Origin of the sequence: uncultured Endozoicomonas sp., assembly GCF_947495845.1 — a bacterium.
Lineage (GTDB): Bacteria > Pseudomonadota > Gammaproteobacteria > Pseudomonadales > Endozoicomonadaceae > Endozoicomonas.
Map to the genome: position 1 here is coordinate 57,264 of NZ_CANMAO010000016.1, position 46,778 is coordinate 104,041.

Annotated in this window: 42 protein-coding genes and 1 tRNA gene (1 of these 43 only partly in view); 18 read left to right on the forward strand and 25 right to left on the reverse strand. The window is 47.3% G+C overall.

Annotation, left to right across the window (positions count from 1 at the left end):
* Positions 1-251, forward strand: the end of a protein-coding gene (locus Q1B11_RS12070; RefSeq protein WP_299732839.1) for an SDR family oxidoreductase. 535 nt of this gene lie to the left of the window's left edge; the window shows 251 of its 786 coding nt (coding positions 536-786); the start codon falls outside the window, past its left edge; its stop codon occupies positions 249-251.
* A 54-nt stretch (positions 252-305) separates the two neighbouring features.
* Here the strand turns inward: Q1B11_RS12070 and Q1B11_RS12075 are convergent, their stop codons facing one another.
* The 5 genes from Q1B11_RS12075 to Q1B11_RS12095 form a co-directional block, all read right to left on the reverse strand.
* Positions 306-1,508: an acetyl-CoA C-acyltransferase gene (locus Q1B11_RS12075; protein WP_299732842.1), complete on the reverse strand. Its 1,203-nt coding sequence runs from the start codon at positions 1,506-1,508 to the stop codon at positions 306-308.
* 231 nt (positions 1,509-1,739) lie between these two features.
* Positions 1,740-2,204, reverse strand: a complete 465-nt coding sequence (locus tag Q1B11_RS12080) for a MaoC family dehydratase (RefSeq protein WP_299732846.1) — start codon at positions 2,202-2,204, stop codon at positions 1,740-1,742.
* A 2-nt stretch (positions 2,205-2,206) separates the two neighbouring features.
* Positions 2,207-2,989 (reverse strand): SDR family oxidoreductase, encoded by a 783-nt coding sequence (locus Q1B11_RS12085; protein ID WP_299732848.1) that lies wholly within the window; start codon positions 2,987-2,989, stop codon positions 2,207-2,209.
* A gap of 28 nt (positions 2,990-3,017) precedes the next feature.
* Positions 3,018-4,211, reverse strand: coding sequence for an acyl-CoA dehydrogenase family protein (locus Q1B11_RS12090; RefSeq protein WP_299732850.1), 1,194 nt, complete (start codon positions 4,209-4,211; stop codon positions 3,018-3,020).
* A complete protein-coding gene (locus Q1B11_RS12095; RefSeq protein ID WP_299732852.1) occupies positions 4,208-5,431 on the reverse strand; it encodes an acyl-CoA dehydrogenase family protein in 1,224 nt (407 codons plus the stop codon). Before Q1B11_RS12095 ends, Q1B11_RS12090 begins: the two co-directional genes overlap by 4 nt.
* A gap of 285 nt (positions 5,432-5,716) precedes the next feature.
* Here Q1B11_RS12095 and Q1B11_RS12100 point away from each other — a divergent pair, with 285 nt between their 5' ends.
* The gene (locus Q1B11_RS12100; protein ID WP_299732854.1) at positions 5,717-6,421 is read left to right on the forward strand and encodes a hypothetical protein; all 705 of its coding nucleotides are present in this window, start codon (positions 5,717-5,719) and stop codon (positions 6,419-6,421) included.
* Between the two features lie 130 nt (positions 6,422-6,551).
* On the opposite strand, the gene Q1B11_RS12105 is transcribed toward Q1B11_RS12100, so the two are convergent.
* The 5 genes from Q1B11_RS12105 to Q1B11_RS12125 all read right to left on the reverse strand — a co-directional run bounded on the left by Q1B11_RS12105 (position 6,552) and on the right by Q1B11_RS12125 (position 11,161).
* Positions 6,552-7,634, reverse strand: coding sequence for a ferredoxin--NADP reductase (locus Q1B11_RS12105; protein ID WP_299732857.1), 1,083 nt, complete (start codon positions 7,632-7,634; stop codon positions 6,552-6,554).
* Between the two features lie 44 nt (positions 7,635-7,678).
* The gene (locus tag Q1B11_RS12110; RefSeq protein ID WP_299732860.1) at positions 7,679-8,206 is read right to left on the reverse strand and encodes a flavin reductase family protein; all 528 of its coding nucleotides are present in this window, start codon (positions 8,204-8,206) and stop codon (positions 7,679-7,681) included.
* Positions 8,207-8,292: 86 nt separating this feature from the next.
* Positions 8,293-9,021, reverse strand: a complete 729-nt coding sequence (locus tag Q1B11_RS12115; RefSeq protein ID WP_299732863.1) for a hypothetical protein — start codon at positions 9,019-9,021, stop codon at positions 8,293-8,295.
* 5 nt (positions 9,022-9,026) lie between these two features.
* Positions 9,027-10,454, reverse strand: a complete 1,428-nt coding sequence (locus Q1B11_RS12120) for an ATP-binding protein (RefSeq protein WP_299732866.1) — start codon at positions 10,452-10,454, stop codon at positions 9,027-9,029.
* Positions 10,451-11,161, reverse strand: coding sequence for a response regulator (locus Q1B11_RS12125; protein ID WP_366139460.1), 711 nt, complete (start codon positions 11,159-11,161; stop codon positions 10,451-10,453). Before Q1B11_RS12125 ends, Q1B11_RS12120 begins: the two co-directional genes overlap by 4 nt.
* A 682-nt stretch (positions 11,162-11,843) precedes the next feature.
* On the opposite strand from Q1B11_RS12125, the gene Q1B11_RS12130 reads away from it, so the two are divergent.
* From Q1B11_RS12130 to Q1B11_RS12140, 3 genes are all read left to right on the forward strand, one after another.
* Positions 11,844-13,082 (forward strand): efflux RND transporter periplasmic adaptor subunit, encoded by a 1,239-nt coding sequence (locus Q1B11_RS12130; RefSeq protein ID WP_299732869.1) that lies wholly within the window; start codon positions 11,844-11,846, stop codon positions 13,080-13,082.
* A gap of 1 nt (position 13,083) precedes the next feature.
* Entirely contained in the window at positions 13,084-16,212 is a 3,129-nt protein-coding gene (locus Q1B11_RS12135) for a multidrug efflux RND transporter permease subunit (RefSeq protein WP_299732872.1), read from the forward strand.
* A 147-nt stretch (positions 16,213-16,359) separates the two neighbouring features.
* Positions 16,360-17,118, forward strand: coding sequence for a sulfite exporter TauE/SafE family protein (locus Q1B11_RS12140; protein ID WP_299732875.1), 759 nt, complete (start codon positions 16,360-16,362; stop codon positions 17,116-17,118).
* A gap of 89 nt (positions 17,119-17,207) precedes the next feature.
* Here the strand turns inward: Q1B11_RS12140 and pepN are convergent, their stop codons facing one another.
* Genes pepN through Q1B11_RS12155 form a run of 3 tightly spaced genes read right to left on the reverse strand, consistent with a single transcriptional unit; the run spans position 17,208 to position 21,071 of the window.
* Positions 17,208-19,844, reverse strand: a complete 2,637-nt coding sequence (gene pepN / locus Q1B11_RS12145) for an aminopeptidase N (RefSeq protein WP_299732877.1) — start codon at positions 19,842-19,844, stop codon at positions 17,208-17,210.
* A 36-nt stretch (positions 19,845-19,880) separates the two neighbouring features.
* The gene (locus Q1B11_RS12150) at positions 19,881-20,771 is read right to left on the reverse strand and encodes a DUF2797 domain-containing protein (protein WP_299732880.1); all 891 of its coding nucleotides are present in this window, start codon (positions 20,769-20,771) and stop codon (positions 19,881-19,883) included.
* 27 nt (positions 20,772-20,798) lie between these two features.
* Complete coding sequence (locus Q1B11_RS12155) at positions 20,799-21,071, reverse strand: DUF1315 family protein (protein ID WP_299732883.1); 273 nt, start codon at positions 21,069-21,071, stop codon at positions 20,799-20,801.
* A gap of 599 nt (positions 21,072-21,670) precedes the next feature.
* Between Q1B11_RS12155 and Q1B11_RS12160 the strand changes: the two genes are divergently transcribed.
* Positions 21,671-22,354, forward strand: coding sequence for a hypothetical protein (locus Q1B11_RS12160; protein WP_299732886.1), 684 nt, complete (start codon positions 21,671-21,673; stop codon positions 22,352-22,354).
* Positions 22,355-22,406: 52 nt separating this feature from the next.
* On the opposite strand, the gene Q1B11_RS12165 is transcribed toward Q1B11_RS12160, so the two are convergent.
* Together Q1B11_RS12165 and Q1B11_RS12170 are read right to left on the reverse strand one after the other, a co-directional pair.
* Positions 22,407-23,285: a rhomboid family intramembrane serine protease gene (locus Q1B11_RS12165; protein WP_299732958.1), complete on the reverse strand. Its 879-nt coding sequence runs from the start codon at positions 23,283-23,285 to the stop codon at positions 22,407-22,409.
* Positions 23,286-23,328: 43 nt separating this feature from the next.
* Positions 23,329-24,213, reverse strand: a complete 885-nt coding sequence (locus tag Q1B11_RS12170) for an NAD(+) kinase (protein WP_067520372.1) — start codon at positions 24,211-24,213, stop codon at positions 23,329-23,331.
* A 42-nt stretch (positions 24,214-24,255) separates the two neighbouring features.
* Between Q1B11_RS12170 and Q1B11_RS12175 the strand changes: the two genes are divergently transcribed.
* Complete coding sequence (locus Q1B11_RS12175) at positions 24,256-25,185, forward strand: DUF1853 family protein (RefSeq protein WP_299732891.1); 930 nt, start codon at positions 24,256-24,258, stop codon at positions 25,183-25,185.
* Between the two features lie 116 nt (positions 25,186-25,301).
* Positions 25,302-25,877 (forward strand): alkylphosphonate utilization protein, encoded by a 576-nt coding sequence (locus tag Q1B11_RS12180; RefSeq protein ID WP_299732894.1) that lies wholly within the window; start codon positions 25,302-25,304, stop codon positions 25,875-25,877.
* Positions 25,878-25,894: 17 nt separating this feature from the next.
* On the opposite strand, the gene aceK is transcribed toward Q1B11_RS12180, so the two are convergent.
* The 3 genes from aceK to Q1B11_RS12195 all read right to left on the reverse strand — a co-directional run bounded on the left by aceK (position 25,895) and on the right by Q1B11_RS12195 (position 29,828).
* On the reverse strand, positions 25,895-27,682 hold the full coding sequence (gene aceK, locus Q1B11_RS12185; RefSeq protein ID WP_299732897.1) for a bifunctional isocitrate dehydrogenase kinase/phosphatase: 1,788 nt from the start codon (positions 27,680-27,682) through the stop codon (positions 25,895-25,897).
* An 18-nt stretch (positions 27,683-27,700) separates the two neighbouring features.
* Positions 27,701-28,654 (reverse strand): pyridoxal-phosphate dependent enzyme, encoded by a 954-nt coding sequence (locus Q1B11_RS12190; RefSeq protein WP_299732900.1) that lies wholly within the window; start codon positions 28,652-28,654, stop codon positions 27,701-27,703.
* A gap of 154 nt (positions 28,655-28,808) precedes the next feature.
* The gene (locus Q1B11_RS12195) at positions 28,809-29,828 is read right to left on the reverse strand and encodes a redoxin domain-containing protein (RefSeq protein ID WP_299732903.1); all 1,020 of its coding nucleotides are present in this window, start codon (positions 29,826-29,828) and stop codon (positions 28,809-28,811) included.
* A 405-nt stretch (positions 29,829-30,233) separates the two neighbouring features.
* Here Q1B11_RS12195 and Q1B11_RS12200 point away from each other — a divergent pair, with 405 nt between their 5' ends.
* Both Q1B11_RS12200 and Q1B11_RS12205 read left to right on the forward strand, forming a co-directional pair.
* Positions 30,234-30,944, forward strand: a complete 711-nt coding sequence (locus tag Q1B11_RS12200; RefSeq protein WP_299732906.1) for an epoxyqueuosine reductase QueH — start codon at positions 30,234-30,236, stop codon at positions 30,942-30,944.
* Between the two features lie 155 nt (positions 30,945-31,099).
* On the forward strand, positions 31,100-32,347 hold the full coding sequence (locus Q1B11_RS12205; RefSeq protein ID WP_299732909.1) for an MFS transporter: 1,248 nt from the start codon (positions 31,100-31,102) through the stop codon (positions 32,345-32,347).
* A gap of 541 nt (positions 32,348-32,888) precedes the next feature.
* Here Q1B11_RS12205 and Q1B11_RS12210 read toward each other — a convergent pair.
* The gene (locus Q1B11_RS12210; protein ID WP_299732912.1) at positions 32,889-33,698 is read right to left on the reverse strand and encodes an SDR family NAD(P)-dependent oxidoreductase; all 810 of its coding nucleotides are present in this window, start codon (positions 33,696-33,698) and stop codon (positions 32,889-32,891) included.
* A gap of 112 nt (positions 33,699-33,810) precedes the next feature.
* Complete coding sequence (locus Q1B11_RS12215; protein WP_299732915.1) at positions 33,811-34,470, reverse strand: nitroreductase family protein; 660 nt, start codon at positions 34,468-34,470, stop codon at positions 33,811-33,813.
* Between the two features lie 142 nt (positions 34,471-34,612).
* Here Q1B11_RS12215 and Q1B11_RS12220 point away from each other — a divergent pair, with 142 nt between their 5' ends.
* Entirely contained in the window at positions 34,613-35,512 is a 900-nt protein-coding gene (locus Q1B11_RS12220; RefSeq protein ID WP_299732917.1) for a LysR family transcriptional regulator, read from the forward strand.
* On the opposite strand, the gene Q1B11_RS12225 is transcribed toward Q1B11_RS12220, so the two are convergent.
* Entirely contained in the window at positions 35,500-36,378 is an 879-nt protein-coding gene (locus Q1B11_RS12225; RefSeq protein WP_299732919.1) for a radical SAM protein, read from the reverse strand. The two genes, Q1B11_RS12220 and Q1B11_RS12225, sit on opposite strands and share 13 nt — an antisense overlap.
* A gap of 201 nt (positions 36,379-36,579) precedes the next feature.
* Here Q1B11_RS12225 and Q1B11_RS12230 point away from each other — a divergent pair, with 201 nt between their 5' ends.
* The 3 genes from Q1B11_RS12230 (at position 36,580) to Q1B11_RS12240 (ending at position 41,108) form a co-directional block, all read left to right on the forward strand.
* On the forward strand, positions 36,580-37,563 hold the full coding sequence (locus tag Q1B11_RS12230) for a Gfo/Idh/MocA family oxidoreductase (RefSeq protein ID WP_299732922.1): 984 nt from the start codon (positions 36,580-36,582) through the stop codon (positions 37,561-37,563).
* 621 nt (positions 37,564-38,184) lie between these two features.
* Positions 38,185-39,633: a rhomboid family intramembrane serine protease gene (locus Q1B11_RS12235; protein WP_299732925.1), complete on the forward strand. Its 1,449-nt coding sequence runs from the start codon at positions 38,185-38,187 to the stop codon at positions 39,631-39,633.
* Positions 39,633-41,108 (forward strand): hypothetical protein, encoded by a 1,476-nt coding sequence (locus tag Q1B11_RS12240; RefSeq protein ID WP_299732928.1) that lies wholly within the window; start codon positions 39,633-39,635, stop codon positions 41,106-41,108. Before Q1B11_RS12235 ends, Q1B11_RS12240 begins: the two co-directional genes overlap by 1 nt.
* 196 nt (positions 41,109-41,304) lie before the next feature.
* Here Q1B11_RS12240 and Q1B11_RS12245 read toward each other — a convergent pair whose 3' ends face one another.
* Positions 41,305-41,559: a DUF3081 family protein gene (locus tag Q1B11_RS12245; RefSeq protein WP_299732931.1), complete on the reverse strand. Its 255-nt coding sequence runs from the start codon at positions 41,557-41,559 to the stop codon at positions 41,305-41,307.
* Positions 41,560-41,568: 9 nt separating this feature from the next.
* Complete coding sequence (locus Q1B11_RS12250; RefSeq protein ID WP_299732934.1) at positions 41,569-41,991, reverse strand: DUF3429 domain-containing protein; 423 nt, start codon at positions 41,989-41,991, stop codon at positions 41,569-41,571.
* Positions 41,992-42,210: 219 nt separating this feature from the next.
* On the opposite strand from Q1B11_RS12250, the gene Q1B11_RS12255 reads away from it, so the two are divergent.
* From Q1B11_RS12255 to Q1B11_RS12270, 4 genes are all read left to right on the forward strand, one after another.
* On the forward strand, positions 42,211-43,536 hold the full coding sequence (locus Q1B11_RS12255; RefSeq protein WP_299732937.1) for a DASH family cryptochrome: 1,326 nt from the start codon (positions 42,211-42,213) through the stop codon (positions 43,534-43,536).
* Positions 43,533-43,724, forward strand: coding sequence for a DUF2256 domain-containing protein (locus Q1B11_RS12260; RefSeq protein ID WP_299732940.1), 192 nt, complete (start codon positions 43,533-43,535; stop codon positions 43,722-43,724). Before Q1B11_RS12255 ends, Q1B11_RS12260 begins: the two co-directional genes overlap by 4 nt.
* A complete protein-coding gene (locus Q1B11_RS12265) occupies positions 43,714-45,276 on the forward strand; it encodes a cryptochrome/photolyase family protein (protein ID WP_299732943.1) in 1,563 nt (520 codons plus the stop codon). Before Q1B11_RS12260 ends, Q1B11_RS12265 begins: the two co-directional genes overlap by 11 nt.
* A gap of 231 nt (positions 45,277-45,507) precedes the next feature.
* A complete protein-coding gene (locus tag Q1B11_RS12270; protein ID WP_299732946.1) occupies positions 45,508-46,029 on the forward strand; it encodes a lipocalin family protein in 522 nt (173 codons plus the stop codon).
* Between the two features lie 317 nt (positions 46,030-46,346).
* Here Q1B11_RS12270 and ppiC read toward each other — a convergent pair whose 3' ends face one another.
* A complete protein-coding gene (ppiC, locus tag Q1B11_RS12275) occupies positions 46,347-46,625 on the reverse strand; it encodes a peptidylprolyl isomerase PpiC (protein WP_299732949.1) in 279 nt (92 codons plus the stop codon).
* Positions 46,626-46,701: 76 nt separating this feature from the next.
* Positions 46,702-46,778, reverse strand: a tRNA-Asp gene (locus tag Q1B11_RS12280).

Consider the following 46,778-nt stretch of genomic DNA (forward strand, 5'->3'; position numbering starts at 1 on the left):
CGAAAGTGCGGGTTAATGCTGTAACTGCAGGACTGATCCGGACGGAGCAGTCACATCTTCATTATGGGGACGAAGAAGGTATTTCAAATGTAGCAAAAACGATTCCATTACAACGGATGGCAAACACCAGCGATATCGGTGACACCTGCCTTTATTTAGCTTCTCCTCTTGCATCTTATGTCAGCGGTGCGGATATCACAGTACACGGTGGAGGCGAGAAACCCGCATTTCTCAATACTTCCGACAACTGAGTACTATACAAACACTAAAAGGGTAGAAGAGATTTCCACCCTTTTGATTAACTACTAAGCAACTTCAAACAGCCCTGCAGCCCCCATCCCACCACCAATACACATGGTAGTAACCACATACTTCACACCACGACGCTTACCTTCCAGTAACGCATGGCCCACCATCCGGGCACCGGACATACCAAATGGATGACCAATCGCAATGGCTCCACCATTCACATTCAGGGTCTCATCAGGAATGCCCAATTGATCACGGCAATAAATGACCTGACAGGCAAAGGCTTCGTTCAATTCCCATAAGCCAATGTCGTCCATTTTCAGACCATGACGTTTCAACAGTTTTGGTATGGCGAAAACAGGGCCAATTCCCATTTCATCAGAAGCGCAACCCGCCACCGCAAGGCCACGATAAATACCCAACGGCTCAAGCCCTTTCTGTTCAGCCAATTTGCTGCTCATCAGTACAGAAGCCGATGCACCATCCGACAACTGAGAAGCATTACCCGCAGTAATAAAACGCCCTTCTTTAATTCTACGACCATCTTTCCAGACCGGCTGTAAGCTGTTTAGGCTTTCCAGTGTTGTGCCAGGTCGGTTACATTCATCTCGATTCAGTAGCACCTCTTCATAGGTAACTTCTTTGGTCTCTTTATTAAATACACTTTTCACCGATGTCATTGGAACAATTTCATCTGAAAACAGCCCGAGCTCCTGCGCTCTGGCGGTTCTCAACTGACTTTGCAGGCTGTATTCATCCTGCGCTTCCCGGGAAATTCCATACCGCTCAGCCACCACTTCAGCCGTTTCAATCATTGGCATATACGCTTCAGGATCAAATCCAGTTACTGTCGTCGAAACATTTCGATAGGTATTTTTGTGCTTATTTTGCACCAGTGAAATGGATTCAAGCCCACCAGCAACCGCAATATCAAGCTCATCACACATAATACTTTTTGCGGCAGTGGCAATGGTCATCAAGCCTGAAGAACATTGTCGCTCCATTGCCATACCCGGAACCGAAGCAGGCAAACCACCAGCAATGGCACATAAACGACCAAGGTTATAAGACTGGGTGCCCTGTTGTGCTGCCGCGCCAATCAACACATCATCCACTTCACCGCATTCGATACCCGCACGCTTGACCGCTTCACGAACAACATGCCCACCCATGGCCGGTGCTTCGGTGTCATTAAATGCACCTCGAAACGCTTTCCCTATCGCGGTACGAGCCGTTGAAACAATAACAGCATCTTTCATTATTTTTATTCCTGTATGCATTGTTTTTTTTATTTAGGGTCTATTGACGTTTTGTTGCGAGTCTCAGTGGCTCAGAAAAACGTCAACCGCGCGAAAGGGTTGCGCCGTGCGTAGTCATTCTACGCCAAGCAAGCCTGACAAAGCGGGTGGCGTTTTTCTGAGTCACCCGAAGGGCGGTTCAGGGTGTCCCTCATGCCCTCGGGTATGATCCGCTGAGCACGCAACGAAACGTCAATAGACCCTAGGGTAATAGCGGGAAATAGTGTCTACGACACAGGCCGGCCGGGCTTCATTTTCAATCTCAACCGTTACACGAACCGTTGATTGAAGTCCGCCCTTTACCTCTTCTACTTTAATTAACTCACCAACACCGCGCACTTTGGAGCCGACTTTGACACTGTTTGGAAATCGAATTTTATCCGTGCCATAGTTCACGCCCATGCTGACACCCTGAACATCCATAATCTCCGGCAAAAACAGATTCACCAGAGATAGCGTCAAGTAACCATGGGCAATGCAGGCACCAAACGGCCCTTCTTTTGCCCGTGCAGGATCAACGTGAATCCATTGGTGATCGCCTGTTGCTTCCGCAAACAGATTGATACGATCCTGATCAATAGTCAGCCACTGACTTTCACCCAGCACTTGCCCTACTTTATCTTTCAACTCATAAGGCGTTTTGAAAATAGTCGTCATTACTACGCCCTCTGACTGCTGGCAGAAATCACTTCTCCAGCCATATAGGAGCTGTAATCACTGGCGAGGAACATCATGATATTGGCAATTTCCCAAACCTCCGCTGCACGACCAAAGGCTTCTTTTGATGCCAACTGTTCCAACAAATCCTGTGGGGCTGACTTACGAAGAAAATCGTGAAGGGCGATGCTTGGGCTGACCGCATTTATTCGGATGCCGTGCTCCGCCGCCTCCAATGCTGAGCACCGGGTTAATGCCATTACGCCGGCCTTTGCGGCGGCATAATGCGCTTGTTCTTTTTGCGCCCGCCAGCCGAGCACTGAAGCGTTGTTCACGATAACGCCCTGTTTTCTAGCCATCATTTTTGGCAAGATTGCCCGAGTCATGCGCATGGTGCCCGTCAACGTGACATCCAATACACGGTTCCACTCCGCATCTTCCATCTCAATAATCAGCTTTGAGCCACCAAGACCTGCATTATTAATTAACACATCCACGCCTTGCATTTGCTCTTCTGCTTCTGCAACCAACGCCTGAACCTGCGACTCATCTGTGACATTACACACCTGCGTGTAAATGGCTTCTAGGCCTGTGGCTGCTTTGATTTTTTCTGCCGCGTCATTCAAACGTCCATCGTGAATATCGCTGATCATCAATGCACGACATCCTTCTTCTGCTGCTCTGAGCACCGCAGAAAAACCAATACCCGCACCTGCAGCTGCAGTAATTAATACGGACTTCCCTTTCAGCAGCTGATGCCCCTGAACATATTCCGGGTTCAACATAACTTTACTCCCGATGTTGTTATTGTAATTAACGCGTTATTTTGGGTTCTTTCGGCATACCCAGAGCACGCTCTGCAATTATGTTTTTCTGTATTTCGTTACTGCCGCCATAAATAGTGTCGGAGCGAGTGAATAGAAACAGCGATTGCAAACGAGTCAGCTCATAAGGGCCTCTATCCAGTAGTTCGGCTTCTGGACCAAGAACATCCATAGCCAATTTGCCCAGTTCTGCATGCCAGGTTGCCCAGTGCAGTTTGTAAATCATTGCTTCCTGTCGCAGCGCCCCATCCTGCTCACCGGAAAGCATACGTAATGCGTTGTAGCGCATAATCCGCAGGCCAATCCATGCATTAGCAATTCTTTGTCGTATAGCAGGGTCTTCAGCAGCGCCATTGGTTTTTGCAATGCGGATAATGTCATCCAGCTCATTCTTGAACTGCATTTGCTGACCAAGGGTTGATACCCCTCGTTCAAACCCCAGTAACGCCATGGCTATTTTCCAACCATCACCGGGCTTGCCAATAATATTGGCAGCATCTGTCACCGCCTGGTCAAAAAACACTTCATTAAATTCAGAAGTACCCGTCAACTGTTCAATAGGTTGTACAGTGACTCCCATCTGATCCATGGGCACCAGTAAAAATGAAAGCCCTTTATGCCCTTGGCTACCCGGTTCAGTTCGGGCAATGACAAAACACCAATCCGCCTCATGGGCTAATGAAGTCCATACCTTTTGCCCATGAATCTCCCACCGTCCTTGTTCTGTATTCAATACCGCCCGGGTTTTCACATTTGCCAGATCTGAACCAGCGCTTGGTTCAGAGTAGCCCTGACACCAATATTCCGTGCCGTTTACGATACCCGGAAGAAATCGCTGCTTCTGCTCTTTGGTGCCAAAGGCAATAATCGTTGGCCCAGCTAACCCTTCGCCAATATGCCCCATATGACCGGGACCACCCGCACGGGCATATTCTTCATTGAAGATAACCTGCTGATTGATAGACAACCCACGTCCACCATAATCTTGCGGCCAGCCAACACAAAGCCAGCCCGCCTGTGCCATATGCTGTTCCCATTGCTTTCGCTCTTCGGGATACCTATGTTCATCACCAGGTCCACCTCGAAAGCGCAGCTGCTCAAATTCACCGCACAAGTTCTCTTTAAGCCAATCCGCAACCTCCCTGCGAAATACTTCATCTTCCGGGCTGAAACTGATTTTCATACATCGCTCCTTGCTGCAGAGCTATCCAGCAACTGACTGGCGATTCGCTCACGATGCAAGTCACCAGCACCAAGAAATTGCTCTGAAGATCGAGCGCGCTTGAAGTACAGATGGGGATCATATTCCCAGGTGAATCCAACACCGCCGTGGAGCTGAATAGATTCTGCAGCACAATGGAAAAAGGTATCGGAACAATAGGCTTTCGCCAGAGAAGCGGCTTGCAACAACTCATCACTGATTTTCGACGAATCGCCTGCTGTGTTTGACCGTTCAGAGAGGTATTCATCCGCCACACAGGCGGCGTAATATACGGCAGACGTTGCACACTCAACCTGTAACATCATATCCGCGGCTCGATGCTTAATGGCCTGAAAGCTGGCGATAGGGCGATTGAACTGAACTCTTTCCTGAGTGTAATCAATGGTGAGATCCATCACCTGCCGGGCACCACCAAGTTGCTCTGCAGCAGAGGCAATGGACGACAATTGCAGTACCTTTTCCAAGGCTGGCCAGCCGGCACTTTCCTCACCGCCAAGACAGCAATCAGCACTGACAAATAAACCATCAATATCGACTCTTGCCAGTTTACGCGTCTGATCCATAGTTGGCGTCCACTGTCTTTTAATGCAGTCCTGATCTCCAGCGATAACAAACAGCCGAATGCCATCTTCTATTGAAACGCCTTTCTCTCTTGCCGCCAGAATCAGTACATTCGCTGTATGTCCATCTGACACATAATGCCAACTCCCCGAAAGCACATAACCATCGCCCTCTTTACGGGCATGAGACTGCACACTCGCAGAGCCCCATTGTCGGTTTTCTTGAGTATCCTCACTGGATATAAAGCCCAGAGAAACCGTTGAACGTCCTTCAGCGATCTCGGGTAACCAACGCTGTTTCTGCTCTTCGCTGGCAACAACCAGCAGGGCATTAACACCAAGGGCAACGGTCGAAAGGAACGGTGAGCAAAACAATCTTTTGCCCATCTCTTCCAGAATGATCGCCAGTTCCACATAACCAAGCCCGAGGCCACCATAAGCTTCCGGTATATGCAGCGCCTGCCAGTACATGTCTCTGCAGAGTCCAGACCAAACCCCAGGGTCATAGCCCTGCTCTGTAGACATCACACGGCGTACGTCTGCTGATGTTGAAATATTTTGTAAATAGCCTGCAGCAGACTCACGGATCATTGCCTGCTCTTCAGTAAAAGCAAACTCCATTGCCAGCATCTCTTATGATTTTTATTGCTGACTAATGTGGCCTGAAACAAAGGGCAAGGTAATCGTCCATACGAACGATTGCCTTGTTTCCACTATTCTGATCAAACGTTATTGCTGAACTGAACCAGATATATGAACTTTGTCGGTTGTTTATGGTCAGAGCAATGTGATTGATAGAACACACTGAGACATTCATGCTCTCGCTGAGAAATTTAACCCTCACCCCTCGCAGGACTGCCTATACTCCAAAAGTTCAATCTGCCAGGCTATTATTGGTAAACCATTATGAAGAGATATTTAAACGCGATAGCCTTATCAACGGCCATGCTAATAACCGCTAACAACATCGCCTATGGTTATACTGACAAAGCCGTCAATCATCAAAAACCATCAGCGATTTCAAATGAGGCGATATCCAGAGATTATGAAGAGCAGCTGGATGACTATGAAAAAGACGCCCTTAAATCAACCATCATGCAGATGTTCGAAAAGTTAAATACATTTAACTTTCAGGAGTTCACCGCTTTTTTCCCAAAGGACTCCCTGAATCTATTAAAACATCAGGTCTTATCTCACGCTGAAGGCAAAGTGTTTAATCACATTTTCCCAGAAGGCAAAGGTGCTGCACGAGCACTGTCCCCTTCGGACTTTTTTAGCCGAATTGTTTCCAAGTCCAAATTGAATGTTGGTATCACTCGCCCTTATGAGATCAACGTTTCACCTGAATTAACAGTAAACTCCAATGTTGAAGGTGACATTGTCACAGTGACCGCTATCTTTCCGGATTCATACAATACAGGCCACGAGAACCGTTCAGAAATACTGACATTTAGGAAACAAGGTGGAGAATGGCGACCTGAACCACCGGACTTTATTCTATCCAGCTTCCGTTATGACTTGCTTGAGGATTTTGCAAGGCAACACATCTACTTTCCCTTCTCACCCTTCATCACCGAAGGATTTAAAATCATCTACAATGAAGTACCTTGATTAGAGTCGTCTATGGTTCAGCATAGGCACATGCGCCCCACTGAATAAGGTGATCGCAAAAACTTTCAACCAACTCGTTCCCATGCTCCAGCATGGGAACGAGATTACAGCACCTGTACTTGCTCACCCCTTAATCAGGGAATTTAACTTTCACATCGTCACTTAACGGCCTCGCCTGACAAGCCAGAGTCCAACCTTTTTCCAGCTCTTTATCGGATAACACATCATTCTGAGCAAGCTGGGTTTCACCACGTTCTACGGTACACATACAGGCGCCACACATACCTTCTTCACAAGAAGCGGGGGGCTCAAGCTCGGCTTTATACAAAGCCTCCAACAATGTATCCCCTTTTTCGTATGGGATTTCATAGGTTTCACCGTCCAGCACGGCCTCAAACTGAACGGTATTAGAACTTTCCGCCGCTGCTTTTGCCTGTTGGACAACAGCCTCCGTCTGATCAGGATCTGGAGGTGAGACAAATCGTTCGGTATGAATACGATCTTCAGGCTCACCCAGCCCGATGAGCGCTGACTCAACCGTATCCATAAATGGGCCAGGGCCACAAATGAAGTATTCACCATGTCGATACCCGTCCATCAGCTGACAAACCATGGGCTGCGTCAGAAAGCCATGGACTGAATCGAGAATATGCACCACTTCCAGACGATCAATATGTTCGGCAGCAATCGCCTTCAACTCATCTTTGAAAATAACTGATCGATCATCGCGATTTGCGTAAATCAATTTTATCTTTCTATCCGTTGTTTCCAACGCCGATTTCAGAATGGAAAACACCGGGGTAATCCCTGAGCCGCCACCAAAAAGCACAATATCCCCAGCGGGCGTTTTATCATTCAGGCAGAACAAACCCGCTGGCGTCATCACCTCTATCTGATCACCGGCCTTTACGTAATCATTAATCCAATTGGATATACGACCATCATCAACACGTTTGATGGTTACCTTGTGCTCTGAATCTCTATGAGGTGAACTGGCCAGAGAGTAACAGCGGGTTAACTGCTTACCATCGTATGGCACCTTTAAGGTGAGAAATTGTCCGGGAAGATAGGCAAACTTTGCCTTTTTTTCCTCTGGAATGTTGAATATAACGGACTTACTGTCATGGGTTTCTTCAATGACGGCAGTTACTTCCAGACGATGGTAGCGCTGATCGGTTGATATCTCCTGCGCCGAAGCCTCTGAACTGCTCATACTTTATTCCTGTACTTGTATTGGATTAGTCATTATTTGTCTATTCAGGCAGCAACACTTTGCTTAGGGGATTGTTGTTCCGACGTCGTATAACGACCATCCACATAAATCAGAGGGTTCACTTCATGACTGTTTTGAATCGCACTAATTCGACCAATGTAAATAGTATGTGTGCCATAGTCGTATTTACCATCCTGCTGACAAACAAGCACCGACTGAGCATCAGACAGAAAAGGAATTCCATCCCTGTTTTCCTCCCAGTTCCCGGTTAAAAAACGATCCTCCCCATGGGCTTTACCACCACACATCACCGATACTGCTTCCTGCTCACGACTGAGAATATTCACACAAAAATCTCTGCCTTCTTCAAGCAAGTCATGCATTGCCGTTGAGCGATTAACACACACCAAAAGTGCGGGAGGGTCCATTGAAAGAGAAGTCACCGCTGTTGCAGCCATGGCGTGACGCTGCTGCCCGTTAGCGGTAGAAATGATGGTCACGGAACTGGCCAGACGACGCATTGACTGAAGCATTTGTTCTTTCAACGATTCGTTCGGATTGGATACGTTCATGTTCGGCTCACAGGTCATATTTACAAAGATAATGACCGGAGCCTTTAGGGCGCTCATCGTCCAAGGAGACTAAGAGATTTTAAGATTCAACCTGATGAATCATCACCCTTCTTATCTGTCTTCTCAGGTTCAATAATCAGCGCCCCATCCTGAACATCAAAAGCAACGCTGCCCCACTTTTCTGACCAGCTATCTAATCGGGTAGCCAATTCCTGATTATTGTGCAGTGAGATCAACGGTACATTGACCAGCTTGTTGTGCAGTGCTTTTTGAAAACTTTCAATAATTACCGCTTTGAAAATCGCCACTTCCAAGTCCAGATTGGCTTCCATAAACTCAATCTGATCCATATGAATGGTTTGATCTTCCGGTGAATACGTCAACTGGGTAAAGCCACTGATCTGAAGCGGAACTTTTTCCATGACAACACCGCCAAACACATCTGCATCCAGCTTACCGTTAATATGAAACATTAATGGTTTACTGTCACCCTGAAGGAAAACCTGAGGGGTTTCCAGATACAACTGGACATTCATCACCGGCATCATATCCATGGTGCAGATCTGCGGTGATAGAAATCCGTTATTCACCAACGCTTGCAATGATTCCTGATTAAACGACACCCGGTCACTGGAAGAACATCCTGCCAGTAATATTACCATGCAACCGCACACCATTTTCAGAAACCCATCAGCGGGTAAGACACGATTCAACATATGCACCGCCGTTGTTGATTTTATAAGTTCACTGACATTGATCTTGGATAGCCATCGCCTGCCAGGCGATAGCTCCTGCAGGCGACAGATTTCAGGCATGATACTCAGACACTCAGGCCATTTCTCAAAGGCAATCGAATAGTGACCTCCAACCCGGGGTTAGCATTACGTGCAACAATACTGCCATTGTGTTGAGTCACTGCGCTGCTGGCGATGGCCATGCCAAGCCCCGTACCGTCATTCTCTTTGCCCCGGGTTTCATCCACCCGAAAAAAGGGTTCGAAGAGATCAGTCAACGCAGACTCAGGAACCCCTGGCCCATAATCACGTATCTTGATAACAGCAGAACCATTCTCCCTGAGAAGATAGACCTCAACCTCCGAGTCTTGGGGTGTAAATCGAATAGCATTGCGAATAATGTTTTCAATGGCACTGGAAAGAAATTCACGCACAGCCACCAACGATATATCCGACGACGCTTTTAATACGACGGCTTTCTCATAAGCCTGTGCTTCGAAATCACCATCATCCACCAGCGTTTTCACGATGTTTTCCAGCGATATTTTCTCACAGGCCATATTGGCAACATTATGCTGAATCCGGGAGAAGTGAATAATCTGACCAATCAATTGATCCAGCCGTTCAATTTCCCGTTCTATGCGTGCATGTTCAGCTTCTGCTTCTGGCGTCTTACGTCGAGCCAGCGCCAAAGAAATCTGCAATCGAGTCAATGGCGATCGCAGCTCGTGGGACACATCCCGGAGCAATCGCTCTTTGGCAAACACCAGCGAGCCAACCTGCTCTGCCATGTGGTCAAAGTCTCGAGCCAGCTCACCCAGCTCATCTTTACGATGGGCAACTTTGCCACCTACCCGGGCTTCAAGATCACCGCGGGCCAATCGCCTTGACGCTCTTTGCAAGTTACGAATCGGGCCGACCAGATAGCGGGCCAGAATCACGCACAAAAAGAAGCTGACACCAAGCGCCAGAACAATTAACGGCCAACGACTGGCAATCACCTGTTTCACCCGCCAATGCACCAGAACCGGCATTTCTTTGGTCAGATACAACTCATAAGGCGCAGCATTCAGAGTAATACGTTTCGGGCCAACCACCACAACACCACTTCGAAAAGTGATGGTGGGATCCTGCTTATCCCGGGTTTTGTTGTAGGCTGAAATCAACTCTTCAGAAATCGAAGCGCTTCCCAGTACATTCCCTTCTGTATCGAAAAGGTAGTAACCGCTACCCGGAAAATGTGGGATCGGCAAATGCACAGAGGTTCTGGAGAGCAACTCCATTTTCTTGGCTGCTATCTCCAGTTCCTGATGCAATGCCCGCCGTTCGGACAGAAAATCAGAAGGATCAACGGTGACCGCAAACGCGAGAAACAGCGTCACCAGCATGGCGATCATGGTCAACCAGAACCACAGAAAGATTTTCCAGAAAAGGCTGTGCCATTGCCAAATTTCCAGCCCGGGAATACGCAGTCGTAAAATACGAAGCCGCCGCATAGCGGAAAACAATTTCATGGCAGAATGTAAAAGTAGCCGGAACCACGAACGGTTTTAATTCTCGGACTGCCGTCTGGGCGGGTGCCGATTTTCTTGCGCACATTACTCACGTGCATATCGATGGCACGATCATACAGAGTCAGTTTGCGGTTCAATGCGATCTGAGTGAGGTCGTCCCGGGAGATTAATTCACCGGCTTTTTCAATCAGCGTTTTTAATACCAAAAATTCCGTGGCGGTTAGCTCCAGAGGTTCGCCGGAAATAGCCGCTTCACGATTGGCCAGATTCAGCGCGATATCATCAATCTGCAGGGTTTTGCTGGTGCCTTCCGGAATCAGCGGCGTACGGCCACGGCGCAGAATGGCCTTTATTCTGGCCACCAGCTCCCGGTGATTGTAAGGTTTTGGCAGGTAATCATCCGCACCGAATTCCAGGCCGATAATTCGATCCACGTCGTCACCACGGGCGGTGAGCATCATGACAGGCGTATTGGACTGCTGTCGAATTTGTTTCAACGCATCAAAGCCATTCAGTTTGGGCAGAGTGACATCCAGCAGCACCAGATCCTGATCACCGGACAATGCCGCGGCAACACCGGCTTCGCCGTCATGAACCGCAGTAACAGTAAACCCTTCGGTAGCCAGATACTCGACCAGCAACTCACAGAGTTCAATATCATCATCAATCAGCAATAGCTTGCCATCGGTTTTGCTCATTGCATTCATAGGAAAAAATGCTCCTGTAAAAAAAGCCCCCGCCGGGGGAGACGGGGCAATGGTACAGCTTGCGATGTCTGTAGGGGAATAGCCAGAGGGTAACGCCAACAACGGTAAAAGGACTTTTTACGCAAATCACCTGTGAGTTGCTATCCTGTAACCAATCTGCTGAGCCAGTGAAGCTCATGTTTCACTGGTTTGTCACCCCTCTTTTTAATGCCATTTCAGTTTATGGACTCACATATCAACTGGGTAAATAGATCCGGTAAAAGCAGTGTAAAGTCCTGCGCAATAGGCGCTGACTCCGTAAACAATTTGCCAACTTCGGTTTTCCACATAGCGATAGTGGAACAAAACACCTACTATCCTTCGCACTTTGCAATTCAGCACCTATACCCAAAGGATTTCAAGTGGCTACGCGGCGGCAAGAGAGCGAAGCCCCGTGAGCCTAAAAATAGTAGGCGATCGGGGTGAGCGAGCGCAGCCAACAAAGTAGCAACTTGAAAGGCGACGGGTATATTTCATTGCCATGTACACCCCTCCCCGCAACAGGTGTCACTTATACACCTCCGTTGTTTACATATATGTGCAGTGTGCAATGGCAGGATAGAACAATTTTGTCCTTTAGCGACCGGCCACCCTGCTGGCGGCTAAGTGGGTTGTTGAGAAATAACCCTTTATGGAGCTATCAATGATCAAAAAAATTTCGCATTTCACCCCACGCAAATGGCTGCCCCTGAGCGCACTGGCAACATCGTTTCTTTTGCTGGCAGGCTGTGGCGATGATCAGAAATCCCAACATGCGCAAATGCCGCCTCCGGCGGTATCGGTTTACAATGTTGTTGAACAGGAAGTGGGGGATTACTACGAATACGTAGGCCGCTCTGAAGCCGTTAACACCGTTGATATTCGTGCCCGGGTCGAAGGTTTTCTGGTAAAGCGGAATTTTGTGGAAGGCGGTATGGTTGAAAAAGATCAGCTGCTTTATGAAATTGACCGTGCACCGTTTGAAGCAACGCTCAAAGGCGCGGAAGCGCAATTGGCCAGTAGTCGTGCCAGCCTGACCAATGCCCGTAAGAATCTTGAGCGGGGTAAAGATCTGGTGAAAAAAGGCGCTATCAGCCAGTCCGATTTCGATCTGCAGACCAGTACTGAAGCTCAAGCGCTGGCCTCCGTAGAATCAGCAAAGGCGAACCTTGAATCTGCTCGATTGAATCTGGGTTACACCCGTATCACAGCGCCCTTCAAAGGTGAGATCGGAAAGTCTACCTACAGTGTTGGTAACCTGGTCGGACCAAGCAGCGAACCACTGGCCACACTTACCAGCATGGATCCTATATACGTCACTTTTCAGGTGGATGAACGACAGTTGATCACTCATCTGTCTGACAACCCTACCTCAATAACCGATGCCACATCCGAAGCCATTGACACGCCATTAGAAGACAAAGGCAGTTTTGATCTGACGCTGAAACTCCCCAACGGCAAAGAATATAACCAGCCAGGCACCTTCAGCTTTGCGGACACCCAAGTAGACCAAACCATGGGCACACTGACGCTGCGAGCGTCTTTCCCTAATCCTCAGGGCATCATTCTGCCAGGTCTTTATGTCACCCTGCAGGCTGAAAGCAAAGAAAAAACACTGCTGCCACTGATCCCTCAAGCCTCCGTTCAACAAAATCAAGCCGGCTTCTTTGTTCTGGTGGTCAAACCAGATAATACGGTCGAGAGCCGCCAGGTTGAACTGGGTCGACGGATCAATGCCATGTGGGTGGTCAAATCCGGCTTAAAAACCGGCGAACATATTATTGTTCAAGGTCTGCAAAAGGTGCGCGCTGGCGGTAAGGTCACCCCAACCGTTGTTGACCTGAACATCACCACCGGCACGATTACGGTGAAAACCTCCAGCAAGCAGGAACAGGTTCACTGAGATGATCAGCCAGTTTTTTATTGACCGGCCCAAGTTCGCATTCGTCATCTCGATTGTGATCACCCTTGTGGGCCTTATTTCTCTGAGTACATTACCGGTAAGCCAATTCCCGGAAATTACGCCGCCCCAGATTTCCATCACCGCGACATACCCCGGCGCCGATTCGGAAACGCTGGAATCCGCCGTTATGCGCCCGATTGAAGATCAGGTAAACGGCGTTGAAGGTATGATCTATATGGACTCCACTGCCTACAACAATGGCAGTGTCTCCATTACGGTCACCTTTGAAGCCGGCGTTGACCAGGATATTGCCATGGTCAATGTCCAGAACCGGGTGTCTGCCGCAGAGCCAAAGCTGCCGGAACAGGTTCGGCGACTGGGCATCAACGTACGTAAACAGTCGTCTAATATGCTATTAGGTGTAAACCTGCTTTCCCCCGATGGTACATTTGATGAAATTTATCTGAGTAACTATGCCAGTAATTACATCACTGACTCCATGACCCGTATCAACGGGGTTGCTAAAGCCGAAGTAATGGGTGCAATGACCTACAGTATGCGCGTATGGATGAACCCAACCCGCATGGCTTCTCTCGGTGTTACCGCCTCCGATATCAGCAATGCCGTCAGTGAGCAAAACGCCATCGTTGCTGCCGGCCAGCTGGGTCAGGCACCTAACCAGCCCGACCAACAGTTTACCTATACCATCCGAACACGGGGTCAGCTGGACTCAGCAGAAGGCTTCGGCAACATCATTATCCGGGCTAATCCTGACGGGTCATTTGTACGCATTAACGACGTTGCCCGTGTAGAGCTAGGCTCCCAAAGCTATTCTGGTGTTGCCAAAATAGACAATATGCCAACTACCTTTCTGGTTATCTATCAGCAGCCAGACGCCAACGCTATGGATGTGGCAGAAAACGTCAAGGCCATTATGGAAGATCTGAGCAAAGACTTCCCGGAAGGTATGGAATACGCCATCAAATTTGATACCACTGAATTCATCAGCGCCTCCATTGATGAAGTGGTTCAGACCCTGTTTGAAGCCGTTCTACTGGTAATTCTGGTGGTATTCCTGTTCTTGCAGAACTGGCGCGCCACGCTGATTCCCGCCATTGCCATTCCGGTCTCCCTGATCGGTACCTTTGCAGTCATGAAAGCCATTGGTTTCTCCATTAACACCATCAGCTTATTTGGTCTGGTTCTCGCCATTGGCGTAGTGGTAGACGACGCGATCGTTGTTATCGAAAACGTCGAGCGTCTGATAACCAAAGAAGGTATGGAACCAAAGGCCGCGGTCAGCCAAGCCATGAAGGAGGTGTCGGGCCCTATTGTCGCCACCACTCTGGTGCTGCTGGCGGTCTTTGTCCCGGTTGCCTTTATGCCCGGTATCACCGGCGGCCTCTATACACAGTTTGCCGTCACTATATCTGTAGCAGTTCTGATTTCATCCATCAACGCCCTGACACTAAGCCCTGCTCTGTGCTCCGTGCTGTTGAAAAAAGACACATTGCAACAAATCACCTGGCTAAAACCCATAGACACCTTCATTACCAAACTGACCGGCGGATACCAGAGCTGGGTGCGGATACTGCTTCGGAGAACGGTTCTCGGTGTCGGTCTTCTGGGAATTATGCTCGCTGCCACCGGCTACCTGTTTACCGCCACGCCGGGCGGTTTTGTGCCTAATGAAGATCAGGGCTTTTTTGCCGTGAACATTCAGCTTCCCGATGCGGCATCACTGAACAGAACCGAAGCGTTGATGGAAGAGATTACCAATATTGTCCGCACCGAAAAAGGCGTGGAAAGTGTAATCACTATATCGGGCTTCAGTATCTTCAGCGGCTCCAGCAGTAACGCCGCACTGGCGATTGTCGTACTCGAACCCTGGGCTGACCGGGCAAGCCCTGAACTGCACCAGGATGCGATTTTACAACGAACACAGGCGAAGCTCTGGGGTGTTCAGGAAGCGCAAATCATGGCCTTTGCCTTCCCGCCGATTCCCGGCCTTGGCAATTCTGGAGGCTTTGATTTCCGCCTTCAAGACACCATGGGGCGCTCTCCACAGGAACTGGCGCAGGTGCTTAATGGTTTGATTTATCAGGCCAATCAACAACCAGAACTGGCTCAGGTATTTTCTACCTGGCAGGCAAACGTACCGCAATACTTTCTGGAAGTAGATCGAAATAAGGCCAAAGCTCAGGACGTTTCTCTTTCCGATATTTTCATGACTCTGCAAACCCAACTGGGCTCTTTATACGTCAATGACTTCACATTGCTCGGCCAGAACTATCAGGTAAACCTGCAGGCAGAAAGTATTGACCGTGCCGACCCGTCGGATCTGAGTAAATTCTATGTGCGCAATAGCCAGGGACAAATGGTGCCACTAACTACCATGGCTACCCTGACGCCAGTTCTCGGCCCAAGCAGCATTGGTCATTACAACATGTACCAGTCCACCAATATCAGTGGTCAGTCGGCGCCTGGTTACAGTTCTGGTGATGCTATCAACGCCATGGCAAGATTGGCGGACAACCTGCCAACCGGTTACACCTACGCCTGGTCCGGTCAGTCCCTTCAGGAGATTGAAGCAGGCAACCTGGCGCCTATGTTGTTTGCCATGTGCTTCCTGTTTGCCTACCTGTTCCTGGTAGCTCAATATGAAAGCTGGACATTGCCTCTGGCCATCATCAGCGCCGTGCCTATCGCTACCTTCGGTGCGTTTGCTGGTATTAATATCATGCGTTACTTCAATCCGATTCTGGCTAACGATATCTATGCCCAAATCGGTATGGTTCTGTTAATCGGTATTGCCGCCAAAACCGCCATTCTGATTGTCGAATTTGCCATGGTGCAACGCCGGGAAGGCAACAGCATCTTTGACTCGGCGCTCAATGCTGCAGGCCTGCGATTCCGTGCGGTATTGATGACTGCGTTGTCATTTATTCTGGGCGTTATGCCTCTGGTATTAGCGTCTGGTGCTGGCGCTGCGAGTCGTCAGATCATTGGTATTACGGTGAGCTCTGGTATGCTGGCGGCAACTATCTTTGGTACCTTGCTGATACCAGTGTTCTATCTTCTGCTGCAGAAGATGCGGGAGCACTTTAATCCGGATAAAGCGAATAGTTAATAGTACAAAAGCAAATCATTAAAAGGCCATCACATAAGATGGCCTTTTTCATTCACCTTTGAATAAAAAAGCTCAAGTAGCCGTTACCCTTACTCTTCTGCTACGATCAAGCCAGCCACTCCTGAAGTCAATTTAAGAAAACATACTATGGAAGTCACACTGCTCTCGTCAGCTACGCTGATTGTGCTCGGCCTTCTTGCCGGAGCCATCAATACTCTGGCCGGTGGTGGCTCAAACCTGACGCTTCCTGCCTTGATGATCATGGGCATGCCCGCCGACATTGCCAATGCCAGTAATCGCGTCGGTATTTTTCTACAAAGCCTGACGGGTGCTATCGGTTTCAAAAAGCACAATCGCCTGGAAACCACAGAAATCATGCCCATGATGGTGCCTACGCTGCTCGGCGGCATTGCCGGAGCACTCACCGCATCTTACAGTCCGGAGTCTTTACTGAAGCCGATGCTTTTGGGCGCGATGATCATCATGAGCCTGATTATGGTGATACGCCCGGCAATGATTGTCCCGGATATGGACACCATTCCATTAAAAGTATCTGAGTCAAAAAAAGGATGGGCTGGTCTTGCCATTGCCGGATTTTATGGAGGCTTTGTTCAGGCGGGTGTTGGTTTTATTCTTCTTGCCGCCGTCTGTGGGGTGCTTCGATATGACCTGGTACGGGGAAACGCGCTTAAGTTGGTTTGCACACTGGCGTTCACTACGATTGCTCTGATTGTATTCATTGCCCGAGGGCAGGTTGATTGGGTTCCTGCTCTGATTTTATCCGTTGGTTTTATTATTGGTGCCCATCTTTCAGTCAAATTTGCGATCACGGCAAAATCTGAAACCTTAAAACAGATTCTTCTGATCATGACGCTTGTCGGTTGTGGTGCCGCCCTATTATTTTAAGGCGGATGTCATAACTGGACTGAGCCAAGCCCCCATACCTGCTCTGCTAAACAGAGCAGGTATGGGGGTTACTAAAAATAAGAGAAAGTTTAAATACTCTTATTAACCACTTCATAAACATCTGAAGACAACCCTTCAGAGTTCTTGATACGCTCCAACTGTACCTTCATTCGCTCCTGAGCTGCAGGCTCAAACTTACGCCAGCGGGTTAATGGCGTCAGAAGGCGGGAAGCAATCTGTGGATTTTTCTTATCCAAATCCAGCAACTGATCTGCAAGGAAGGCATAACCAGAACCATCTGCTGCATGAAACTGCTTCATATTGCTGGCAAAGCCACCCAATACAGAACGAAGTTTGTTCGGGCTGGAAGCATCAAACACCTCATGCTGCATTAACGACAACACATGGGACAAACTTCCCAGCGCAGGGCTTGCCGCCTGAACGGACAACCACTGATCCATTACGTTAGTGTCATCTTGATAGCGCTTGAGGAAATCATCCAGCACTTCATCCATCAACTCACGATCTTGATGGCCAGCATTGATGACACAGGACAGAGCCGCAAACCGGTCGGTCATATTGGTCGCGCCGTGATACTGCTGCTCTGCCAGCGCTAACGTTCCCTTTTCATCCAGAGCTGTGAGATAACCCAGACAGATGTTTTTCAGTGTACGCTCAGCAATATCTTCCGCTGCCGGACGATAAGGTTTGGTGCTGCTCAATGCACGCCAAACGGCTTCTAACTCACTTTGATGCGCTTGTGCAATCGCGTGTTTTACCTGCTGTCTTGCTTGATGAATAAATTGCGGATAAACAACAGTCGCCTGTTGTGACAGAGAGGCTTCTGAAGGCAACACCAGCATCTCTGCTTTAACAGCCAGATCCAGAGATTCATCGTGAATGACCGAGCCAAAGGCGGTGATCAATCGCGCATCCGGTGCAACGTCGTTACCGGCCACCATGGCAGCCACCATTTCATCAATCACACTGGTCGCCAAGCGCTGACTGGCATCCCAGCGATTAAAGTGATCACTGTCGTTTTCCATCAGGAACAACAGGTCATCACGGGAATAATCAAACGCCACGCGAACCGGCGCAGAAAAACCTCTCAGAATAGAAGGCAATGGACGTTCTTCAATTTTCTCAAACGTGAATACTTCCTTCGCCTGCTTCACATCCAGAACCAGGCTGGTGTCCCCTTCTGCATTCAGTGGCAGATCTTCACCTTCTCCATCCAACAGTCCAATTCGCACCGGGATATGGAAAGGTTCTTTTTTATCCTGGCCTGGTGTCGCCGGGCAGCTTTGCTCAATAATCAGCTGATATTGATGGCTGTCTTCATCGTATTCATCGCTGACAGTCAACACCGGTGTGCCCGCCTGATTATACCAATTGCGGAACTGACCAAGGTCTCTCCCTGACGCGTCTTCCATAGCCTTAACAAAATCTTCACAAGTGGCAGCCTGACCGTCATGACGATCAAAGTACAAATCAGAGCCTTTGCGGAAATCCTCAGCACCGAGAATGCCATGAATCATCCGCACCACTTCTGCCCCTTTTTCATAAATGGTCACGGTGTAGAAGTTGGAGATTTCAATAAACGATTCAGGACGTATTGGATGCGCCATGGGGCCGGCGTCTTCAGCAAACTGGGCTGTTCTCAGAACATTAACGTCTTCAATACGTTTTACGCCGCGGGAATTCATGTCCGCTGAGAATTCGGAGTCACGAAATACCGTAAAGCCTTCTTTCAAACTTAACTGGAACCAGTCGCGGCAGGTCACCCGGTTGCCGGACCAGTTGTGAAAATATTCGTGGGCAACAATGGCTTCTACCCGTTGGAAACGACCATCCGTTGCAGTTTCCGGACTGGCCAGAACCGCAGCAGAGTTGAAGATATTCAGCCCCTTGTTTTCCATGGCACCCATGTTGAAGTGATCAACCGCCACAATCATAAAGATATCCAGATCGTATTCACGACCATAGACGTCTTCATCCCACTTCATGGATTTTTTCAGAGAAACCATGGCGTGGTCGCATTGATCAATATTATGGGCTTCAGTAAAGATACGCAGAGCCACTTCCCGACCACTCATGGTGGTAAAATGGTCTTCCACACACTGCAGATCACCCGCTACCAGGGCAAACAGGTAACTTGGCTTTTTGAAAGGATCTTCCCAACGAACACAGTGACGGCCATTTTCCAGTTCGCCCCGTTCAATATCATTGCCGTTGGAAAGCAGAATCGGGTACGCGGATTTATCCGCAATCACTGTTGTGGTGAAGAGAGACATCACATCCGGGCGGTCCAGATAGTACGTTATCTTCCGAAAGCCTTCTGCTTCACACTGAGTGCAGAACATACCATTGGATTTATACAATCCTTCCAGTGACGTGTTTTCCTGAGGCTTTATTTTACATACGGTTTTCAGGGAAAACTGTTCCCCGGGAACGGTGACTTTCAGAGAGCCTGAGCCCTCTTGATAGTCCGTCCAGGGCTGGTTATCAATCTCGACAGAGAGCAGTTCAAGATCGTCACCCACCAATTCCAACACTGGCAGGCTGCCGTTAGCGATTTTTTTATCCTGGTTCCTGACAACCGTGAGCACTGAGCTAACGGTGGCATAATCTTCATACAGATCAAAGGTGAGGTCAGTACGCTCTATCCAATAGTCTGGCGCTTGATAATCTTTAAGAAAAATCGCTTTTGGCTGCGCTTCTTTCATTCTATTTATTCCTTAGCTTTATGGCGGTTACCATGTTCAGCCGACAGAAACTGTCACCTGATAGGCGGTGTGCTTACGCATATTGATGACGCCAGTATCCAGGATAAGGTACTGGCCCTTTATGCCGTGAAGAATACCTTCAATTAACGGCTTCTTATCAAATGACTGGGATGTCACTTTTACCGGGTAGTGCTCCACAGGGTAATCAATTTCGATCACTGCAGGCTTACTGGCTTCTCCGGCCATGTCACCCAGCATGGGCTGAATCGCCTGCAAACCAAACTGCTCTTGCAGCGCTTTGATCCGGCTACCGTTCATATCCAGTAATTCAATGGCATGCTGCTGCAAATCCAAAGGCTCCGCAGGACCTTTCAGCATAGCCCGCCAATTGGTTCTGTCATTGATAAACTCTTTAAAAATCGCTTCAATCAAACCAGACTGCTGTCGTGTAGCCACACGAATAAACGGCATTGCCTGAACAGCGCCCTGATCAATCCAGCGCGTTGGAATCTGAGTCCCCCGGGTAATACCGACTTTCAGCCCGGAAGAGTTCGCCAGATAGACGACATGGTCCGTCATACAAAACTTGTCGCCCCACTCAGGGTCACGACAGGTGCCTTCAAAGTAGTGACACTTTTCCGGACTCATAATGCAGGTGTCGCACTGAGGTAACTTACGGAAACAAGGATAGCAAAATCCCTGACTGAAACTTTTCTTGGTTTTACGACCGCAGTGACAGCAGAAGATCTCCCCAAGGTATTCCATGGAGAGCTTTTGCCCAATAAGTGTATTCAGAGGGAGCAACTGATCTCCCACTGGCAAAGAATAATTAACCGTACTTTTCTGTCCTTCAGCGCCAGGGATCAGCTCTGAAGTCATTTTACTCAGCGTTCCGGTAAGCGTTCCGGTAAGGTTTGTTTCGGACACGTTCTATCTCTGAATGGCTAAATAAAATCAGGCGTCTTGAAAACGCAGAATGGAAGCTTCTTCTGCCTCTTTCTTGTCATCATGCTTTTTACCCGAAGAGCCACACTTGGCCGGCATATAACCAATACGCTCAGATTCTGGTAAATGCTGATGCTCATAAACAATCACCGCCTGCAGGCTGGCATCCCGTTCTTCCTGCGTCATGGTGCGACCATCAGGCCACTTGCCCAGTTCCAGTGATTGCCTGAGAGACCGATGGATGACAGGGTTCATTTTTTCAAGAAAAGCGTCTAACTGCATACACTTGAGTCCTTTTCTCTTGGTCAACTATTTTCTTTTCGATCAACGATGCATTATTTTACTGAGCGCCCGCTTATCCCAGCCAATGTGAACAAGTATTCCACATAACCGCGAATACAAACGGGAAGAAAGTCATGGGAGCATCATAACAATATTTTCCGAACAGTGCTCAAGACGATACTGACTTAGGATTTTTCCTGAAATAACTTCCACATTTCAATTTTCGTTGTCCGTACCCCGTTGTCCGTATTCCGAAAAAGCTTGGGCCACTCGCGCCTTTGCGGATAACGGATAACGGATAACGGGTAACGGGTAACGGGTAACGGTCTCTACGGTGCTTCAAGGCCTCAGTAAATGTGGATCTTATTTCAGGACAGCTCCTTATAAAATACGATATTCAACACTCGATTTCTCTATATTTGGGCGCCTATCAATATAATACTTTAGTACACATATGCTGAACGATTTCACGAAACCATTGGTTAAATGAGTAGATCTAGTACGCTACCTCAGTCCATATTCAGACCTTTGTCTAATTTCCGAACCCTATATACAACATAAGCTTAAACCAGAACTCGAGTAACTTTGGAGATTAGGATATGAGTACATTTTTTACAGTATTAAGCCCTAAGCTGACAGCAGCGTCATCACCGTCAGGGTTCAAAACCAGGCATAAAGAACCTGAGAAAAACAAACCGGTTACCTTTGAATCCATGCTGTCAGGAAAGTCACGGCGGGTCAGAAAAGCGGACCCACACACCGAAAACAACATGACTCGGGTTACCGGCTCAAAAACACCGTTGCACACGCCTATTAAAAAGAATCATCACGACGGCAACAAAGCCTACAATCTGTTCATCGATGAAAAAGCCAAAAGCCGCCTATCAGGGCCTTTTATTCAACCCGTACATTTTGGTGATTCACCGGGTTTATCCGTTTCCTGGGATGATGAAGCAGAAACCACTGAAAAAGCGCGCAGCGTGAGCTTGCCAGAAAAGAGTAACCACCAACCACTGCTGGTGAATAATAAATACTCATCGGCTCCAGCCCGGCTCAAACCTATTGAAGGAATTTGTTTCGCCGATGGCGGGAAACTGGCTGTTTCATGGGATGACGAGCCCATGTATTTAAAAAAGCCAGAGGTGAAACCCGATAACCGTCAGGTCATCAGAAACGTTTTAGCCAATTGGGTTCAGGAACGTAAAGAACAAGCACGTAAAGAGAGTGAACTTCAGGCCTTTGCGAGCCAGTTTCAAACCAGAGGCCGTTCTCGAAAGCATTAACAGTCCGCGCTGATAAAAAACGGATCTCATCAGTGATGAGATCCGTTTTTACTTATGACTGCTGACCATCGGTTGTTTTAAAAAGAAATCCAGCAACCATACCCAGCAGGCCACCTGCAAACAAACCACCAGAGTGTGCAGCATTGGCCATATTGCCAAAACCAATACTGCCAAGAATACCGGTATAACCAATGACCAGCCAGCCTAACATAAGCCCGTAACACAATGGTGGCAGACCAAATCGCCAGGCAGGATCTACCTTTTCACGAACCATGCAATAACCCATCAGGCCATAAACGACACCGGAAAACCCGCCAAAAATCGTGTTATCGCCGCCCCAGAAAAATTGGGCGACATTGGACAGAAAACCGGTAAATACAATAATACCCAGAAGGTGTAAACCACCCTGACGAACCTCAAGGCGGCTGCCAAAGATATACAACGTCAGCATATTAAACGCCAGATGACTGATACCAAAGTGGAGGAAGATCGGCGTGATCAATCGCCAGTATTCTCCCTGTTCCAGCCCCATGGTTAAACTGCCAAAGTAAAGATAGCCCTGCCCTACCTGGAATGGTACAAAGGAGAACCAACTAATGGTCTGCCAGTCTGTACCCATCTGAGTAATGATGCCCACCAACACGCAAGCCACAATAAACAGAAAGGTAATCGGCAGTTGCTTCCAGGGAATATGTCGGAATATTTGCCCCGCGTTCACACCCACTCTTGGTGGTGCCGATGCCAGTTTCAATTCACCGGATTGCCACTGTTCATAAATACTGACAACCACCCGGGAATGTTCTTCACTCGCCGTCCAGATGACTTGCTGACCCGATTCTTCAGTAATTTTATGGGGAATCCCCCGACTATAAAGGAAGAAAGAGAGATCACTCAGATCAACCGTTCCGCCAATTTCCAGCGCTCTGTGCATGGTCAAACAGTTTCCTTAAACGAGTAATAGCAGAGTGCTGTTGTCAGCATCGATCTTCCTGATAGTTCCAGCGTAATTTTGAACGACAGGATTCATAAAAATTATGATTTAACGGATGAAGTAGCTTCAACCGCTGGGATTTTTTATGGATAGTGATTTCATCCCCTGGCGCGGAGGTAATATGAATCTGACCATCACAACTAACCTGAGGATAAATGCTGTTCTCCTCCCGAATCACCAGTTTCAGCTCGCTGTCGCCATCCACCACCAATGGGCGGTTGGTGAGCATATGAGGATACATGGGCACCAGTACAATGGCATCCAGCCTTGGATGCATAATTGGACCACCACCAGAAAGCGCATAAGCGGTTGAGCCAGTAGGCGTGGCAATGATTAACCCGTCCGCCCGCTGTTTATAGACAAACTGCCCATCAATATAGAGTTCAAACTCAATAATCCGGGTGGATTTACCAGGGTGCAAAACCACATCGTTAAGTGCATCACCCTGCCCAATCACCTTACCTTTGCGCCGCACTCTGGCTTCTAAAAGGAAGCGGCTTTCCGCCAGATAACGACCTTCCAGTACTTCCGTCAGCTGGTCATCCAGCTCATCCGGAGAAATATCCGTGAGAAAACCCAGTCGGCCACGATTAATGCCAATCACCGGAATATCATAAGCGGCCAGATCTCGAGCGGCACCCAGCATACTGCCATCGCCACCTACCACAATCACCAAATCACACTGTTTACCCATTTCTTCACGGCTAACCATGGGAAATACGTGGCCGGGAATCAGACTATCCAGCTGCTGATCCAATAGTACATTAACGCCGCGTTTCTGGAGAAAATCGGCCAGATGCCTCAGGGTATCTTCAACATGGATACGCCCCTGACGACCGGTGACCCCGACATTTTTAAAATGTTCCATAAACTCAGTGATGCCGCCTTATGAGATGCGTTAGTATACTTTATGCATGAATTTTCACACCAAATCCTAAAGCATACTCTACACCAGGCGCTGCATTGGATACAAAGCGCCCCGCCGATCTTTTGCAGTGATGCTCATCCACTGTGTGTTGATCGTCCTTTACCGCACAACCTTTCACCGATAGTACCGAATACAGAGCAGCACGAAGCACTTGCTTCCCGCCTGATAGAAAAGGGGAATCCCTTGCTGGGGATGTTCTACGAAACGTTATGGCAATTCCTGCTGGACGAACTGCCAAATACCCAGTTGCTCGCCCACAATCGACAAGTCAATCAGGTTATTGATGGCAGGAAAACAACGCTGGGGGAGTTTGATCTGATTTACCGACATCAACAACGGGTCTTCCACCGGGAGTTGGCTGTTAAATTTTATTTAGGTGTCCCAGATCAGGATAACTCAGAGGATGACTCACCCTGGAATCAATGGGTTGGTCCGGGGCTAAAAGATCGGCTGGATCGAAAAATGAACCATCTGCTTCAGCATCAAGTGACTCTGGGCGAAACAACCGCCGGACGTGAATCATTCAAGGCGTTAAATGCCAGAGGCAGTTTGGAGAAGGAAGCCCTCATTCAGGGAAGATTGTTCTATCCACTTAGTAGTTATGGTCACTGCCCTGCTCCACAATTCAGTAACCCGGAGCACCTGAAAGGAACCTGGCTGACGGTCAACGAGCTTCACAGCTGGGCGCAACTCAAAGATGGTTACGAATTTCAGCTACCTGCCAAACGGGAATGGCTTAACGAAACACCACTTTCAACGCTATACAGTCATAATGAACTCCAACATCGGCTTAGCGATCTCAAGCAGCCATTGTATGTATTGGCCTGTCATCAATCACTCCCCTTACCTTTGCATGTATTTATTGTCCCGGATCACTGGCCGACAAAGGCCTTAAGCGCCTCGCGTTTATAAACCCTACTGACTCACGGTGCTTTTGGGCAGGAACCTGCTAATTTCCCTGATTGTAGCTTGGTAAAATATCGGCATAATATTCAGCCCTTCCTAGCAGCAGCCAAATACTCCCATCTATGACAACCGAACAAACCCTCACCCAACGCAGCGGTTCACAATGTGAGCTGTGCAACTCAACTGAAGGCCTTGTGGTTTTCGCCGTTCCACCCGCCAGCGAGGCATCCAATGCTGATCAGTGCATTCTGGTTTGCAGCAACTGTCACGATCAAATTCAGCAGCCGGAAACCATCATACCCAACCACTGGCGCTGCCTGAACGACAGCATGTGGAGTCAAGTGCCTGCGGTACAGGTAATGGCATGGCGAATGCTGAACCGACTGTCTTCTACTGAAACCTGGGCTCAGGATCTTCTGGATATGATGTATCTGGATGATGAAACCCGTGAATGGGCTGAATCCGGCATGGCTTCTGAAGAGTCTGATACTCCCACGCTGGATAGCAATGGTAGTGTTTTAAGTGCCGGCGATACGGTCACTCTGATCAAAGACCTTGCCGTTAAAGGTGCTGGCTTTACCGCAAAACGCGGCACAGCCGTTCGTGGTATATCACTGACCGGCAACCCTGAACAAATCGAAGGCCGGGTGAATGGCGTAAGAATCGTGCTGTTGACGAAATACTTGAAAAAATCTTAATTAAATAGGAGGCTGTCTTATACGACAGCCTCCTCTATCTTTTGCCCCCGCACTGAAGGCGTCGCACTTCTTGGCTCCCTTTTCAACTTCAATGTCGGGCTGTAAGGTAAGACATCCATGACATTACCATGGTTGATCTGATCCTGAATGCTGCGCCAATAGCTTGCCGTAAACAAATCACCATGCAGCCTTGCAAAACGCGTTCGAATCTGCACATCTGGAAAAAGAAAGACCGGAAACTCTTCAGGAAATATATCGCCAGGAGAAACAGAATACCAAGGCTCGGCAGCCATCTCCTGTTCGGGATAAAGGGGCTCGGGAATGTTCCGGAAGTTACACTCTGTCAGATAAATAATCTCATCGTAGTCATAGAACACTACACGACCATGACGGGTTACCCCAAAGTTTTTCAGCAACATATCTCCAGGGAAGATATTGGCCGCCGCCAATTGCTTGATTGCCCGACCATATTCGTTCAACACTGCCTGAAGGGATTCTTCATCGCCATTTTTCAGCACCTGATCCACATAAATATTCAGAGGAATCATACGACGCTCAGTGTATAAATGCCGAATCAGTACTTTCTCGCCGTAAACAATAACCGTCGAAGGAGCGACTGCCTGCAACTCTTCCAGCAACTCCTCACTAAAACGATCCTTGGGTAAAATCAGATTGGAAAATTCCTGGGTATCTGCCATACGCCCAACCCGGTCATGAGTCTTTACCAGATAATAACGATCTTTCACCATGGTTTTACTGATGTCTTTAGGCGGAGCAAAGTGATCCTTAATCACTTTAAACACCATATTCAGGGATGGCAGGGTGAATACCGACATCACCATCCCCTTCACCCCGGGAGCGATCACAAATTGATCGCCAGAGCTCTGCAAGTGCTCCAGAAAATCCCGATAGAAGACACTCTTACCATGTTTAAAAAAGCCTATGGAGCTGTAGAGCTCCGCTCTGTTTTTTTCAGGAATCAAGGATTGCAGGAACTCAACACACTCCGAGGGAATGCGCGCGTCCACCAAAAAATAAGAACGGGTAAAACTGAACAATACACTAACACAGTCGTTTTGACAGAGCAGAGCATCGACAAAAAGGCCACCCCGTTCATTATTCAGCACCGCTAAAACGAAGGGCTGCAGCTCATCACCAGAAACCATGCGACCAATGAGATACGCCGCCTTGTTCCGGTAAAACACCCATTTCAGAACATCCACTCGAACATTGTCTTTTTTCACCCATTCCGGCTGCTGTTTTTGTAGCGCATGGATGATGTTGCGAATATCCCGACGGTGGTATTCCCATGGGCGCTCAAATGCAAAGTCATCCAGCATTCGACCAACCAGATTCACCAGCCCGCTTTCGAGATAATAAGAACGGTAAATTCCTCTGGGGCTGTGTACTTTGAAACCATCAAATTCTGACTGAATGAAACAGTGACCGGGGTTCACTGCTTCACCTTTAAATACTTTTCGGTACACCGAGTTGTAAAAAGTCTCGGCAAGTTCCGGATCAGTGCGATATGAAATCAAATCCAGATAAGCGTCATGAACATCCTGCCAATAGCCACTATTCTGCAAATAACTCTTATCTACTGCATCTGCCAGCGCATCCATCACATTGGTAATGGCGAGGTAATATAAATTAATCCGGTCCGAGGCGGCGTGCTGGGCAACACTCCAGTCCGCCTGAAGAAAACGATCGCGGGCGCCGAGGGTGATATCAGTAAACTGGGTACGATAATCACTAAACCCTTCAAGAATGATTCTTGCAATCTGCCGGGCGATGGACGTATTCATGATAAAACCATTATTGTTTTAATGCATATTGAAACCGCGACGCCCCTGAAGCCCCCCCGTATGCACCACCAGCAAACGTTTATTCCGATATAGCTCAGTATTCTCGACACTATCGAGTACTGAGCGATAGAGGGCAAACATCAACTTACCAGTATATACAGGGTCCAGAAGAATTCCCGTTTCCTGCTCAAAAGACCGAATAAAAGCAAGCAGCTCTTTCGAAGTACGAGCGTACCCGCCATGATGATAATCCGTCAACAGTGTCCAATTATCTAACGAATTTTTAGTAAAATGGTGAATATCATTTTTAAGAAAATCTGCGCCTTTCAATACAGCAACACCCATGACCCGGGTGCCAGGTAACCTGTCGTTTGCTGCCAGCGCGACACCGGACAGCGTGGCACCAGTACCGCAGGCGAGCCAGACTTCATCATAATGATTGGACGGAATCTGACTGGCCGACAAGATCTCCTGACACCCCATAACACCCAATGAATTACTGCCACCCTCAGGCACGATATAGACATCCTCTTTACGCAGCCCAAACCGTGATAACAGCTGTTGAATAACTTCAGGGTCATTCTTATTGCGATAGTCACTGCGAGAAAGAAATCGAAGTGTCATTCCCCAGCTGGCGGCATCCGTAAGCATCGATGATAAATGACCATGTTCTTCTATAGGTTCGCCGCGGATCACACCGATAGTGGAGAGACCGAAACGATGCCCAGCTGCCGCCAGCGCATGAATATGATTGGACCATGCGCCACCAAAACTGAGGATCGTTGCTTTCTCTTGCACCTTTGCCGCGCTCAGATTGTGCTTCAACTTATACCATTTATTACCGCTGACCAGAGGGTCCAGTTGATCAAGCCGTAGCATGTCCAGCCGAACACCCGCATCATGCAGCCAGTCAGTAGACACTGGCTCCAAAGGAACCGGTTGATTCAATGTATCAAGATATTCAGTATTCATTCTTATTGGTCGGTTTATATATACCCATTGGATTTCAAGTTGCTACTAGGCGGCAAGAGAGCGAAGCCCCGTGAGCTTACAGATAGTAAGTGATCGGGGTGAGCGAACGCTGGCAACAACGTAGCAACTTGAAAGGCGATGGGTATAAACGCACTTAGTCAGGATCACAAACCCGTGCCTCCGGACACCATGGCCCACAGGGTGCAATCTCAGCACAGGTGTGAGCACCATGGGTTTCACAGGCATCATATGTGGTAAACACACTGCATTCAAAGCAGCTTGTGCCATCCCAGCTGCACTGATGACAAGGGCTGACAAAACTGTTCGGGCCACAGTTTTCAAGATCTCCCCCTTTTATATGGTCTTTATGCAGTTTACGAAAAAAAGGCACCCATCTCAGATAATCCGGATAGCCCGAATTGCTGGATGGCAATGTTTGAACGCGCAGACTGCCATAAAAATTTTTGCCCTGATCATCGGTTATATCCGGATTCAGAATTAAATCATTACCCCTTACCCAGCCGGCGCCAGTCACAACCTTATTCTTATTTGTATTCACTGTGATCAGCGCATCCAGTAAACGCTGGATCTCATCCAGATTACGACCCACTTCCATAGGGTACGTCATCGTTGCCTCTATTCTTTTACTGTCATTATTAATGACAAAAACGGCACGTATCGTGTAATTCTCTCTTGATGTCCGACCATTGCCTATACTCTCGTCTGCCGCCAGCATTCCATATAGCTTGGATACAATCAGATTTTCATCCGCGATCACTGGAAACGTTACCGATGCTTCACCAGCCACGGCGGCAACGTCTTTCAACCAATGTTGATGAGAGTGCACCGAATCTTGACTTAGTCCAATAACATTTACCCCTTTTCGCCGAAAGTCTCCGACCTTCCTCTGAACCTCGGCCAGTTCTGTAGTGCACACTGGCGTATAATCATGGGGGTGAGAAAACAGAAAGGTGTACAAGCCGCCCTCCCGATTAATCCACTCATAAAAGCCTATGGTTTCACCTGTTGAGAGGTGGGCTTCAAAATCTGGCGCCGTGTCACCAATATTTAATGAAGAAGCAAACAATGACTGTGTAAACAGCAACAACAGCACTGTATAAACAGTGCGCTTTCCTGAAGAACAATATAAACGACCGAGAAAGAAGGAGAGCATTGCTAGACACCTCGAGCCCTTGTTTGGAACAAGGGCCTGACTGCAAGTTATTCCAACGCTATTGATACCATCCAAAGCTGCTCTCAAAACCAGTAGCCTTAGTACGGTCAATAGATCCAAGAAGCTGACAGAAGATAGCTTGTATAATGTGATACTTGGAAACCTACCCATAGCCGTCTATCCCCATCGCCTTTCAAGCTGTTACTTTATTGGCTGCGTGCGCTCAACTACTTGATAAAGACTCACTTCGATCCCACCCACATTACTTACATTGTGGAACTGCCAAATCGCCAACGAAGTCTAGTCCAAAATTTGTGGCACCAATGGATTCTCTGCCCCAGTGTTCAGACATCATCTACACTCATTGTTGTTTATTATCTAACCGACTAAAAAGGAGCTCTGGAGATGAGCAATCCCCTCTCTCTGGATCAATACCAGCGCCCCCTGCTATCTCTACCAGATGCCGCTGAATCGGTACTGCTGCATTCCTGTTGCGCACCCTGTGCTGGAGAAGTGATCGAAGCCATCAAGGCATCTGGAATTCATCAGACTGTGTTCTTCTACAATCCAAATATTCACCCGCTGGAAGAGTACAAACTCCGCAAGGATGAAAACAAACGACAGTGCGACAAACTATCCATTCCGTTTATTGATGCGGATTACGACACCGAGAACTGGTTTCAACGAACCCGTGGTCTTGAGAATGAGCCAGAGCGAGGCCAACGTTGTACCGTTTGTTTTGATATGCGCTTTGAAAGAACCGCGCTGTATGCCCATGAACATGACTTTTCGGTGATATCCAGCACGTTGGGCATTTCACGCTGGAAGGATATGAACCAGATCAATGACTGCGGTATTCGCTCCGCCAGCCATTATCCTGACATTCAGTACTGGACCTATAATTGGCGCAAACAAGGGGGCAGCCAGCGGATGATCGAGATTTCCAAGCAAGAAGCCTTCTATCAACAAGAGTATTGCGGGTGTGTCTACAGTTTGCGGGATACCAACCGCTATCGGCTTTCCAACGGTCGCCCCCGCATTAAACGGTTGGTGAAATTCTATGGTCAGGAGGCCAATACTGATAACAATGATGACATTATTGTCAAAGTAACCTGAAATCAGAACGGTTCATCGAAAGTATCATCAGCGATGATAATATTCCGGGTTATGTATTCATTATGAGGTTAATCAGAAAAAACCACCCTCACGACGTTCATGATTGTTTTTTTACACTGAATCCGATTTTTACTATATAGATCAGGCCACAAGCTATGATGCGATTTGTTGCCCCGCTTTCTGGTATGTTCATTTTTGCCTTGGCCAGTGGTTACCTGACCACACTGATCCCACTGCGAATCAACGCCAACAGTGGTGATGATTTTCTGGCCGGCTTAATGGGCACTGCCTATTATCTTGGCCTGCTGGCAGGGTCTTTTCGCTCCGAACGCATTGTTGCCGCCATTGGCCACATTCGTTCCTTTGCTCTGTTTATGTCCGTGCTTTGCGCTACCGTGCTGAGCCTGGCATTGTCGGAACACACAGCCAGCTGGTTAGTTCTACGATTTTTGAATGGTATGGCAGTGGCTGGCATTTTTGTCGTAGTGGAATCCTGGCTACTCTGTGAAAGCAATGCTAACAACCGTGGTCGTGTTTTATCCTTCTACATGGTGTCACTCTACGGCGCTAACGCCATTGGTCAATTATTTGTCGGGGTTCTGGATAGCAGTAGTCTAACGCCGTTTATTCTCATTGGTATTCTGCTTTCGTTGTCCATCTTGCCACCAGCCATTAATCGTATTCCTACACCAGAAATTGAGCAGGCATCGACACTGGGTTTTAGAAGACTGTTCCAACTAACCCCCTCCGGCGTGCTCGGATGTTTCGCGGGCGGGCTGGTGCTCGGTGGGCTTTATTCTTTGCTTCCTATCTATCTGGTCAAACAAAGTGGCAGCGATGACTATCGGGTAGCACTCTTTCTTGCCATCACGATGCTGGGCGGAATGGCACTGCAGTTTCCCGTGGGTTATCTGTCCGACATTATTGATCGGAGAAAGGTGCTCATCGCCGTGATGTTGCTGGGCTGTCTGACTTGCATCTGCCTGATTATGACGCCGGATAACAGTTGGCTAAACATCCCTTTACTCTTCCTGTTTGGTGGCGCTACTTTCACACTGTATCCACTGGCAATCAGCCATGGCTGCGATCACATGCACCCGGATGATATTATTGCCGGAACTCAGGGGTTGCTGTTGGCATACAGCCTGGGAGCCTGCATCGGCCCTGTCATGGCGTCACTTTCCATGGATTATATTCCAGACGGCTTAATGGCCTATTTCATCGTCACTATGGGAACGACAGGCGTCTTCTTTCTGGCCAGAATGCCATACCGTCCTGTTATTTACTCCAGCGAAGAACAGCCCTTTGTGCCCGTTACCAGAACAACACCCGTCATCGCACAGATTGATCCCCGCTCAGAAATAGAGGAAGCTACAGAAGCACTGAATAAACAAACGACTTGAGTCTTTTAGAAATAAAAAACCCCTGCCGAAGCAAGGGTTCTTAGCTGCCGAACAGCAATGGTCTTTTTATTGTTATTGGGTGGAGGTTATTCTTTTAACCCGGCGCTGACACTGAATCATTCTTATTGTCCGCTATGCCGGTTCGGCTTCCACTCAATCGACAACTGAATCTTACGTAGTTTCCGAAATAAATTAATTGATCCAGATCAATTTTTTTGCGACTAATCCGGATCAACACCTATTTCTATTCGCAAAAATCATTTTTCCCGGCTACGTAGCAAGTCTCTTCCAATATGAAGTGAACCTGAACGCAGTATAGTAATTCACTGTTCAAATCGTTCGACACGGAATAAGGTTTGTAAATACCCGATCATATGAAATCGCATATTTCTAGCTTAGTGGCATAGTCACGATGCAAGACACATCGGAGTGAGCATAACCTTTACGCCCTGTGGGTGGTAGCTATGTGATCGTAGATGTAACGCCGCAGAGTGGTTGGCCTGTTGGTAACGCCTCTTAGATTAAAAACTGCAGAATCGAGTTAAAGGTGCTTTTTCAGCACCGCTTCAATAACCTCAACAACACCATCATTCTTCGCTTCGTTAAGAGCATCAGGATGGGGCGACGAAAAAGCACCAATATCATTATCAAAATACAGCCCTGACGCACTAGAAAATTCCTCACTCAACGCTGCACGACAGAGAATGTCTACGCCAATAGAGAGATCCTTACCAGCCACACCAAAACCTTCTTTAACCATTTTGCTGGCCAACATAGAGCCCGGATTCACAGCAATTATAGTCGGCCCTTGTTCACCAAGTGACTGTGCCATTGCCCGAGACCACATGGTCAGTGCCAGTTTGCTCTGGGCATAGGCAGTAAAATCATCATTGATATGAACATTACCTGCTAACGCCTCCAGGTTGACTGCATCCTGCGCAGCAGATGACAGGTTAACCACCCGTGAAGATGCATCAAGCAGCGGCATCAATTTTTGTGTCAGTCGATACGGCGCAATAGTGTTAACAACGAACCGACTATCCAAACCGTCTTCAGTAATGGGTGATGGTATTTTGAAAACGCCAGCGTTATTTATGATGATATCCAGATGGCTGTGATGTTGTGCAATGGCATCTGCCAGCTGATCAACACTGGCGAGTATGGATAAATCAGCAGAGAACTGCTCAACAGGGCCCGCGCCCTTGATTTGAGAAAGCTCGTTGGCTATTGCCATTAATTTGTCAGTATTACGACCATGCAATAGTACAGAGTGTCCCATTGCAGCCAGAGCTTTTGCAGTTTCAGCTCCGATTCCATCGGTAGCACCGGTGATCAGAATTTTCTTTTGCATGGTGGCCTGCTTAATGTGAATGCATTAAATTTATAATTTTAGTCGATAGGGTTATTTACGACAGAAACCCTCTGATGTTTCAAGAAAAACATCAGAGGGTGCAACAGCACAATCACAGAACGGTGATGACATCTTCCAAAGCAAGACGGGCTTTTGGCTTGCCAAAATTATAGTCTTCCAGTTCCAGCGGGTAGCCCATGGCGAGAGCAACTTCACAAACATAGCCACCCAATTCGTCTTTAAACAGTTCACTGATCATCTCAGGATCCACTCCCTCCATTGGCGTAGAGTGAATCCCCAGACGGGCTAGTGTGTGCATAATATTGCCAAGTGCCAGATAGACCTGAGCTTTTGTCCAGTTTCCATTAAAGCCATGGTCGTCTGTATTGGACTCTGCAAAGGTGTAAGCACCATTCAAGAAATCATCGTACATTTCACTGGGCAGATGGCCGGAGCTGACCTCGACATCCACCACTTTTCGGTATTGCTCTTTGGTGTAATTAGGATTGTAAGCCAACAGCAAGGTATGGGACGCTTCTTTGGCATGAGGCTGATTAAACTGGTGCTTGTTCACAAATGTATCATGCAAGCGCTGTTTTGCCCCGTCGCTTTCAACAATAATAAACTTCCATGGCTGAGAATTAATGGAAGACGGAGAAAGACGCAGCGCTTCTTTGATAATCGCCATATCGTCACCAGAAATTCGCTTGCTCACGTCGTATTTCTTGGTGGTATAACGCTTATTCAGTTCGCTGATGATTGGGTGAGACATTGAGATAATCCAACTTCAAGGGATGATGCGCATACATTACCACTCTCTTTTCCTCCTATTGAGCCCATCTCCGCAAAATCAGTTTCAATGAATTATGTATAATAATGAGATTTCTTCTGGTGGCATTTAGTCATGTTGTCGTATGAATATTGATCACATCCGTTTGTTTGTTCGAGTCGCTGCCACCAACAATATCAGTAAAGCAGGGCAGGAGTTGAGACTCTCTCCTGCCGTTGCCAGTTCTTACATCACCAGATTGGAAGAAGAGCTGGGTGTTCGGCTCGTGCACCGAACCACCCGGAAAGTCTCTCTGACCGAGGAAGGGATTGCATTTCTTCCTTATGCTGAAGAGGTACTGGCCAGTGTTGAATTGGCTCTGACATCCGTGGGTTCCGGCCGCTATACACCCAGAGGAGTGCTGCGCATTACTGCTCCGGCATCGTTTGGCTATATGCACCTGGTGCCAGGTTTGAAAGGTTTTTTAGAACTCTATCCGGATATCTCGATTGATTTGAATTTAAGCGACACCGTTGTTGATATTGTTGCTGGCGGGTTTGATGTCGCTATCCGCAGTGCAGCCTTAAAAGACTCTACATTGATAGCCAGAGCATTGGCGCCAGATCGTCGGATTATTTGTGCATCTCCAGACTATATAAAAAAGCAAGGTGCACCAGAAACTCCTGAAGATCTTAAAAATCACGACTGCGTTATTCTATCAGGCATAGACAACTGGTCATTCAAGACTCCGGAAGGTGACACCCATGTAAAAATTTCAGGCCGTTTGCATCTGGATAATGGCAGCGCCATGCGCGAGGCCAGTGTGGAAGGGCTTGGTTTGTCACTCAACTCCACCTGGAGTGTTTACAAGCAACTCAAGCGGGGAACGCTGATTCAGGTGTTGAAAGACTATCCTCTGATCAGCGGTTCTTCAATATGGGCGGTGTACCCAAGCTCACGACAAGTGTCTCCAAAGGTGAAAGCCTTTATTGACTATTTTCACCACTTGTTCGGCACACCACCCTACTGGGATTACCAAGAGTAAGTTTCGATCACTTCTTTTTTCGTCACCGGATTATTGGCAATATGAAAATTAACCCGCTCCAGAAAGGCATCCCGCGCTTGAGGTAACATTCCCCGCATGGGAGAAATATTATTGCCGTGGTCTCCCCAGTAATAGCAGGGAAAGTCACCCAAATTTTCCAGTAAATATTTCTCCTCTTCCAATACCTGGAGAGGGGATGGCATCAAAAACTCTCCCCGTCGCACTTCCTCTTCCATCTCAGTACCCGGCTGTATTGCCAGTGCCATAGGCGCTATCTCATCTGGCCGCATTTCATTGACCAGACGGGTGGTTTCCTCAATATGCTCTTTTGAACGCTCACGACCACCTAACCCAAAGATAAACGACGCAAGTACACGAACCCCGGCTTCACGGGCTTTTGCCATGCCTTCCAACATCCGCTCACGGTTCATGCCCCGTTTGTTGATTCGCTCGATAATCACCGGATTTCCAGACTCCAAACCGGTATAAACCATGGAGAGACCTGCAGCCTTCAAAGCTTTCAATTCATCAACCGACTTACGACGAAGGTCATTAAACCCTGCATACATGGCAATATTCTGAATTTCTGGAAACGTGTCGGTAATCTTTTCCAGAATCTTCAGCAACTTCTCAGTAGGGATGACCAGTACATTGCCATCCACCAAAAACATGGATTCAACTTTTGGGTAATAACGACGGGCGGCATCAATATCCTGAAAAATGTCATCCAGCTCTCGTATCCGAAATGTTTTATCCCGGAACATGCTGCAGAAAGTACAGGTATTGATTGAGCAACCCACAGTCACTTGTATCAAGACACTCTCGGCTTCAGGCCATGGTCGATATACTTTGCCCTCAAAACGCATTTATCTTCTCCAAAAAAAGGCCAGCTCCTGAGTCAGGTTCTGCATGCCTTATGTAACCTGAAGATTAATACTTTCTTCTCCAACAAAAGATCCCTTTTTAATGGAATCAGTTTTCAGTAAATATTGATAATAGGTCGAGACAATGCCCGCACGTTATGCGTACCATCTCATGTCTAACTTAAACTAATCGACGGAAAACCAATGATCACTCTGGCTGTAATCGGAACTAACTGGATATCCAACAAGTTCGTTGATGCTGCCCTGCAAAGCGAACGATTTAGCCTTCAGGCCGTTTACTCTCGCTCTATCGACTCTGCAAAAACATTCGCTTCGAGCCTGCAATCTTCAGACTGTCTCTATTTTGATGATTTACAGGCTTTGGCTGAAGAGCCGTTGGTGCAGACTGTCTATATTGCTTCACCCAATAGCCTTCATTGCGAGCAGGCCTGCTTGATGATGCAACATGGCAAACATGTGATTTGTGAAAAGCCCATCGCTTCTAATGTTCATGAAGCAAAAAAAATGTATCAAGTAGCCAGAGACAATGGCGTGATTTTGCTTGAAGCGTTCAAAACAGAATTTTTGCCCAACTTCATCGCACTTAAGCGACATCTGGCCGATGTCGGCAGACTTCGTCATGTTTTCCTCAGTTACTGCCAGTATTCCTCTCGCTACCAAAAGTACCTTGATGGAGAAAACCCGAATACGTTTAATCCCTCTTTTTCTAACGGTTCCATCATGGACATTGGCTACTACTGTGTTGCGGCAGCCATTTCTTTGTTTGGTAAGCCTGATTCAGTCTCTGCCTCAGCCTGCCTGTTAGATTCCGGTGTAGATGCTCAGGGTTCGGTTCTGTTGAACTACCCCGATTTCATCGTGACGATTCAGCATTCCAAAGTATCCGATGGTCTTATTAGCAGTGAAATTCAGGGAGAAGGTGGTTCAATTATTCTTCCTCTTTTCTCCGAATGCCCTGGTTTTGACGTTGTAAAAAGAGGATGTCCAGCCACCACGCACTCTGTTGAGCAAGCAGCTAACTCGATGCTCTATGAAGCTCAGGCTTTTGCTCGCCAGATTGATGAATCGAACATGCCAGAAGAGATGATTCAACGCTCCCTATCCGTCGCAGAAGTTATTACTGAGATCCGTCGTCAAACAGGTGTTGTCTTTCCTTCGGACAACTGAAAGATGAAAAACTTGGCACTAAAAATTCCAACACAAGAAAAAACCTCACACAAGGCAAGGCAGCGGCTGTTAGAAAACAGCAAGAGAACGTTTTTTATTTTTATCGGACGGTATTTATACTTTATCTGAGCAGGCGAACAATTTTGTTTATTCCATCAGCCCGTCTCAGTGAATCCCTTCATGATTCGGTAAGCACCAAAACAACACCTCAGATAATACGTACTTTCCACCACTCACTAATTGATCTAGATCACGCTTTCAGTATCCACCTATAAGTAGTTGACCAAATGAAATCATATTTTCTGAGCAAGTGGCCAGTCACTCTACTGCGTTACAACTCTGGTCACATAGCTACGGCTATGCTCCCGTCGTTGTGCCTTGCATAGTAACTGTCCACTCACCCAGTAATATTCGATTTCATCTGCACAACTACTTATCAGAAATCGTTCTTTGCAGGAGAATGTAGGTAATAGAACCGCTCCAATCTCTTACAAAACCAACAGAAATCTCTGTTTTAAGCCACCATTTATCGGTTGGAGATGGCAATGTAATAACTTTGTAAGGCAGAATGTCTGAATAAAAACAAATGGCAGCTAAAAGGAATTTTAAGGAGTAACGCCAGTGGTCGTTCTGCCCAGTGAGAAAAAAATAAATTGGCAGCGCCCTCCCTGGGTTTTATTAGGGATTGTACTGCTGAATGTCGTCATATTCTTTGCCTACCAGTCCAGCGATAATGAGAAGTATTATGAGGCCTTGTCACTCTATGATGAGATGAGGTTCATTGATACAGAAGCTGAAGACTATCTGACTTATCTGCAGGAAAAGGGTTTTTCGAAAGATGAGCCTCTGAACTACGCCGAGTATGTAAATCTTTTTGAGGAAGACCCCGAGCTCCTCACCAATGTTCTGCTGATGGATCGAGGCTTTTATCACTGGTTGGCGGATAACCGAAAAAACTGGTCCGAGGCGGACTTCAAAATCTGGTCTGACTCACGTCTTGCCGTCGAAAATCAGCTGACGTCTATTTCATCCTATGCATTTGGTTTAACACCGAAAGAGTTGAGTATCACCACGCTACTCAGCCATCAGTTTATGCATGGTGGTTTCATGCACATACTGGGCAATATGATCTTTCTTGTGATTTGTGGTTTTGCCGTCGAAGCGGCTCTTGGCAGCATTCGTTTCCTGATTTTTTATTTGCTTTGCGGTATTGGCGGCGGATTACTGTTTGCCGGCCTTGAGCTCTATTCCGGTAGCGGTAGCACGCCATTGGTCGGAGCCTCTGGCTCAATTTCCGGCGTGATGGCGATGTATCTGGCACTGTTCCGATTAAAGAAAATTGAGTTTTTCTATTGGGCCTTTGTGTTTGTCGGATACTTTCGAGCTCCGGCACTTCTGATATTGCCGTTTTACATCGGCAAAGAAGTGTTCAGTTTTCTTTCAGAAACCCAAAGCTCTGTCGCCTATATGGCACACACGGGTGGTTTTGTTACCGGTGGCATACTGGTAGCCCTTGCGCTGGCGTTAAAAAGCGAAAGCATTGATCATGATTATCTCGAGCAGGATCAGAATATCGATCCTTATCGGGAAAAACTCGACAAAGTCTATCGGCTGATTGATGACTTCCAATTCGGCCCTGCCCAAAAGGCAGTGACTGCGTTACTTTCAGAGTCTGGCCAACGGACAGAACTGTTATTAATTCAGATTAATCTACTTAAAGTCGACGGTGGCCCTGCCTATCAGATAGCCGTCAATCGTCTGTTAAACAGTTCTGGCTACGATACAGAACTCGTGCAGGCACAGCTGAGAATCTGGCAGCAGCTGGATGACGAAACAAAAGCCAGATTAAGTGCCGAACAACAAATACAGCTTGGATTAAGATTGCTGGAAGCTCTGGCTTTAACGCCCGTTGAGGCCATCATCAAACCATTATTGAAACAAGAACAAAAAGAACCAATGCTGGCCAAATTACTGACCAAGTTGTCTAACCGTTATCGCCAGCAGGATGAAATTGCCAAAGCCAAACAGTATCAACAACTGGCCGAGCAATTATCACAGGGGGTGAGCTGATGGAGTACTGTAAATATCATCCGCTGCAGGGGGCGAGTTATGTTTGTCATCAGTGCAATGTCCACACCTGTCAGGATTGTAACCGTACAGAGCATCAAAGTAGTGAGGCACGTTGCTTTGTCTGCAATGAAACATTGAGCGTACAAGGCGGAGCATTTACTGCTACGCCTTTTTGGAAACGGCTTAACAAGGCATTCAAATACCCATTTTCAGGCAATGGCTTTGCCGCCATTATTTTGGCAACACTGCTTAGCTGTCTTGGCTTTATCATGCCCTGGTTTGTACTGCTGGCGTCTGCATTTATTACCAAGTACAGCTTTACCTGTCTTCAACAAACGGCCATGGGGCAAACCCAGGCTCCGGATATTAAAGAAGCGTACGGCGGTGGCTTACTACTACTGATACAGATAACCGCTATTCTTCTCATTGGCATCGCATCGGTCACAGCTGTTGCTGTTTTTGTTGGCCCGATAGCAGGCATTGTCGCCACTTGTTTTTTTGTACTATCCATCCCTGCCAGCTTTATTCTGCTGGCGATGGAGGATAGTTTTTTTAAAGCCATCAATCCGCTAAAACAACTGCAATTGATGACAACCATTGGCTGGCCTTACCTGTTTCTGTGTTTGATCCTGATGATCATGCTGGGTTCTGTAGAAGCACTGAGCTTTATGATTGATGACAATATGGAATCCATGAGCATATTTTTGCAATCCGCCGTTTCCAACTATTATTCTGTGGTGATGTACCATCTGATGGGTTATGCCCTGTTCCAATATCAGGACAAGCTGGGGTTCGTTGCCGAGCAGGATGACGTCACAAAACCTGATCGAACTGATCAGCAGCTTCTTCAGGCCAATGTGAGTGTTTTAGTAAAAGAGGGTGACTATGAAAAAGCCATTAAGCTTTACCGCCACTGGCTGAAGAAAAACCCTCGGGACATGGTGATTTCTGACGCACTGTTCAAACTGATAACCTCCCTGAAATCAAAACAACATTTGACGTCTTTTGCAGATCGGCACCTGCAGTTGCTGATGGATAACCAGCAGGACTTTAAGCTCGGTGTGTCATTACCACAGATAAAACTGGTTTGGCCAGACTATAAGCCTCAACAGGCGAAAGTGCGCTATCAACTGGCCAAATACCTTTTTGATAAGGGTGACTTCCCCAACACGGCCAAAATGCTAAAAGACTTTCATAAGGCATTTCCAAATGACCCACTGGTGTTGCCCGCCTATAAAATGATGGTCGAAACTCTGGCGTGTATTCCTGGTTTGGATAAACAAACTGCTCAGTTTCAAGCTGTCGTACAAAAGCTTGAACAAGAACAACCACCATCAGAGGCCAGAGTCGTGAAACAGAAGATGGATTTTTCAAACGAGCCCTCCAAACCTCCACATGGCAAGTCGGTGACACCAAGGGCAGAAAATAAAGAGAGTACACCACTGGAATACGGACAGATTGAGTTCACACCTTAAAACAATATCAGCAGGGGTTGTTATACCAATTCTGTTTTTAAATTATGGGCTGCGCAGCTATTTTGACCGACTGGATCTGCGTTGAAGTTCCTCGCCATAGCTACGGCTATGACTCGTCTCTTCGCCTTGCCCAGTCGCCCAAAATAATTTGCTCGCTCCAAAATTTAAAAACGCCATTGGTATTAGTTGCTCCTGCTTATTGTTCTGAGATCTGGTATATCTTTCGAATGAATTGGTCGGTGGATTTGCTATCCGGCGAGTTGAGCTGAAATTTATTATGAAAATATAAGGTAAGCTCTGACTGATTATCAAAAAGCCGAACCGTATAACCGTCATCCATAGATTCAGCCCATATTCCCTTTAAGAAGTAGCCTTTCTCTGATTTTTCACCTTCCTGTAAAATGGTCGCAAACGCTGATAGACATTTTTTGGTATCCAGATGTTTATCCACATGCAACTCCTAAACCAGAGAAAATAAAATAAGGTGCAAAATAATAACGACAGTCGTCACCCGGTAGCGTAGCTGCAAATAGTATTCTGGAATAGCGTCATAGCAGACAAGAGGGATAAAACGCTCGGTAGCCGCGATAATGCTGAAGCAGCATGCCATGATCAGCAACAAAGGCCCAACAGCCAGGAAAACCAGAGCAAAAAAAGCCGTCAAAGCAACAAAGTTACTGATAACAAGATTAATATTTCTATGCTGGCCAGCCTGACTTCTTAAGGCCTGCCCCCACAGCGTGCCAGCCATAAAACTACTGATAACCACTGAGTAGAAAGTAAAGATCTGACTCCCGCTGTACTCGCCAAGGCTTAAGCCTGAGAGCACCAACAGGATCGATAAGATGAATGGCAATACGCCCAACCATGCTAGGTATCTCATTGATTCTCCATACATTTAAAAGCAGAGGCATTAAAGCATTTAATCTGACACTGCGCTTATAGAGCCCCGATAGCGTTCATTAACAGTCTTACACTTTTCCTGCATGAATTTATTTTTAACCCATTCACACTGTCTGTACGTATAGAAGAAAGCAACTGGTTTGGTTCTTATCACACACTGACCACACTCTGATCACACAATACGGGACGGGAACAACCTTTGACCACTAGCCTGTTCGTTTTCTCTAATGACCTCAGATTAAGTGACAACCGGGCTCTACTTGAAGCCGCTCAGCAAAGCACTCGTCTGATCTGTCTATTTTGTGTTGATCCAGCTTGGTTTCGCCCTGCACGATACTACTCAAAATCCATCGGCGCTCATCGCTGGCAGTTTCTACATCAAAGCCTGAAAACACTGGAATCCGAGCTTAACGCTCGCCATCAAACACTATTAATTCGATTTCAATCACAGCCTCAGGCTATCGAACAGCTGATTAATGCTCATGCTATTAACGTCGTCTACCGCAGTCACAATTCAGGCTTTCGTGAGCGACAAGCATGGGAGAAGTTAAAGCAGCGGTTCTCTCATGTGGCATTCCGGGAAGTCACTACATTTACACTATTTGATCAGAGCCAACTGCCCTTCACTCTGGATCATTTACCAGACACTTTCACTCAGTTTCGTAAACAGGTAGAAAATTTCCCTATTTCTGAGCCATTAGTAGCACCGGACATATTACCTCGCCCCATGACTGGCCTGAACCACACCTCCGACAGGCTCCCTCCTATAGCCAGCACTGAAAGCCCTTTCACCGGTGGTGAAATAGAAGGATTGAGTCATATAAATCATTACTTCTCAACACAGGCACCCGCTAATTACAAAGAAACCCGCAACGAACTGTCTGGCTGGGAGTGCTCAACCCACTTCTCTCCCTGGCTTGCTCAGGGTTGCATCTCTGCACGTCAGATAAATGCAGACCTTAAGCGGTATGAAACAGAGGTGACTACCAATGAATCCACTGCATGGATTCTCTTTGAATTGTTATGGCGTGAATATTTTCAATGGTGCGCCCTTAAGCATGGCACTAAATTGTTTGCTCCCTGTGGCATCCATAATAAGAAAAAGCGTTGTTGCTTTTATGCCGAACGCTTCCAGAAATGGTGTGCAGGCAATACCCCGTGGCCCATCGTCAATGCCTGCATGAAAGAGCTGAAAGCTACCGGTTATCTTTCCAACCGTGGACGACAGTTGGCCGCCAGTTGCTTCATCAATGAATTGGGTCTGGACTGGCGATATGGTGCTGCCTGGTTTGAAGAGCAACTTATTGACTACGATGTCGCCAGCAATTGGGGAAACTGGCAATACATCGCGGGCGTTGGTGCCGATCCACGGGGAGGGCGACACTTCGATCTTGCAAAGCAGACTCAATTGTACGACACCAATAGCCGCTACATAAACCAATGGCAAGGCTATCCAACCTCACCACTGGACAGTGTTGACGCTGCTGACTGGCCTATCCTGCCTCCGGACGTTAAATCCCCATGAAAAGAAGGGGCACAGCACGTAAAGAGCCGGTGATAAATCTAAGGCAAAAGGTGTGTATCGCCTGCGACCGGCCTTTTTCGTGGCGAAAAAAGTGGAAACGCTGTTGGGCAGAAGTGAAGTTTTGCTCGAAGCGTTGCCAATCGGTAGGAAGACGACAATTCAGACAAGATAACAACAATGGCAAATAAAAAATCCTACAACACACTTCGTCTGATTCTGGGTGATCAGCTGAATGCCAGTCACAGCTGGTTTAAGCAAAAGAATTCTGACTGCCTCTACGTGGTTGCCGAACTGCTGCAAGAAACCCATTATGCGACCCACCACGTACAAAAGGTATGTGGATTTTTTCTAGCGATGGAGTATTTCGCCACGGCGCTGGAGCAATCCGGGCATCAGGTATTACATCTGACGCTAGACGAAACCAGTACTTTTAAAGACCTGACAGCATTAATCAAACATCTATGCAAAGAATACGCTATTGAGAATTTTGAATACCAACGCCCAGATGAATACCGACTACTCGAACAGTTACGAACACTGAAACCCGGAAAACATATCCAGATAGAAGAACAGGATACTGAGCACTTTCTAGTGCCATTTAATGAGCTGGCAGTACGCTTTCCAAAAGGAAAACCCGGGCGCATGGAAACGTTCTATCGAAAAATGCGACGGGATCACAATATCCTGATCAATAATGGCGAACCTGAGGGAGGGCTGTGGAATTATGATCAGGAGAACCGGTGCAAATTAAAGCCAGAAGACGTTGCCAGTATACCAACACCTTTAACATTCGCTCATTCTACAATGGCGATACTGAAGCGCCTGAAGCGACATAAGGTAAGAACCATTGGTTCCATTGGTAGAGAACTGATCTGGCCCGTCAATCGACAGGAATCTCTCAAATTACTGAATCACTTTTGCAAACACTGCCTGCCATATTTTGGAAAGTTTCAGGATGCCATGACCGACAGCAGTGAACATCAATGGAGCCTCTATCACTCAAGATTGTCTTTTTCATTGAATACCAAAATGCTCCATCCCAAACAGGTGATCGATAAGGCGATTGCTACCTGGCAGAAAAACCAAAAACAAATCACCATTGCCCAACTGGAAGGTTTTATTCGACAGGTTCTGGGCTGGCGTGAATACATTCGCGGCGTTTACTGGAGCAATATGCCTGAGTACGAATCCATGAATGCCCTGAAGGCCAAACGACCACTGCCAGATTGGTTCTGGACTGGAAACACCTCCATGAATTGCATGAAGCAAGCAATTACCCAATCACTGGAATATGCTTACGCTCACCATATTCAGCGACTCATGATTACCGGTAACTTCTGTTTACTGGCAGGTATAGATCCTGATCAGGTAGACCAATGGTATTTGGGAATTTATATGGATGCCATTCAGTGGGTAGAGCTGCCGAACACCCGCGGGATGAGTCAATACGCCGATGGAGGTATGATTGCTTCCAAGCCCTATGCGGCCAGCGGCAACTATGTAAAAAAAATGAGCGACTATTGCCGTCGCTGTGCATACAGCGTCAATGAAAAAGACACGGATAACGCCTGCCCCCTTAACAGCCTTTACTGGTTATTTATGGAGAAAAATCGACAATCACTTCAACAAAACCCGAGAACGGCATTGGTCTACAAGGGCTGGGATAAACGATCAGATAGCGATAGGTCCGCCATCATGAAGCGTGGCAAATGGTGCCTTCAGCATTTGGACAAGCTTTGAGTGAATGCTTTTAACAGTCAATTCACCTTGATCTCGTCAGTCAATCTGTGAACAAATTTTGGTTCGGGCAGCAATACATTTAAGCCTTAAGAATTTACTCATAATGCACTAACACTTGGTGTTCAGACCCTCAGCGATATCAATAGAATCTGCTATTTTTGCTCTGACGAAACTCATGAAATGCCGCAAATAACGTATACTGCCGAACAATAGAACTATTGGGCTCGAACTATGAGACTGGCAATCTGCTTTACCTTAATATCCCTATTGTCCGGGTGTACCGGGCTGCCAGAACAGGTGACACCCGTTAAGCCATTTAATATTGCCAGATATGAAGGCAAATGGTTTGAAATTGCCCGGCTGGATCATTCGTTTGAGCGCGGCTTGAGCCATGTGACCGCGGAGTATTCTCTTAAACCGGATGGCTCTGTGGATGTTATTAACTCCGGTATCCCAGCCAAAACAAGTGAAAGACGTCAGGCCAATGGCGTTGCCAAATTTGTGCGGGACACTAATGAAGGCTTTTTAAAAGTGTCGTTTTTCGGCCCCTTTTATGGATCTTATGTGATCTTTGAGCTGGATCAGGAAAAATATGAGTATGCGTTTATAACAGGCTATAACAAAGATTATTTATGGCTACTGGCTCGCACGCCAACAGTGAGCTCTGAGTTAAAAAATCAGTTTGTACAAACGGCTCTCAAGCTCGGCTTTAATATAGATGGCCTGATCTGGGTTGATCAATCTGTAAACTGAAGTCGAACTTTTTTAACAGTTCACGAAAAATGCAGTTATCAACAAAAAATCCGCTCAGCGATTACTTTTGCTGGCAGGCTAGCCAGATACAGAGAAACCATTAACTTATAATCATCAAGTGACAAGGAGCTGTCCTGAAATAAGATCCACATTTACTGAGGCATTGAAGCATCGTAGAGACCATTGCCCGCTATCCGTTATCCGTAGTCCGCAAAAGCGCGATTGGCTCAAGCTTTTTCGGAATACGGACAACGGGATACGGACAACGAAAATTGAAATGTGGAAGTTATTTCAGGACAAATCCTATGCATCACCCATCAGGTTCGATAAAGCACTTTGATCACATGCCAGCCGAATTTGGTTTTTACCAGATGCGGCTTCAGCAACTCACCGGTAAAGCAGACTTTATCGAATGCTGGGACCATCTGCCCCTTTCCGAATTCCCCCAGACTGCCACCCTTCTTACCGGACGGGCAGGTGGAGTGCTTCTTGGCCAACACATCAAACTTTGCACCTTTCTTCAGCTTACTGATGATGTCTTCTGCCTGTTCTTTGTGTTTAACCAGGATATGAAGAGCGGCTGCAGTCTGTGCCATGGTATACCTTTCAAAATACTATAAACGACAAAACCCTTACGACATTAATCGTAAGGGTTTCTGAATTCAATCTTATTGGCGGACCGGACGGGACTCGAACCCGCGACCTCCGGCGTGACAGGCCGGCATTCTAACCAACTGAACTACCGGTCC

What these genes read in the sequence shown, in the direction of transcription:
- Q1B11_RS12165 (WP_299732958.1), bottom strand. Translation starts at nt 23,285, where the DNA reads ATGCACAGAGCGCTGGAAATTGGCGGAACGGTTGATCTGAGTGATCTC.
- Q1B11_RS12265 (WP_299732943.1), top strand. Translation starts at nt 43,714, where the DNA reads ATGGCAAATAAAAAATCCTACAACACACTTCGTCTGATTCTGGGTGAT.
- Q1B11_RS12220 (WP_299732917.1), top strand. Translation starts at nt 34,613, where the DNA reads ATGAATATTGATCACATCCGTTTGTTTGTTCGAGTCGCTGCCACCAAC.
- ppiC (WP_299732949.1), bottom strand. Translation starts at nt 46,625, where the DNA reads ATGGCACAGACTGCAGCCGCTCTTCATATCCTGGTTAAACACAAAGAA.
- Q1B11_RS12095 (WP_299732852.1), bottom strand. Translation starts at nt 5,431, where the DNA reads ATGGAGTTTGCTTTTACTGAAGAGCAGGCAATGATCCGTGAGTCTGCT.
- Q1B11_RS12205 (WP_299732909.1), top strand. Translation starts at nt 31,100, where the DNA reads ATGATGCGATTTGTTGCCCCGCTTTCTGGTATGTTCATTTTTGCCTTG.
- Q1B11_RS12105 (WP_299732857.1), bottom strand. Translation starts at nt 7,634, where the DNA reads ATGAGCAGTTCAGAGGCTTCGGCGCAGGAGATATCAACCGATCAGCGC.
- Q1B11_RS12130 (WP_299732869.1), top strand. Translation starts at nt 11,844, where the DNA reads ATGATCAAAAAAATTTCGCATTTCACCCCACGCAAATGGCTGCCCCTG.
- Q1B11_RS12210 (WP_299732912.1), bottom strand. Translation starts at nt 33,698, where the DNA reads ATGCAAAAGAAAATTCTGATCACCGGTGCTACCGATGGAATCGGAGCT.
- Q1B11_RS12140 (WP_299732875.1), top strand. Translation starts at nt 16,360, where the DNA reads ATGGAAGTCACACTGCTCTCGTCAGCTACGCTGATTGTGCTCGGCCTT.
- Q1B11_RS12090 (WP_299732850.1), bottom strand. Translation starts at nt 4,211, where the DNA reads ATGAAAATCAGTTTCAGCCCGGAAGATGAAGTATTTCGCAGGGAGGTT.
- Q1B11_RS12225 (WP_299732919.1), bottom strand. Translation starts at nt 36,378, where the DNA reads ATGCGTTTTGAGGGCAAAGTATATCGACCATGGCCTGAAGCCGAGAGT.
- Q1B11_RS12180 (WP_299732894.1), top strand. Translation starts at nt 25,302, where the DNA reads ATGACAACCGAACAAACCCTCACCCAACGCAGCGGTTCACAATGTGAG.
- Q1B11_RS12170 (WP_067520372.1), bottom strand. Translation starts at nt 24,213, where the DNA reads ATGGAACATTTTAAAAATGTCGGGGTCACCGGTCGTCAGGGGCGTATC.
- Q1B11_RS12250 (WP_299732934.1), bottom strand. Translation starts at nt 41,991, where the DNA reads ATGAGATACCTAGCATGGTTGGGCGTATTGCCATTCATCTTATCGATC.
- Q1B11_RS12270 (WP_299732946.1), top strand. Translation starts at nt 45,508, where the DNA reads ATGAGACTGGCAATCTGCTTTACCTTAATATCCCTATTGTCCGGGTGT.
- Q1B11_RS12190 (WP_299732900.1), bottom strand. Translation starts at nt 28,654, where the DNA reads ATGAATACTGAATATCTTGATACATTGAATCAACCGGTTCCTTTGGAG.
- Q1B11_RS12120 (WP_299732866.1), bottom strand. Translation starts at nt 10,454, where the DNA reads ATGAAATTGTTTTCCGCTATGCGGCGGCTTCGTATTTTACGACTGCGT.
- Q1B11_RS12200 (WP_299732906.1), top strand. Translation starts at nt 30,234, where the DNA reads ATGAGCAATCCCCTCTCTCTGGATCAATACCAGCGCCCCCTGCTATCT.
- Q1B11_RS12195 (WP_299732903.1), bottom strand. Translation starts at nt 29,828, where the DNA reads ATGCTCTCCTTCTTTCTCGGTCGTTTATATTGTTCTTCAGGAAAGCGC.
- Q1B11_RS12260 (WP_299732940.1), top strand. Translation starts at nt 43,533, where the DNA reads ATGAAAAGAAGGGGCACAGCACGTAAAGAGCCGGTGATAAATCTAAGG.
- Q1B11_RS12135 (WP_299732872.1), top strand. Translation starts at nt 13,084, where the DNA reads ATGATCAGCCAGTTTTTTATTGACCGGCCCAAGTTCGCATTCGTCATC.
- Q1B11_RS12075 (WP_299732842.1), bottom strand. Translation starts at nt 1,508, where the DNA reads ATGAAAGATGCTGTTATTGTTTCAACGGCTCGTACCGCGATAGGGAAA.
- Q1B11_RS12115 (WP_299732863.1), bottom strand. Translation starts at nt 9,021, where the DNA reads ATGCCTGAAATCTGTCGCCTGCAGGAGCTATCGCCTGGCAGGCGATGG.
- Q1B11_RS12110 (WP_299732860.1), bottom strand. Translation starts at nt 8,206, where the DNA reads ATGAACGTATCCAATCCGAACGAATCGTTGAAAGAACAAATGCTTCAG.
- Q1B11_RS12080 (WP_299732846.1), bottom strand. Translation starts at nt 2,204, where the DNA reads ATGACGACTATTTTCAAAACGCCTTATGAGTTGAAAGATAAAGTAGGG.
- Q1B11_RS12215 (WP_299732915.1), bottom strand. Translation starts at nt 34,470, where the DNA reads ATGTCTCACCCAATCATCAGCGAACTGAATAAGCGTTATACCACCAAG.
- Q1B11_RS12100 (WP_299732854.1), top strand. Translation starts at nt 5,717, where the DNA reads ATGAAGAGATATTTAAACGCGATAGCCTTATCAACGGCCATGCTAATA.
- Q1B11_RS12160 (WP_299732886.1), top strand. Translation starts at nt 21,671, where the DNA reads ATGAGTACATTTTTTACAGTATTAAGCCCTAAGCTGACAGCAGCGTCA.
- aceK (WP_299732897.1), bottom strand. Translation starts at nt 27,682, where the DNA reads ATGAATACGTCCATCGCCCGGCAGATTGCAAGAATCATTCTTGAAGGG.
- Q1B11_RS12085 (WP_299732848.1), bottom strand. Translation starts at nt 2,989, where the DNA reads ATGTTGAACCCGGAATATGTTCAGGGGCATCAGCTGCTGAAAGGGAAG.
- Q1B11_RS12125 (WP_366139460.1), bottom strand. Translation starts at nt 11,161, where the DNA reads ATGAATGCAATGAGCAAAACCGATGGCAAGCTATTGCTGATTGATGAT.
- Q1B11_RS12240 (WP_299732928.1), top strand. Translation starts at nt 39,633, where the DNA reads ATGGAGTACTGTAAATATCATCCGCTGCAGGGGGCGAGTTATGTTTGT.
- pepN (WP_299732877.1), bottom strand. Translation starts at nt 19,844, where the DNA reads ATGAAAGAAGCGCAGCCAAAAGCGATTTTTCTTAAAGATTATCAAGCG.
- Q1B11_RS12230 (WP_299732922.1), top strand. Translation starts at nt 36,580, where the DNA reads ATGATCACTCTGGCTGTAATCGGAACTAACTGGATATCCAACAAGTTC.
- Q1B11_RS12155 (WP_299732883.1), bottom strand. Translation starts at nt 21,071, where the DNA reads ATGCAGTTAGACGCTTTTCTTGAAAAAATGAACCCTGTCATCCATCGG.
- Q1B11_RS12175 (WP_299732891.1), top strand. Translation starts at nt 24,256, where the DNA reads ATGCATGAATTTTCACACCAAATCCTAAAGCATACTCTACACCAGGCG.